The 48195-nt window shown below is 43.7% G+C and carries 39 protein-coding genes and 1 pseudogene; 25 read left to right on the forward strand and 15 right to left on the reverse strand.

Translation table 11 applies throughout. The annotated features are described in order from the left end of the window. Positions 1–290 precede the first annotated feature (290 nt). The 8 genes from AACW06_RS13195 (at position 291) to AACW06_RS13230 (ending at position 9246) form a co-directional block, all read left to right on the forward strand. Positions 291–1412 (forward strand): bifunctional tRNA (adenosine(37)-C2)-methyltransferase TrmG/ribosomal RNA large subunit methyltransferase RlmN, encoded by a 1122-nt coding sequence (locus AACW06_RS13195; protein ID WP_053310398.1) that lies wholly within the window; start codon positions 291–293, stop codon positions 1410–1412. Between the two features lie 317 nt (positions 1413–1729). Further along, positions 1730–2677 (forward strand): cytoskeleton protein RodZ, encoded by a 948-nt coding sequence (gene rodZ / locus AACW06_RS13200; RefSeq protein WP_238336708.1) that lies wholly within the window; start codon positions 1730–1732, stop codon positions 2675–2677. 8 nt (positions 2678–2685) lie between these two features. Continuing rightward, entirely contained in the window at positions 2686–3810 is a 1125-nt protein-coding gene (gene ispG / locus AACW06_RS13205) for a flavodoxin-dependent (E)-4-hydroxy-3-methylbut-2-enyl-diphosphate synthase (protein WP_192075417.1), read from the forward strand. Positions 3811–3834: 24 nt separating this feature from the next. Beyond that, positions 3835–5103, forward strand: coding sequence for a histidine--tRNA ligase (gene hisS / locus AACW06_RS13210; protein WP_192075418.1), 1269 nt, complete (start codon positions 3835–3837; stop codon positions 5101–5103). 38 nt (positions 5104–5141) lie between these two features. Then, positions 5142–5756, forward strand: coding sequence for a YfgM family protein (locus AACW06_RS13215; RefSeq protein ID WP_168786801.1), 615 nt, complete (start codon positions 5142–5144; stop codon positions 5754–5756). Between the two features lie 12 nt (positions 5757–5768). Further along, entirely contained in the window at positions 5769–6929 is a 1161-nt protein-coding gene (gene bamB / locus AACW06_RS13220; protein WP_192075419.1) for an outer membrane protein assembly factor BamB, read from the forward strand. A 160-nt stretch (positions 6930–7089) separates the two neighbouring features. Next, complete coding sequence (der, locus tag AACW06_RS13225) at positions 7090–8574, forward strand: ribosome biogenesis GTPase Der (RefSeq protein ID WP_192075420.1); 1485 nt, start codon at positions 7090–7092, stop codon at positions 8572–8574. 447 nt (positions 8575–9021) lie between these two features. After that, complete coding sequence (locus tag AACW06_RS13230; protein ID WP_080996339.1) at positions 9022–9246, forward strand: zinc ribbon domain-containing protein; 225 nt, start codon at positions 9022–9024, stop codon at positions 9244–9246. A 22-nt stretch (positions 9247–9268) separates the two neighbouring features. Here the strand turns inward: AACW06_RS13230 and xseA are convergent, their stop codons facing one another. Then, positions 9269–10600 (reverse strand): exodeoxyribonuclease VII large subunit, encoded by a 1332-nt coding sequence (gene xseA / locus AACW06_RS13235; RefSeq protein WP_192075421.1) that lies wholly within the window; start codon positions 10598–10600, stop codon positions 9269–9271. Positions 10601–10829: 229 nt separating this feature from the next. On the opposite strand from xseA, the gene guaB reads away from it, so the two are divergent. The 4 genes from guaB (at position 10830) to AACW06_RS13255 (ending at position 16834) form a co-directional block, all read left to right on the forward strand. After that, entirely contained in the window at positions 10830–12293 is a 1464-nt protein-coding gene (guaB, locus tag AACW06_RS13240; protein WP_192075422.1) for an IMP dehydrogenase, read from the forward strand. 218 nt (positions 12294–12511) lie between these two features. Further along, entirely contained in the window at positions 12512–14065 is a 1554-nt protein-coding gene (gene guaA / locus AACW06_RS13245) for a glutamine-hydrolyzing GMP synthase (RefSeq protein WP_053310390.1), read from the forward strand. A 253-nt stretch (positions 14066–14318) separates the two neighbouring features. Further along, complete coding sequence (locus tag AACW06_RS13250; protein ID WP_192075423.1) at positions 14319–16001, forward strand: glycoside hydrolase family 19 protein; 1683 nt, start codon at positions 14319–14321, stop codon at positions 15999–16001. 233 nt (positions 16002–16234) lie between these two features. Further along, positions 16235–16834, forward strand: a complete 600-nt coding sequence (locus tag AACW06_RS13255; RefSeq protein ID WP_053310388.1) for an acetate uptake transporter — start codon at positions 16235–16237, stop codon at positions 16832–16834. A 75-nt stretch (positions 16835–16909) separates the two neighbouring features. Here the strand turns inward: AACW06_RS13255 and AACW06_RS13260 are convergent, their stop codons facing one another. Beyond that, positions 16910–18457, reverse strand: a complete 1548-nt coding sequence (locus AACW06_RS13260) for an alanine/glycine:cation symporter family protein (protein WP_192075424.1) — start codon at positions 18455–18457, stop codon at positions 16910–16912. Positions 18458–18754: 297 nt separating this feature from the next. Continuing rightward, complete coding sequence (locus tag AACW06_RS13265) at positions 18755–20014, reverse strand: D-amino acid dehydrogenase (protein WP_192075425.1); 1260 nt, start codon at positions 20012–20014, stop codon at positions 18755–18757. Between the two features lie 105 nt (positions 20015–20119). On the opposite strand from AACW06_RS13265, the gene AACW06_RS13270 reads away from it, so the two are divergent. The 3 genes from AACW06_RS13270 to katG all read left to right on the forward strand — a co-directional run bounded on the left by AACW06_RS13270 (position 20120) and on the right by katG (position 24003). Further along, positions 20120–21028: a LysR substrate-binding domain-containing protein gene (locus tag AACW06_RS13270; RefSeq protein WP_192075426.1), complete on the forward strand. Its 909-nt coding sequence runs from the start codon at positions 20120–20122 to the stop codon at positions 21026–21028. Positions 21029–21108: 80 nt separating this feature from the next. After that, entirely contained in the window at positions 21109–21429 is a 321-nt protein-coding gene (locus AACW06_RS13275) for a DOPA 4,5-dioxygenase family protein (protein ID WP_192075427.1), read from the forward strand. Between the two features lie 399 nt (positions 21430–21828). Beyond that, positions 21829–24003: a catalase/peroxidase HPI gene (gene katG / locus AACW06_RS13280; protein ID WP_192075428.1), complete on the forward strand. Its 2175-nt coding sequence runs from the start codon at positions 21829–21831 to the stop codon at positions 24001–24003. Between the two features lie 197 nt (positions 24004–24200). Here the strand turns inward: katG and AACW06_RS13285 are convergent, their stop codons facing one another. From AACW06_RS13285 to AACW06_RS13330, 10 genes and pseudogenes are all read right to left on the reverse strand, one after another. Beyond that, entirely contained in the window at positions 24201–26126 is a 1926-nt protein-coding gene (locus tag AACW06_RS13285) for a BglG family transcription antiterminator (RefSeq protein ID WP_238336709.1), read from the reverse strand. Positions 26127–26214: 88 nt separating this feature from the next. Beyond that, a complete protein-coding gene (gene dagF / locus AACW06_RS13290) occupies positions 26215–26961 on the reverse strand; it encodes a 2-dehydro-3-deoxy-phosphogluconate aldolase (protein ID WP_192075429.1) in 747 nt (248 codons plus the stop codon). After that, positions 26952–28076, reverse strand: a complete 1125-nt coding sequence (locus AACW06_RS13295; RefSeq protein ID WP_192075430.1) for a DgaE family pyridoxal phosphate-dependent ammonia lyase — start codon at positions 28074–28076, stop codon at positions 26952–26954. The genes dagF and AACW06_RS13295 overlap by 10 nt, the downstream gene beginning before the upstream one ends. Beyond that, positions 28060–29196: an amidohydrolase/deacetylase family metallohydrolase gene (locus AACW06_RS13300; protein WP_192075431.1), complete on the reverse strand. Its 1137-nt coding sequence runs from the start codon at positions 29194–29196 to the stop codon at positions 28060–28062. Before AACW06_RS13300 ends, AACW06_RS13295 begins: the two co-directional genes overlap by 17 nt. Before the next feature lie 73 nt (positions 29197–29269). Further along, positions 29270–29917: a DUF4310 family protein gene (locus AACW06_RS13305; RefSeq protein ID WP_192075432.1), complete on the reverse strand. Its 648-nt coding sequence runs from the start codon at positions 29915–29917 to the stop codon at positions 29270–29272. 10 nt (positions 29918–29927) lie between these two features. Continuing rightward, the gene (locus AACW06_RS13310; RefSeq protein WP_192075433.1) at positions 29928–30704 is read right to left on the reverse strand and encodes a DUF4311 domain-containing protein; all 777 of its coding nucleotides are present in this window, start codon (positions 30702–30704) and stop codon (positions 29928–29930) included. 24 nt (positions 30705–30728) lie between these two features. After that, a complete protein-coding gene (locus AACW06_RS13315; RefSeq protein ID WP_192075434.1) occupies positions 30729–31022 on the reverse strand; it encodes a DUF4312 family protein in 294 nt (97 codons plus the stop codon). Next, positions 31019–31387, reverse strand: a complete 369-nt coding sequence (locus AACW06_RS13320; protein WP_192075435.1) for an SFCGS family glycine-rich protein — start codon at positions 31385–31387, stop codon at positions 31019–31021. Before AACW06_RS13320 ends, AACW06_RS13315 begins: the two co-directional genes overlap by 4 nt. Beyond that, positions 31378–31740 carry a transcriptional regulator gene (locus AACW06_RS13325; RefSeq protein ID WP_337923457.1) on the reverse strand — a complete coding sequence of 121 codons (363 nt, stop codon included), beginning with the start codon at positions 31738–31740 and terminating at the stop codon, positions 31378–31380. The genes AACW06_RS13320 and AACW06_RS13325 overlap by 10 nt, the downstream gene beginning before the upstream one ends. Before the next feature lie 518 nt (positions 31741–32258). Then, positions 32259–33146: pseudogene (locus AACW06_RS13330) on the reverse strand (IS982 family transposase). 437 nt (positions 33147–33583) lie between these two features. On the opposite strand from AACW06_RS13330, the gene AACW06_RS13335 reads away from it, so the two are divergent. Next, positions 33584–35143, forward strand: coding sequence for a methyl-accepting chemotaxis protein (locus AACW06_RS13335; protein ID WP_192075436.1), 1560 nt, complete (start codon positions 33584–33586; stop codon positions 35141–35143). 470 nt (positions 35144–35613) lie between these two features. Here the strand turns inward: AACW06_RS13335 and AACW06_RS13340 are convergent, their stop codons facing one another. After that, positions 35614–38205 (reverse strand): ATP-binding protein, encoded by a 2592-nt coding sequence (locus tag AACW06_RS13340; RefSeq protein WP_192075437.1) that lies wholly within the window; start codon positions 38203–38205, stop codon positions 35614–35616. 160 nt (positions 38206–38365) lie between these two features. Here AACW06_RS13340 and AACW06_RS13345 point away from each other — a divergent pair, with 160 nt between their 5' ends. The 6 genes from AACW06_RS13345 to AACW06_RS13370 all read left to right on the forward strand — a co-directional run bounded on the left by AACW06_RS13345 (position 38366) and on the right by AACW06_RS13370 (position 44560). Continuing rightward, positions 38366–39925 (forward strand): sugar ABC transporter ATP-binding protein, encoded by a 1560-nt coding sequence (locus tag AACW06_RS13345; RefSeq protein ID WP_192075438.1) that lies wholly within the window; start codon positions 38366–38368, stop codon positions 39923–39925. A gap of 1 nt (position 39926) precedes the next feature. Next, positions 39927–40913 carry an ABC transporter permease subunit gene (locus AACW06_RS13350; protein ID WP_192075439.1) on the forward strand — a complete coding sequence of 329 codons (987 nt, stop codon included), beginning with the start codon at positions 39927–39929 and terminating at the stop codon, positions 40911–40913. Positions 40914–40938: 25 nt separating this feature from the next. Beyond that, positions 40939–41868, forward strand: coding sequence for an ABC transporter substrate-binding protein (locus AACW06_RS13355; protein ID WP_192075440.1), 930 nt, complete (start codon positions 40939–40941; stop codon positions 41866–41868). 66 nt (positions 41869–41934) lie between these two features. Continuing rightward, positions 41935–42630: a D-lyxose/D-mannose family sugar isomerase gene (locus AACW06_RS13360; protein WP_192075441.1), complete on the forward strand. Its 696-nt coding sequence runs from the start codon at positions 41935–41937 to the stop codon at positions 42628–42630. Then, a complete protein-coding gene (locus tag AACW06_RS13365) occupies positions 42630–43493 on the forward strand; it encodes a ketose 1,6-bisphosphate aldolase (RefSeq protein ID WP_192075442.1) in 864 nt (287 codons plus the stop codon). The genes AACW06_RS13360 and AACW06_RS13365 overlap by 1 nt, the downstream gene beginning before the upstream one ends. 38 nt (positions 43494–43531) lie before the next feature. Then, positions 43532–44560, forward strand: coding sequence for a carbohydrate kinase family protein (locus AACW06_RS13370; protein WP_192075443.1), 1029 nt, complete (start codon positions 43532–43534; stop codon positions 44558–44560). A gap of 7 nt (positions 44561–44567) precedes the next feature. On the opposite strand, the gene AACW06_RS13375 is transcribed toward AACW06_RS13370, so the two are convergent. Continuing rightward, on the reverse strand, positions 44568–45299 hold the full coding sequence (locus AACW06_RS13375) for a response regulator (protein ID WP_192075444.1): 732 nt from the start codon (positions 45297–45299) through the stop codon (positions 44568–44570). 138 nt (positions 45300–45437) lie between these two features. On the opposite strand from AACW06_RS13375, the gene mak reads away from it, so the two are divergent. The 3 genes from mak to tnpA form a co-directional block, all read left to right on the forward strand. Further along, positions 45438–46346, forward strand: a complete 909-nt coding sequence (mak, locus tag AACW06_RS13380) for a fructokinase (RefSeq protein ID WP_192075445.1) — start codon at positions 45438–45440, stop codon at positions 46344–46346. Between the two features lie 39 nt (positions 46347–46385). Next, positions 46386–47837, forward strand: a complete 1452-nt coding sequence (gene xylB, locus AACW06_RS13385; protein WP_192075446.1) for a xylulokinase — start codon at positions 46386–46388, stop codon at positions 47835–47837. 120 nt (positions 47838–47957) lie between these two features. Then, positions 47958–48195, forward strand: a 238-nt coding sequence (gene tnpA, locus AACW06_RS21030; RefSeq protein WP_192075447.1) for an IS200/IS605 family transposase, incomplete at its 3' end; no start/stop codon positions are given.

A 48195-nucleotide genomic window follows, 5' to 3' on the forward strand; every position in this document is an offset into this window, starting at 1 on the left:
TTACGGGCCGCAGGAAATAGTCATATGCAAATGTCAGATCACTACGCGCCTGCTAGGGCGCTGCCAGTAGGAAAGCCTTATAGGCGCATATGAAAAACCACCGGCTATGCCGGTGGATACTTTTTTTTGTTTTTACAGCGTTGGCATTGAGCCGATAAAATTCATCCCTCAATTTTACTGGTGAGATATTATGGCCTTAAGAAACTTGTGGTTTTAGTCCCCTTGTTGTAGATGTCTAAAGGCTGTACAATTCGCGCCCTTAATTATTGTTTCCATCTCTGTGAGGCTACATGGCTACTGAAAAAGTCAATCTACTCGATTTTGATCGCAAGGGGCTGCGTCATTTTTTTGCTGAGGAACTTGGTGAAAAAGCATTCCGTGCTGATCAAGTAATGAAGTGGATCTACCATTTTGGTTGTGATGACTTCGAGAGTATGACAAACATCAATAAGAAGTTGCGTGAAAAGCTACAGCAAAAATGCGAAATTCGCGCTCCTATCGTATCTGAAGCACAGCACTCTTCTGATGGCACTATCAAGTGGGCAATGCGTGTTGGCGATCAAGATGTTGAAACGGTATATATTCCCGATGAAGATCGCGCGACACTATGCGTTTCATCTCAGGTGGGCTGCGCATTAGAATGTAAATTCTGCTCAACCGCTCAACAAGGTTTCAATCGTAATTTAAAAGTGTCAGAGATCATTGGCCAAGTTTGGCGTGCTGCACGTGAAATCGGTTTGGAAAAAGAAACTGGTCGTCGCCCTATCACTAACGTTGTCATGATGGGAATGGGTGAGCCATTACTCAACATGAAAAACTTGATCCCAGCGTTAGAAATTATGTTGGATGATCTCGGTTTTGGGTTATCAAAACGTCGCGTAACGGTATCGACGTCTGGTGTGGTTTCTGGCTTAGATCAAATGACGGGGCAAATTGATGTCGCCTTAGCCATTTCTTTGCATGCGCCAAACGATAAGCTGCGTAGTGAAATCATGCCGATCAATGATCGTTGGGATATTCAAGATTTCTTAGCATCGGTACGCCGTTATATTGCCTCTTCTAATGCAAACCGTGGAAAAGTGACCGTAGAATACGTTTTACTCGATCATGTCAACGACGACATGGATCACGCTCATGAACTGGCTCAATTAATGAAAGGCACACCGTGCAAGATTAACCTGATCCCGTTTAATCCATATCCTGGCTCACCATATAAAAAACCAAGCAACTCACGCATTGACCGCTTCCAAAAAACATTAATGCAGTATGAACATACGGTAACAATACGTAAGACTCGCGGTGACGATATTGATGCAGCATGTGGGCAGCTAGTGGGAGATGTGATTGACCGTACTAAGCGAACAAAAATCAAGCAAATGCACGGTGATGTGATTGCTGTCAAAGCGCTTTAAATTACATCAAAAACAAAGCCAGAAATTTCTCTGGCTTTGTTCATTTTTACCATTTGAAATGATTTAACCTCATTTTGAGGTCAATTTAATGAAAAATCTTGACCTGTCAGTAATTTCTTTCCCAAAGCGATGTTGTTTAACATCAAATATCCATTAGAATTGTTCATCAAGCTAAAGCTATTTCTAAAATCGCCTGCATAAATTAATGCAAAGTTTTTACACCGCTGGAATGCGCCTAATTCGTTGCTACTAAAAAACAAGTAAAAAAGTGATGATTGTGCCGTTCAAGCCATAACATAATGAGATGTAAAAAGCGGATGAGTACTGAACAAGAACAAGTTACCGTAGAGAATCACACCGTAAACCCAGGCACTTTATTGAAGGCAAAACGCGAAGCGTTGGGCTTAACTCAAAAACAAGTGGCTGATAGATTACGTTTACGTCTTTCGATTATTCAAAATTTAGAAGAAAACCATTTTCCAGATGGTCAGGTTGCGACCTTTACTCGCGGTTATTTGCGCTCGTACGCTAAAGCAGTTGGAATCAAAGAGTCGGAAATATTGGCTGCTTTCGAAGATAGTTATCCAGCCATTTCTCGCGAACAACCAATGCAAAGTTTCTCAAAGAAGACTAAGCGAGAGAAACACGATAGCCGTATCATGACCCTCACTTGGGGGATTTTTGCAATATTGATCGGCATATCATCACTATGGTGGTGGCAAAACCAACAACAGGAAACGGAACTTTTAGAACACAATGAGTCTATTGTTTCTGTTCTTGATCAAGATATGGCATCTGTTCCTGTCGAGCGTGTCACTGATGATCAGTTCACTACAGTCCCTGAATTAGTGTCAGAAACGGACAGTAATGAAGAGGTGGCGTCAGATCCGCAAGTGGACATTCAAGCTGCTGAGCTGATCTCGCCATCAGAAGAAGATATTGTTGAACCAGAGCCTAATGTAGTGGAAGCGCAAGCAGAGCCAATTTCAGCCAGCACCCCAGAGAATACCAGTCAAGTAGATACTGGCTTTTCTCCTCTTTCTTTATCATTTAATGCTGACTGCTGGATTCAAATAAAAGACGCATCCGGTAAAACCTTGTCGACCGGCATTAAAAAAGCAGGACAGACAGTAACATTAGCGGGTGAAGCACCACTGCAGATTATTTTGGGTGCCCCTGAGAGCGTTTCAATGACATTTGCGAGTGAACCTGTCGACCTTTCTGGGTATACTTCCGGCAAAGTCGCTAGATTCACCTTACCTTAGAAAATACTATGCAATACGAGTCTCCAATTAAGCGTCGTGCTTCGACGCGCATTTATGTCGGTAATGTGCCTATCGGTGATGGCGCACCTATTGCTGTACAATCGATGACCAATACCCGCACCACTGACGTGGCGGCGACGGTCGCGCAAATTAAAGCGTTAGAAAATGTTGGCGCTGATATCGTAAGAGTATCTGTGCCAACGATGGATGCTGCTGAAGCATTTAAATGGATCAAACAGCAGGTGAATGTGCCATTAGTAGCAGACATTCACTTTGACTATCGTATCGCTTTGAAAGTGGCGGAATACGGTGTTGATTGTTTGCGCATCAACCCAGGTAATATTGGCAACGAAGAGCGTATTCGCTCGGTTGTCGATTGCGCTCGTGATTATGATATTCCGATCCGTATTGGTGTTAATGGTGGCTCTTTAGAAAAAGATATCCAGATGAAATACGGTGAACCAACGCCGGCGGCGTTGGTTGAATCAGCCATGCGCCACGTTGATATCTTAGACCGCCTCAATTTTGACCAGTTTAAGGTTAGTGTAAAAGCGTCTGACGTCTTTTTAGCCGTTGATTCTTATCGATTATTAGCACAAAAAATTGATCAACCACTGCACTTAGGTATTACCGAGGCCGGTGGCGCGCGAGCAGGTTCGGTAAAATCGGCGGTTGGTTTAGGTATGCTGCTTGCGGAAGGTATCGGTGATACGCTGCGTATTTCTCTGGCAGCAAATCCGGTTGAAGAGATCAAAGTCGGTTTCGATATTTTGAAATCGCTGCGCATCCGTTCTCGTGGCATTAACTTTATTGCTTGTCCTAGCTGCTCTCGTCAAGAATTTGATGTAATTTCCACCGTGAACGCACTTGAGCAACGTTTAGAAGATATTATTACACCAATGGATGTTTCTATTATCGGTTGCGTTGTGAATGGACCTGGTGAGGCGGAAGTTTCCCATTTAGGTTTGGCGGGAAGTAATAAGAAAAGCGCCTTCTATGAAGATGGTGTACGCCAGAAAGAACGTTTTGATAATGACGATCTCGTTAATCAATTAGAAGCTAAGATTCGTGCTAAAGCGTCTATTCTTGATGAAAAGAATAGAATTGACGTAACTCAAATCGAACAAAATTAATCTCACGAAATTTCGGTAAGTATTGTGGCAAAAACTATTCAAGCAATTCGAGGCATGAACGACTGCCTCCCAACGCAATCTCCACTGTGGCAAAAAGTGGAAGGTACAGTAAAAAATGTGATCAGTGCGTACGGTTACAATGAAGTCCGTATGCCAATCGTTGAGATGACACATCTATTCAGCCGCGCTATTGGTGAAGTCACCGATGTGGTTGAGAAAGAGATGTACACGTTCGAAGACCGCAATGGCGACAGTTTATCGTTGCGTCCTGAAGGTACAGCTGGCTGTGTGCGTTCTGGTATCGAAAATGGCTTACTGTACAACCAAGAACAACGTCTATGGTACATGGGACCAATGTTCCGTCATGAGCGTCCTCAAAAAGGACGTTACCGTCAATTCCATCAATGTGGTGTGGAAGTGTTTGGGTTAAATGGCCCAGATGTTGACGCTGAATTGATTATGATGACAGCGCGTCTATGGCGAGAGCTAGGCATCGATAAACACGTGCGTTTGGAACTGAACTCAATTGGTTCTTTACAGGCTCGTGCTAATTATCGTACGGCATTGATTGCGTATTTAGAGCAACATCAAGAAGTATTGGATGAAGAGGCTAAACGCCGCATGTACACCAATCCGTTGCGTGTTCTTGATACCAAAAACCCAGACATTCAAGCTATTTTAGGTGATGCACCAAAGTTATCTGAATATCTAGATGCGGAATCTGCACAACATTTTGCAGGTTTGTGTGAACTTCTTGATGCCGCAGGCATCGAATACCAAGTTAATGAACGTTTGGTTCGAGGTTTAGATTATTACAACCGCACCGTATTTGAGTGGATCACTGAAAGTTTAGGCGCTCAAGGTACGGTTTGTGGTGGTGGTCGTTACGATGGCCTTGTGGAACAACTAGGTGGCAAAGAGACACCAGCCGTTGGATTTGCAATGGGCTTAGAACGTTTAGTTCTGATGATGGAAACACTAAAGCTGACAGAAGTTCGTCGTAGCGTTGACGTTTACATGGTGAGTGCTGGTGATGGCACTATGATGGCGGGAATGAAGCTTGCGGAGCAATTACGTGGCCAAATTCCGGGGCTACGTGTCATGACCCACTTCGGTGGTGGTAATTTCAAAAAACAATTTAAGCGTGCTGACAAAGTCGGTGCGGCTGTTGCGCTTGTTCTCGGCGAGAACGAAGTGGCAGAAAACACGGTAGTTCTGAAAGATCTAACCGGTGGCGAACAAATTACGATTTCTCAAACTGAAGTTGCGAGCAAACTAGAACACCTTGTATAAGCAAGCGTATTTGAGACATCTTTTAAAGAGGACAGGAAGTGGAACTCTACGATACTGAAGAACAACAAGTTGAAGCGATAAAAGATTGGTGGAAAGAGAACGGTAAAGCGGTGATCTTTGGGGCTGTTATTGGTTTAGGTGGCCTATTCGGTTGGCGTTATTACCAAGACAGCGTAACCGCTGCGCAAGAAGCCGCTTCAGAAAGTTACACCAAAATGGTTACGGCATTGAGCGCTAGTGGCGTTGATGCTGAAAGCAATGTTCAAAGTTTTATTGATAACAATAAAGGCAAAGAATATTCAGTTTTAGCCGCTTTGCAATTGGCTAAAGTTCAAGTTGAAGCAGGACAGATAGATGAGGCACTTGCACAGCTTGAGTGGGCAAAAGCAAATACTAAAGACGCTGCGATTCTTCCACTTGCAACTTACCGTGTTGCGCGTATTAAATCTGAGCAAGGCAACTATGATGCTGCTCTTGCTGAGTTAACAACGATTAGCGATGAAAATTGGTCTGGGCGTATTGCTGAGCTTCGAGGTGATATCTCATTGCGTAAAGGTGATGTCGATGCGGCTTATGCAGCTTATACCGAGGCTCAACAAGCTAATGATGCAAGTCAAACATTGCAAATGAAACTTGATGATTTAGCCAAATAAGGGCACAAGTTGATGAAAAAGTTGTTCAACAAAGTGCTCGTTGCTGCTGTGGTGCTAGGGGCACTAGCAGGATGTGCTAGCGAAGAAGACACCGTGATCATGGCTCCTGTGCCTGTGGTATCGAGTGAATTTACACCGACGACTCAATGGAGTGCTTCTATTGGTGATGGTGTTAGTCACTACTTCTCAAAGTTGTCTCCAGAATATGCATATGGCAAAGTTTTTGTTGCAAGTCGCGATGGTTTAGTTAAAGCGCTCGATCCTGAAAGCGGCAAAGAGCTTTGGAAAACCGACCTAAAACAAGATCGCAGCATGCGTTTGTCTGGTGGTATCACTGCCGCTTATAGCCAAATTTACATTGGCAGTGAAAATGGTGTAGTGATTGCTCTTGATGAAGAAACGGGTGAGCTTGCCTGGCAAGTTGAAGTGGATGGTGAGGTACTCGCTGCGCCAGCCGCTGATAACAACATTGTTATTGTCAATACCAGCCGTGGCACTCTGATCGGTTTAGATCAAGAATCCGGTGAGCAGAAGTGGGCAATTAGCACTGAAGTACCTAATTTAACCCTGCGTGGAGATAGCAAACCAGTTACTGTTTCTGGTGGCGTATTTTGGGGCACGGCAAGTGGTCGATTAGCTGCCGCCATTGTAGAGCGTGGTCAATTGATTTGGCAGCAGCCTGTTGGTATGCCTAAGGGCGCGACCGAAATTGACCGGTTGGTTGATGTCGATGCATCACCCATTGTGATCGGCGGTATGCTTTACACTATAGGTTTCAATGGCCAGTTAATTGCGATCGATCTTCGTTCAGGCAAGCCAGCTTGGAAGCGCAACTACTCTTCATCGACTGATATGGCAAGTGATGGTGGACGTCTATTCTTAGTGACTGATAAAGATCACCTTGCTGCTGTTGATGCCCGTAGTGGAACCGAGTTATGGAGCAATGACAAGCTAGAAAATCGCTTGTTAACATCGCCGTCTATTATTGATGGCTATATTGTTGTGGGCGATAATGAAGGTTACTTGCACTGGATTGATCGTAGCAGTGGTGAATTTGTTGCTCAACAATTAGTCGATAGTAGTGGATTTGCTGTTGGTCCCTTAGCGGTAACCGATGGCTACGTGATCATTACCCGTAGTGGTAATGTAAAGAAACTGACGATTAAAAAATAAATCGTGATATAATTCACATTCGGCTCCTGGCTGGTAACAGTTAGGGGCCGTTTTGTTGAGATAAATGAAATAAAGTGATGTGGTTATAGGTAAAAATTTCGCGCTTGCTAGCAAGTGTTTACCTATAACTACATAAGTGAATATATTTGTAGAGGTTGTTATGGTTCCTGTTGTTGCTCTTGTTGGGCGTCCGAATGTCGGTAAATCTACGCTGTTTAACCGATTAACTCGCACTCGTGATGCGTTAGTAGCGGATTTCCCTGGTTTAACGCGTGACCGTAAATATGGCCAAGCGAAATTAGGCGAACACGAATTTATAGTTATTGATACCGGTGGTATTGATGGCAGTGAAGAAGGCGTTGAGACCAAAATGGCACAGCAATCATTAGCTGCTATTGATGAAGCTGATGTCGTGCTATTTATGGTTGATGGCCGTGCAGGTCTGACTGCGTCTGATGAAGTTATTGCACAACATCTGCGTAAAATTGAGAAACGCGCCATCCTTGTTGTGAATAAAGTAGATGGTATTGATGCTGATGCTGCATGTGCTGAATTCTGGAAATTGGGCGTCGATCAGATGTATCAGATCGCTGCTGCACATGGTCGTGGTGTTGGTATTTTGATTGATCGTGCGTTGAATCCTTTCGCAGAAGAGATGATTGAATTGGCGAAAGGCGATATCGAAGATCTTACTGACTTTGAAGATATTGAAGAAAAGCTTGATTACACGGAAGAAGAAGCGGAAGAAGAGTTTAAGCGCCTTCAAGATCAACCGATTAAGCTTGCGATCATTGGTCGTCCTAATGTCGGTAAATCAACATTGATTAACCGTATTCTTGGTGAAGAGCGTGTCGTGGTTTACGATATGCCAGGAACCACTCGCGATTCAATCTACATCCCAATGATGCGTGATGAGCGTGAATATGTATTGATTGATACCGCAGGTGTTCGTCGCCGTACTCGCATTAATGAAACGGTAGAAAAATTCTCGGTAGTTAAAACACTGAAAGCTGTCGAAGATGCAAACGTTGTTCTATTGGTTATCGATGCACGTGAAAATATCTCAGACCAAGACTTAAGTTTACTTGGTTTTGCACTGAATGCGGGTCGTTCAATTGTTCTTGCTGTCAATAAGTGGGATGGCCTTGATAACGACGTAAAAGAGCGTGTAAAGAAAGAGTTGGATCGTCGTCTAGGTTTCGTCGATTTTGCTCGTATCCACTTTATTTCCGCGCTGCATGGCACTGGTGTGGGTCACTTATTTGAATCAGTGCAAGAAGCGTACAAATCTGCGACAACTCGTGTGGGGACATCTGTACTAACGCGGATATTGAAAATGGCAACGGATGATCACCAACCGCCTATGATACGTAGTCGCCGCGTAAAACTGAAATATGCACATGCTGGCGGTTATAACCCGCCAATCGTTGTGGTACATGGTAATTTGGTTAACGAACTGCCAGATTCATACAAACGTTATTTAATGAACTATTACCGTAAATCGTTGGAAATTATGGGTACGCCAATTCGTATTCACTTCCAAAGCAGCGACAACCCATTTGAGGGTAAGACTAATAAGTTAACCTTGTCTCAAGAGCGCAAACGCAAACGCCTCATGACGATGATGAAAGGTCGCACTAAGTAGATAAAAAAATACCCAAGCCAAGGCTTGGGTATTTTTTTATCTGTAGTAGAACGGATACACTTCACTTAAATGAAAAGCGTCCAGAGAATAGTACTGAGAGTGATTCTTAAGCAGTGCTTACTGAGTCGTGTAGAGTGAAAGATCATTTTCATTAGTTCTTTACATTGTGAGTATAAAAACAAATTGCGATATTTTATATCGCTAAAAATCCAAATGCAGGATATGTAACTTATGCTTTCGGTGTGTGGTTATATAAATGTTCTTTTGAGGGGAGATCGCTGATCAGAGTAGATAAAGCAAATGATCAGGCTGAGATCTTTTAGTGATCATAGTGCCATTCGAAAGTGGATATACACATTGATTAAAGTATTGTGATGAGGATCAATGTCGATAATAACGTTATCTTGGAGCATAGTTTGCGAATACATTATTTAAGTGGATTTTGATATGAATGAGAACTTATGCCCTTGCTGTACAAAGCCCTTAGAGTGGGATGGGCGTTATCACTGTAGTGAGTGTGATAAACATTTCAATAAAATAGGATTTTGCCCTAGCTGTGAATCAGAGTTAGAAAAGCTACAAGCGTGTGGGGCGGCTAATTATTTCTGTAATCAGTGCAATGAACTCAAATCGAAATCGAAAATTCGATTTGAGTTCAAGCCACAAGATTAGGCGGTTTGTACTGTTTCAGACATCAGTTCACGGTAGAATAAATTTCGCCATCGGCAAGGCGGGTGATCAGTTGATCGCCCGTTTTTACATCTGAAGGTTGGCTGATAACCTTACCGTGCTGATCTTGAGTAATGGAGTAACCACGTTTTAAGGTGGCTAGTGGGCTAACCGCATCTAATTTTTCAGCGGCTAGCGCAAGCTTATGGCGAGTGGTTAACAGCTTTCTATCCATCACATCAAGCAGCTTTTGTTCAGTTTTCGCCAATCTATGTTGCTGTTGAGCAAGCTTGTGAACAGGAGAGTTCAGTTGCAATTGATGAAATTGCTCACTTACATGTTGTCGCTTACGAGTGATAAAAGAGCTCATAGCACGTTGAAGGCGCATTTGTGTTTCATCAAGCTGTTGTGTTTGGCGTTGTAAGCGGTAATTAGGGTGCTGCTTTTGTAATGCGTAATTAAGAGCATTAACTTGTTGCTGTTGCTGGCTTATGTAGTGGCGTATTGCACTACGCAGCTTGTGCTGATAGTTAGTAAATATTTGTTGCTTATGGCTATTATCACGGCTGACCAATTCTGCTGCCGCAGAAGGAGTTGGTGCTCGAACATCAGCAACGAAATCGGCAATCGTAATATCAATTTCATGGCCTATAGCGCTAATAATCGGGATCTCACTAGCTGCGATAGTACGTGCTACGATCTCATGGTTAAAACACCATAAGTCTTCCAATGAACCGCCGCCTCTTCCCACAATCAATACATCACATTCTGCTCTCGCATTAGCTCTGCCGATGGCTTGTGCAATCTGTATCGCGGCTTGTTCACCTTGCACCATGGTGGGGTAGACAATCACCGGTAAGCAGGGATCGCGACGCTTGAGTACATCAAGAATATCGAATAAAGCCGCCCCAGTTTTAGATGTGATGACGCCTACGCATTTTGGATTTTCCGGTAACGGACGCTTATTGGATTGAGCAAACAGACCTTCGGCGGCCAATTGCATTTTCAGTTTTTCAAATTCTTGCTGAAGACGACCGTCTCCTTCTGGCTGCATACTTTCGATGATGATCTGGTAGTCACCTCTAGGTTCATACAGGGAAAGGCGTGCTTTAACTAAAACTTGCTGACCATTTTTAGGCTTGAAAGAGACAAAGCGATTGCTGCCCTTAAACATGGCACATTTAACTTGGGCACGGGAGTCTTTGAGTGATAAATACCAGTGGCCAGAAACTGGAGAGGAGAAGTTAGATATTTCACCAACCAGCCACACAATTCCCATTTCATTTTCAAGAAGGAGTCTAACTTCAGCATTTAGACGAGAGACAGTGTAGATATTTTCGTTGGCCAGAGAAGACAAGGCTAATCCCCTAGACGAAGGTATGGAAATTAGCGGAAAGATAATACATATCAAGGCGTGAAATGCAAATAAAAAATAAAAAAATGAGTGGTCAAGCGATTACCTCGGGCGTATAATCCGTCCGCAATATCAAATCCAAATCACTTTTCCTTTTTAATGATTAATTAGGTTGAATGTAACAACTTGGATTGACCTTTTATTCACTCCTCTTAATTGTGAGATATTGCAAATGCTAAGAATTGCCAAAGAAGCGCTGACATTCGACGATGTACTTCTCGTGCCAGCACACTCCACCGTTCTCCCAAACACAGCTGATCTTCGTACTCAGCTGACCAAAAACATTGCACTGAACATCCCAATGATTTCTGCATCAATGGATACAGTGACAGAAGCTCGTCTAGCGATCGCTCTTGCACAAGAGGGTGGTATTGGTTTTATCCATAAAAACATGTCTATCGAACAACAAGCAGAGCAAGTTCGTCTTGTTAAGATCTTCGAAGCGGGTGTGGTGACAGCTCCTGTAACAGTTCGCCCAGATGCTACGATTCAAGATGTCATGGATTTAACTGAGAAACACGGTTTTGCTGGTTTCCCTGTAGTGAGTGATAACAATGAACTGGTTGGTATCATTACTGGCCGTGACGTTCGTTTCGTTACTGATTTAACGAAAAAAGTTGAAGCTGTGATGACGCCAAAAGAGCGCTTAGCGACGGTAAAAGAAGGGGCGTCACGCCAAGAAGTACAAGAACGTATGCATAAAGCGCGTGTTGAAAAAGTACTGGTGGTGAATGATCAATTCAAATTGACAGGTATGATCACAGCAAAAGATTTCCACAAAGCTGAACGTAAACCTCATGCATGTAAAGACGAGCAAGGCCGCCTGCGTGTTGGTGCCGCTGTTGGTGCTGGTGCTGGTAATGAAGAGCGCGTAAAAGCATTGGTTGAAGTGGGCGTGGATGTACTTCTTATTGATTCATCTCATGGTCATTCTGAAGGTGTATTGAACCGTATTCGTGAAACTCGCGCAGCTTATCCTGAACTTGATATTATCGGTGGTAACGTGGCAACAGGTGCAGGTGCTAAAGCACTTATCGAAGCGGGTGTCAGCGCGGTAAAAGTCGGTATTGGTCCTGGTTCTATTTGTACCACTCGTATTGTTACTGGCGTTGGTGTCCCTCAAATTACCGCTATTTCAGATGCAGCCGAAGTTGCAAATGCGTATGGTATTCCTGTGATTGCTGATGGCGGCATCCGTTTCTCTGGCGATATCTGTAAAGCGATTGCTGCTGGTGCATCTTGTGTCATGGTTGGCTCAATGTTTGCGGGTACTGAAGAAGCGCCGGGCGAAGTGATTCTATACAACGGCCGTTCATACAAAGCATACCGTGGAATGGGTTCTCTTGGTGCGATGTCTCAAGGTTCATCAGATCGTTATTTCCAATCAGATAATGCAGCAGACAAGCTAGTACCTGAAGGTATTGAAGGTCGTATCGCTTACAAAGGTCGCTTAAAAGAAATCGTTCATCAGCAAATGGGTGGTTTACGTTCAAGCATGGGGCTAACTGGCTCTGCGACAATCGAAGAAATGCGCACTAAAGCTGAATTTGTACGTATCTCTGGTGCGGGCATGGCTGAATCTCATGTACACGACGTTCAAATTACTAAGGAAGCACCAAACTACCGCCGTGGTTAATCTCTGATTAAAGAGTAATTAACTAGACGTAAACGTTTGCTTTTTCCTTGAAGCTTTGATGAGAGGCGGGTACACTCGCCTCGTTTTCATAACCTATAACCACAGCTCAGAGTAAGAAAATCAACAAGTTTTAGATTTTCACGCTGATTGTAGTATCGAAAGTTGGCGTGAATGACTTAGATTATCCTTAGCTGAGGTGAACGATAAGACTGCCCAAAATGACTAAAAATATTCATGACCAACGTATTCTGATCTTGGACTTCGGTTCTCAATATACTCAACTAGTGGCTCGCCGTGTTCGTGAAATCGGTGTTTACTGTGAACTGTGGAGTTGGGATGTAGAAGAAGCGGATATTCGTGAATTCAACCCAGACGGTATCATTCTTTCTGGTGGCCCTGAAAGTGTAACTGAAGCTAATTCTCCGCGTGCGCCTCAATACGTATTTGACTCCGGCGTTCCTGTCTTTGGTGTGTGCTACGGCATGCAGACCATGGCTGAGCAATTAGGCGGTAAAGTCGCGAGCTCTGATGAACGTGAATTTGGTTATGCTGCCGTTCAAGTCACCGGTGACTCTGCACTGTTTGCTGGCCTTGAAGCTACTCAAGATGTTTGGATGAGTCACGGCGATAAAGTGGTAGAGATCCCTGCCGACTTTACCAAAATTGCCCAAACGGATACTTGTCCTTATGCGGCGATGGCAAATGAAGAGAAAAAATACTACGGCGTGCAATTTCACCCAGAAGTAACGCACACCAAAAATGGTCTGAAAATGCTAGAAAACTTCGTACTGAACGTATGTGGTTGTGAGCGTTTATGGACTGCTGAATCTATCATCGAAGATGCGGTTGCTCGTATTAAAGAGCAAGTGGGTGACGATGAAGTGATTCTTGGCCTGTCTGGTGGTGTGGATTCTTCGGTTGTTGCGATGCTTGCGCACCGCGCAATTGGTGACAAACTAACGTGTGTATTTGTTGATAATGGCTTGTTGCGTTTAAACGAAGCTGAGCAAGTGATGGATATGTTTGGCAACAAATTTGGCCTAAACATTATTCATGTTAATGCGGAACAACGCTTCCTTGACGCGCTAAAAGGTGAGTCTGATCCTGAAGCGAAGCGCAAAATTATTGGTCACGTCTTTGTTGATATCTTTGATGAAGAATCGAAAAAGCTGAAAAATGCAAAATGGCTAGCGCAAGGTACGATTTACCCTGATGTAATTGAATCTGCAGCGTCGAAAACCGGTAAAGCACATGTGATCAAATCTCACCATAACGTAGGCGGTTTGCCGGATGATATGGAAATGGGCTTGGTTGAGCCACTACGTGAGCTATTTAAAGATGAAGTCCGTAAGATCGGCTTAGAGCTAGGTCTTCCTTATAATATGCTTTACCGTCACCCATTCCCAGGTCCTGGTCTTGGTGTTCGTGTTCTTGGCGAAATTAAAAAAGAGTACTGTGATCTACTGCGCCGCGCAGACGCTATCTTTATTGAAGAGCTACACGCTGCTGACCTATACAACAAAGTATCGCAAGCGTTCACGGTTTTCCTACCAGTACGTTCTGTAGGCGTAATGGGCGATGGCCGTAAGTACGATTGGGTTGTATCGCTGCGTGCGGTGGAAACGATTGACTTCATGACAGCGCATTGGGCACATTTACCTTACGATTTCTTAGGTAAAGTTTCTAACCGTATTATTAATGAAGTGAATGGTATTTCTCGCGTGGTTTATGATATTTCAGGTAAACCACCAGCAACTATCGAATGGGAGTAATCCCCCGAAGTTGCATCCTTGTTTACTTAACCTGATGAAAAGTTGATTGATCTCTAAAAGCCTCAAATTCTTTTGAGGCTTTTTTTCGTTTGTCGACAAACATTCCAATGTCAATGTCTTCTCAAGGTAACGGTTGTTCCTTGCGACGAAATCAGTCGCAGTTTGACACTGTGCTTTTAACTTTCACTACCATAGTTCATCTGTCTATCTCTATTGTAGGTGTCATATCTACGGGTAACACAAAGGATCTTATATGTTGAAAATAAAGCACTTAGCGACGCTAGTTTGCTGTACATTGGCGGCAAACAGTTATGCATTCACTATCTTACCTGACCCTGAAAACTCAGCGGGCTATATCGTTTCTAAAATGGATCTTCAAACTGCCGAGCAAACGAAAACCGCTGATCCTATGTATCAGATTTGGGCTCAGGCCTTAGAAACGCGCTCTAATACGATAGTTGAAGCAATCATCCCTGGGCTTGATGCCAACCCGGAAAACGTAAAACGAGTCGAGCGAGTATTTCCTCAATATGAATGGGATTTCCTTACGCAAATGGCTGCTTCTGAATATACGTACACTCGTTTTTTGCGGGCTATCGGTAAGTTTCCTGCCTTTTGCGGCGAGTACACCGATGGGCGAGATTCCGACGCCATCTGTAAAAAATCGATTGTGACGGCTTTCGCTCATTTCTCTCAAGAGACGGGTGGGCATATCGCGAAAGATAATGTTTCCGACAATCCACTAGCACTGGAAGAGTGGCAACAGGCGTTAGTTCACGTGCGTGAAATGGGTTGGTCTGAAGGTCAAAGTGGTTATACAACTGGCTGTGGTCAAAACGACTGGCAAAATGCACGTTGGCCATGTGCAACAGGTCAAGGGTATTTTGGTCGCGGGGCTAAACAACTTTCTTATCACTTCAACTATGGTGCATTTTCTGAAGTGATGTTTGACGGTGACGCAACTGTATTACTCAATAATCCAGGCTTAGTTGCCGATTCTTGGTTGAACCTGGCGTCGGCAATTTGGTTCTTTTTAACTCCTCAAGCACCAAAGCCAGCAATGTTACATGTGATTGACCGAACCTGGACACCTTCACAACGTGAATCAGACGCTGGTATTGGATACGGTTTTGGCACCACCATCAATGTGATTAATGGTGGTATTGAATGTGGTGAACAGAATAAAGATAAAGGTCAGCCTGTTAACCGAATTCGTTACTGGGAAGGCTTAGCCAATCATTATCAAATTCCTGTGGAGTCAGACGAACAAAACACCTGCTGGCAACAAACACCATATGGAAGTCTTAACCTTAATGGCGCGACGGATGTGCTCTATACCAACTGGGATGGCAATTGGAAATATTATTCAGACCGCCCAGGTGGCTACTCCTTTGAATGTGAGCTTGTGGGCTTTCAAACCGCATATTCTGCTCTAGTCGCGGGAGATTACGAGAAATGTGTCACTAATTTCTATGGCTCACACGCTAATTGGCCACAAGTACGAGTAGTTGACAGTATTGACCCAGAAATACCGACTGAACCTCCAGTAGGTGGTATCGCGGCTTGGGACTCTGCAAAAGTCTATAATACTGGGGATAAAGTCAGTTACAAAGGGGCGATCTATGAAGCTAAATGGTGGTCACAAAACAATGAGCCAACTCAAGGTGATCCTTGGAAATTGGTATCCGGTGAAGCTACAGTGCCCACAAATCCAGATCCGCTTCCTTCTACGCCAGTTGAATCACCAGTTGTGACAGAACCTGAGCCTACACCGCCAAGTTCAGATTTCTTTGTATGGCAAGCGGGAGTAACCCAAGCGAAAACTGGAGATAAGGTTACGCACAATGGAAAGTGCTTTGTCGCGAAAAATAATCCGGGAATGTGGGAAACACCAACGCAAAGTAATTGGTTTTGGGATGAAGTGAACTGTCAGTAACTTTTCATTTATCTCTTTTCTATTTGAAGCCGCTACGGTGTTGGCTTACCCCAAATATATAGTTTATGTGTTAAATCAACAGCATGATCTTCCAAGGTCGTGCTGTTTGCTTTTTAAACAACTTAATTACTAAAAGTGGAATCTTAATTTCCGTTAATGTTCTTTCCATTTTTGTATTGCCTCCACTAAAATCCGCGCGTAATTTTTATCAACTTTTTTTAAGGTACTCGCGAATGTCTACTAAATTGGCCAATCCAGCGCCGCTAGGCCTAATGGGTTTTGGCATGACGACTATCCTGCTTAATATCCATAATGCAGGCTTTTTCCCTATAGATTCTATGATTCTCGCTATGGGTATTTTTTACGGCGGTTTAAGCCAAGTTATCGTGGGTATCATGTGCTTTAAACGTGGTGATACGTTTGGTACCACAGCATTCACTTCGTATGGTTTGTTCTGGCTAACACTTGTTGGCTTGATCGTAATGCCATATATGGGCTTACCTGCAAGCCCTGCAAACTTTATGGGTTGGTATCTAGCTCTTTGGGGTATCTTCACTGGTTTCATGTTCATTGGTTCACTGTGTTACCCACGCGCTAAGCAAGTTGTATTTGGTTCACTAACCATTTTGTTTGCTCTATTAGCTGCTCGTGATTTCACAGGTAGTGAACTGATTGGTACGATTGCTGGTTTTGAAGGTATCTTCTGCGGCGCTAGTGCTATCTATTTCGCTATGGCACAAGTGTTAAACAATGAATATGGTCGTGTTATTTTGCCAATCGGTGAGAAGAAAGCGTCTGAGCCTGTTGTTGCTACACAAGAAATTGCAGCGTAATTAAAATACAGAATAAAAAAAGGGGTTAGCTTCGGCTAACCCCTTTTAGTTTCCACTGCCTTTCTTATTTTTTATTTACACTGAAGGTTGTTCAAGAACGGTTGAACTCTCTTCTTCTGCTGTGGGGGCTTTGCCTGTCTTACGCTTGTATTTTCCTTCCCAGTATGTCGCCCCTTTGATGCCTAACTTCACTGGGTTGAAAATGAATTCCTCTACACCTTGTTTTTGTTGTTCTTCATAATCTCTTAGTGCTGCCATCGCCGGTTTAGCCATAAAAAAGATAATGAGGATTCCGACGATATTCAGCCACGCCATTACGCCAACACCGACATCACCCATTGCCCAAGCTAAGTTTGCGGTTTTAACCGTGCCGTAGAATACCGTAGCGATGATCACGACTTTGAGTACAAACATCAAACCGTTAACTTTTAAGGTACGACGAATGTAAGCAATGTTCGTTTCTGCGATGTAGTAGTAAGCCAAGATAGTTGTGAAAGCAAAGAAGAACAATGCAAATGCCACAAACGGTTTACCAACACCAGGAAGTGCACTTTCAATTGCCATTTGAGTAAATACCGGACCGTTGGCACTGATATCGGCTGCTAGGTTTTGAATTAAAAATACGCCTTCTGCACCACCATGAACGTTGTAAGCACCAGTGATAAGAATCATAAATGCGGTAGCAGAACAGACCAATAAGGTATCGATGTAAATAGAGAATGCTTGAACTAAGCCTTGTTGAGCTGGGTGATCAACGCTTGCTGCCGCAGCTGCGTGAGGGCCAGTACCTTGGCCAGCTTCGTTTGAATAAACACCACGTTTTACACCCCAGCCAATTGCCGCACCTACGCCTGCCATTGGTGTGAACGCATCACCAACGATCATTGCGAAGATTCTTGGCACTTCACCAATATTAAGCAAGATGATAACAAATGCTGTGATGATGTAAGCCAATGCCATAAATGGCACCACAAACTGGGTAAAGCTTGCAATACGTTTTACGCCGCCGAAAATGATAAATGCCAAAATGATTGAAACAACGGTGCCAGTAAAGATTTTAGCAAAAGTGAAAGTACCGATTGCCGTTTCAATAATAGGGCCTGGTCCAAATGCGGCTTCTACTGCATTACCAATACTGTTTGATTGCACGCCTGGAAGCAGTACACCACAGGCAAAAATGGTTGAGATAGCGAAAATCCACGCATACCATCTTTGCCCCATTGCTTTTTCGATGTAGTAAGCTGGTCCACCACGGAACTCGCCTTCATCTTCTTCTTTGTAGATCTGCGCAAGTGTTGATTCTGCATAAGCCGTTGCCGCGCCAAAAAATGCGACCACCCACATCCAGAACACGGCACCAGGGCCACCAAAACCGATAGCGGCAGCAACACCAGCGATATTACCAGTACCTACACGACCTGAAAGGGAAACGGCTAACGCTTGGAAAGACGAAATGCCTTTAGTCGAACTTTTACCGGAAAGAAGTAGACGCCACATTTCAAAAAAGTGACGAACCTGAACAAATCGGGTCACAATCGAGTAGAACAAACCTGCGCCAAGGCATAAATAAATTAATGCCGGACTCCAGATTATCCCATTCAAAAAATCAACAAATGACTGCATAAGCATTTCCCTGTTATTAGTAGTTTTAGTGATGTTGTGTTTGTTTTTGTGAACGACATATTAATCTTTTTGTAACTCAATTGTTAATTTATTTATCTGTAAATAATCAGTAGCGTGACAATGAACACAAAATATTATTAATAGGATGAAAATTAGATAGGTTTATTAGAGTTAGCTAAAATTTCAGCGTATTGAGGCTTTTCACCCTAAAGGATGAGAAGTAAATCCTTTAGGGTGAATAATTATATGGGTTGGCTCTTTGGCTGGTTTTTAATGAAAGGTTGGAGTTTTATGCTGTTAATGTTGAGTGTAGCGCGACATGTTCAGATCAATGGTCTCTAAATGACATTCTTTGTTGCTCATAATGTCAGCCAATAATTGGCCAGAGCCACACGCCATGGTCCAACCGAGCGTTCCATGGCCGGTATTGGTGTAGAGATTATCAAACGGTGTTTTGCCAATGATTGGCGTACCATCCGGAGTCATGGGTCTAAATCCGGTCCAGAATTCAGCACGAGCGAGATCACCGCCTTGAGGGAAAATATCACGAATTACCATTTCAATTGTCGCTTTGCGAGCTGCGGGAAGCGCAGGGTCAAATCCAGCCAATTCTGCGGTACCAGCGACACGTATACGGTCATCAAAACGTGTCATCGCCACTTTATAGGTCTCGTCCATCACTGTTGAGCGCGGTGAAAGCGCTTCATTAATGATGGGAACAGTCAATGAATAGCCTTTGACCGGATAAACCGGAAGATGAATGCCTAACGGTGAGAGTAACTCAGTCGAGTAGCTGCCCATTGCTATAACATAACGATCAGCTTTTAGTTCGCCTTTATCGGTTTGGACACCAGTGATCTTTTTGCCTTCTATATTGAGTCGTTCAATATGGGTATCAAACTGGAATTGCACGCCATTATTTTTTGCAAGCTCGGTGAGTTGTTGGCAAAACAGATAACAGTCTCCTGTTTCGTCATCTGGCAGGTATAACCCACCACGCAGTTTATTGCTTATCGGAGCCAATCCCGGCTCTTGTTTGATACAACCGTTTACATCTAATAACTGGTAGCGAATGCCACTTTCTTCGAGCAACTTGATGTCTTTCGTTATTGCTTGTAACTGTTTATCGGTTCTAAAGATTTGCAAAGTACCTTGCTGGCGACCTTGATATTGAATGTGGTGCTTTTTATTGAGATCGGCCAAGCAAAGGCGACTGTAATTTGCGATAGCGAGCATACGTGCTTTATTGGTGTTGTAGCGATCCAACTGGCAGTTTAAAAGCATCTTACCCATCCAGGATAATAATTTAGGGTCTACGGATGGCTTTATTTTTAATGGAGCGTGTTCTTCAAACAACCATTTCAACGCTTTTTGAGGAATACCCGGTGCAGCCCAAGGTGAAGAGTAACCATAAGATATTTGTCCTGCATTGGCAAAGCTGGTTTCCTCTGCACTTTTTGCTTGGCGATCAATGACAGTGACCTGATGACCTGCTTGAGATAGATACCATGCACTGGTGAGCCCTACCACACCACTGCCTAATACGATCACATCCATTGCTTGCTCCTAAGATAGTTGTTGCACGTAGTTTTATTGCTTTACCTTTTATTAACAATCGATATAAATTATCACCAGTGTTTAGAATACCTATAAGCAAGAGCGATGAAAGGTAATACCTTATCCATATTGTCGACATTTGTGAAAGTGGCGCAATACAGCAGTTTTAGTGAAGCAGCAAAGAGTTTACATTTAACGACAGGAGCTATTAGTCAGCAGCTTCTCCAGTTAGAGCAGCAGATCGGTTTTAAACTATTTGAACGGCATTCTCGTGGCATTCGCTTAACTGACGAAGGACGAACGCTTGCTAGAGTGGTGGAGCAGAATATTCAAGATATTGAAAGTACTATTGCCTCTCTTAATCAAAGTCGAAATATTAACGAAATCAAACTGAAGTCAACCCCATCATTTGCATTTAAATGGCTTGTACCTCGTCTAGAAAACTTCCATAGAAAACATCCAGAGATCCAAATTCAAATATTCGCTGAGGGAGCGCTGGTAGACAGTGACCGACGAGACTACGACTTAGCGATTGATTACGGGCCATTGCCCTACAAAAAAATGAACGCGGAACTGCTATTTGAAGAGTACCTGCTACCAGTGATGAGCGCAGCCTACCTGCAAGCTCATCCACACTTACAGCATAGTCATTATCAGCAAGAAAGCTGGGATAGTGTCGTGCTACTGCATGATGCGATGCCGTGGGCAAATGCGTCGCGAGATTACGAATGGCTTTATTGGGCGTCAGAAATGGGGGTAGACATAGCGACTCAACAAGGTCATTTTTTCAATCGTACTGATATGGCGATGTCGGCCGCAGAAGCCGGAGTTGGAGTTGCGATGGCTAGAATGGCATTGATTGATCAAGAACTGACACAACGACGTCTTGTAACACCCTTTAAGCCTATTGCTGCGAATGCAGGGTACTTTTTGATTTCTCACACTCAAAACCATAGTGTCCATGTTTTTGTTGAGTGGCTTAAGGAGCGTATTTCACTTCGATGTTCAAATTAACTGAAAGTCTTCAGCAAATTTATTGAGATCTCTCATGGTCTATTTAGCGGTAAACTGCAAAAAAATGAGAGGAATTCAATATGTTTCATGCTCATGTTTATTTCGATTTAGCACAAAAAGATAAAGCTCAACAATTGCAGCGGAAAATTGCCCAACAACGTCTGGATATTCGCGTGATGTTTCCATTAGTGCCAATGATGGTCGGTCCTCATCTAAAACCTATGTTTGAGCTGCATTTTTCAGACAATAGTGATGGTTTTATTGAATGGTTAGATGAACACCGCGAAGGGTTAAGTGTACTGATTCATCCGATATCTGGAGATGATATTTATGACCATTCAGATCATCAAGTTCAATGGCTTGGTGATGTGCTTGGCGTTAATTCCAGCGTATTACGCTAGCTATTTTTGAGTAATATCCCTGATATGAAAATATTTTTGATTGTTAAAACACTTAAAAAGTGAGGCTTTCAGTGCAGATCTTCTCTTGTTTTAGAATAAAAAGGATTTGCCTATCAAACTAATAGTTACATTGAGTTAGTGCTTTATTCCTATCTTGCCTAGTCTATAACCAACGCAGCAAACAACTAAACATGCTTTTGTTGAAAGCAAGATGGTATCCCTGTTGATTCCAATCAATGAATGACAGTATTCGCCTCGCTGAGCGATCGCATTGATATAAGGTTGTTTCACGTTTATTGCTTTAAGCCTAATGCAATGAAAAATAAAACATTTTTTGTGCGTGCTTATTGTTTAATTTATACAGTGTCAGCCGCAGTAATGCGAAGCAAGGAGAAAAGAATGGAGAATAAAGCTATGGGATCCGGTGGTAAATGCCCAGTCATGCACGGGGGCGTTACCTCTGCTGATTTATCCAATATGGACTGGTGGCCGAAGGCACTTAATCTCGACATCCTGCATCAACACGATCATAAAACTAACCCTATGGGTGCAGATTTCAACTACCGTGAAGCACTGAAAAAGCTGGATGTTGATGGATTGAAAAATGACCTGAAAGCACTGATGACCGACAGTCAAGAATGGTGGCCCGCAGACTGGGGACACTATGGTGGCTTGATGATCCGCATGGCGTGGCACTCTGCGGGGACATATCGTATTGCCGATGGCCGCGGAGGCGGCGGTACTGGCAGCCAGCGTTTTGCTCCACTTAATTCATGGCCTGATAACGCAAACCTAGATAAAGCTCGTCGTTTGCTATGGCCGATCAAACAAAAATATGGCAACAAAATTAGCTGGGCTGATTTAATTCTTTTGGCAGGAACGATAGCGTATGAGTCTATGGGGCTTAACACATTTGGTTTTGCGTTTGGTCGCGAAGATATTTGGCACCCAGAAAAAGACACCTATTGGGGATCTGAAAAAGAGTGGCTTGCGCCCAGTGGTTCAAAAGACAGCCGTTATTCGGGCCAACGTGATTTAGAAAACCCACTTGCCGCAGTGATGATGGGCCTTATTTACGTTAACCCAGAAGGGGTTGATGGCAATCCTGACCCACTCAAAACCGCTCAGGACATGCGTGTGACTTTCGCTCGGATGGCCATGAACGATGAAGAAACTGTGGCATTAACAGCCGGTGGACACACAGTGGGTAAAGCACATGGTAATGGCGATGCCGCTAACCTCGGAGCTGAACCAGAAGGCGCTGAAATTGAAGAACAAGGTTTAGGGTGGAACAACCATGTGCAGCGTGGCATTGGCCGTAATACGGTGACCAGTGGCATTGAAGGGGCGTGGACAACTAATCCAACTAAATGGGATAACGGCTACTTCTATTTATTGTTTACTTACGATTGGCAACTGAAAAAAAGCCCAGCCGGTGCGTGGCAATGGGAACCGATTGACATTAAAGAGGAAGATAAACCGGTTGATGTTGAAGACCCAACTATCCGTTATAACCCGATCATGACCGATGCGGATATGGCGCTGAAGATGGATCCGGAATACCGCAAGATCGCCGAACGTTTTTACAAAGACCCTGCGTATTTCGATGATATGTTTGCTCGCGCTTGGTTCAAACTGACTCACCGTGATATGGGGCCAAAAACGCGTTATTTTGGCCCAGATGTGCCGCAAGAAGATTTCATTTGGCAAGATCCAGTGCCAACAGGCAACAGCAATTACGATATCGATGCAGTTAAAGCCAGTATTGTTGCTAGTGGTTTGAGCATCAGTGACTTAGTGAGCACTGCTTGGGACAGCGCCCGAACTTTCCGCGGCTCAGATAAACGTGGTGGGGCTAATGGTGCGCGTATCCGCTTGGCTCCACAAAAAGATTGGCAAGGTAATGAGCCAGAAAGGCTCAGCAAAGTGCTGACTGTGCTGCAAGGCATAGCTACAGAAGCCGGTATTAGTGTCGCTGATACTATTGTGCTGGCTGGTAATGTTGGCGTTGAAATGGCAGCCAAGGCTGCGGGTGTCGATGTTAACGTACCTTTTGCGCCGGGGCGTGGTGATGCCACACTTGATCAAACTGATATTGAATCGTTTGATGTGCTTGAACCGCTTGCCGATGGTTTCCGGAATTGGTTGAAGCAAGATTACGCTGTAAACCCAGAAGAGATGTTACTCGACCGAGCTCAATTAATGCGCCTTACCGCGCCAGAAATGACCGTATTGATTGGTGGATTGCGAATGCTCGGTACAAACTATGGCGGCAGTCAACATGGAGTATTGACAGACCGTGTTGGGGCGTTGACTAACGATTTCTTCGTTAACCTCACCGACATGAATTACACTTGGAAGCCAACAGGTCGTAACTCTTACGATATGGTTGAGCGTAAGAGCGGTAAAATAAAATGGACAGCGACTCGTGTTGATCTGGTGTTTGGCTCAAACTCCATTTTGCGCTCATACGCTGAAATTTACGCGCAGGACGATAACAAAGAGAAGTTCGTCAAAGACTTTGTCGCTGCTTGGACCAAAGTCATGAACGCCGATCGCTTCGACGTGTTGTAAGCTATCTCCACTCGGTAATCTTGATATTAAGGCCCTCTTAGCGAGGGCCTTGTTGTGCCTCGGTTTTCTATCTAAATGGCTTGTTTATAAAAGACTGGTCCCTAAAAAACGAGTGTTTCCAAAAACAGACGGAACCTAAAAATAGATGGTATCTAAAAAATAGAGGGCATCTAGGAAGCATCACACAGCGATATATTTTATTGTAATTCCAAGTGCGCTAGTGTTTTGAAGTGCTTGAAGGTTTCGCATTGTGACAGATTTTTGCCTAATTTTTTATTAATCAGCACTTGGAAAAGATCATACAGCCCCATTGCCTCTTCATAGTCATATTTACTTAAGGCGAGGAAAAAGATCAGATAGGCTTTTTCACCATTACCCCATTCAATTCCACGCGGTGCAGCGACGGTGTAAACCATCGAACGTTTAGCAAATAGTTCAATGGAGTGAGGTAGAGCAATGTATTCTCCCACCATGGTCGAAACCAAACTCTCTCTTTCTTGCAGTGAGGCTCGGTATCCTTCTTCTACCAACTCAATCGATTCAAGGTGTGAGCAAACCTGCTCAAAGAGTTGTGATTGCTCAATGACGTCATCAAGGTAGAGAAATTGAGCTTTGGAAAAATACTTATCCAAAAGATAAGAGTGCGTGCGATCAACCAACACTTGTTTGCCCAGTTCTTCCAATTGATGTTGGGTAGGGAAGGGGTCAACCACAAAGCTCTGAATCTCTCTATTGGCTAAGGGCATGGTGGTAATAATGAGGTCCGCTTGCGTGGCATCAGCGGTGATCAATTGTTCAGGGGAATAAACCGTTTTCATATCTAATTGCGGATACTGGCGGCGGATGATCGCTTCTAGCCCAAGTGTCGCGGCATTACCTGCATCGCAATACAGGAGTGCTTTGGGAGTACGGTGACCTAAATGATAATTACGTTCAAGTCCCACACCAATGTGAATCACAAGATAGCCTATTTCGTGTAGTGTCATGCAGTAACCGGTCTCTCTGATCCAGTCTGCGATGGCCGATAAGGTAATGCTGTAAGCGAGTGGGTAGTGCTGTTTGATATGGTGGGCCAATGGATTAATTGTGGCGACATGATGTTTGAGACGAATAATCATATGGCAGACGTGGTTGTGAAGATCGCGGCGTAATCGCGCATCGTCACGTACATCGTAAGGATAATTTTGATAGATATAATCAAAGATGTGAGTGACTAGAGCATTGGCATCATGTTGTACACCTTGACTAATGAGTGCTTGATTCGTCGCAATTCTCGCTTGAATATGAATCGCCAAGGCGGCAATTTCATGGCTATTGGCAGGTAATAACATTGGTAGCGCAGAAAATAACGCGTTGGCAACTGGTTGCATCGTTTCATGAACATCATCTTTAGAAAATTCCGTAAGCTCTTTGTCACACGCGAGCCTGTGCAGTGTGACGGCGGCATAAATGGTTAACCAACGCAGCCCAATATCATTGATATAGAGTGTATGGTTGGTCAACACTTCACGAAAGCGTGCTGCGAAAATTTTCTGAGATTTTTCAGGAAAGATCGTACTAATAAAGCCCAGAGCTTGTTTTGTCTCTTTTTGTTCGATGTAGATAAGTTGTGTTAAACGGGATCGAATCGCCATTTCTGGGCCTTGGATCAGCATGCCCAAACGAGGTTTACTTTCAATCGATAAACCAAACGTGGCCAGTTGGCTGCGTACATCAACCATATCATTTTGAATTACGGTGCGGCTTAGATTCCATGTCTCGGCCAATTCGTCAATTTTTACGCCTTGTTCTGCCGTCAATAGCAGCACTTGAATCTGAATGATGCGCTCTTTACTGGTCCTTGGAATCGTTTCTGCATTTTGCATCCTCGACAAAAAATGCTCGAAAGTTGACGGGTTGTAAATATTGAGTTGGTAACCGGAACCGCGCTGGTGGAGAAGATGTGCGCCATGATTGACCATCACATTATTGAGCAGTGCGACATCGGTGCGTATGGTACGTGTCGAAACATTAAGTCGTTGCGCAAGTTCGTCCTGAGTCAAAGGTGAGGCGGATACAGCATCCAATAAATGAATAAGGCGAGGGTGTGGTAGCTTATACATCATCGATTCCCATTCCAGCATGAACAGCGCTATCTAAAAGGTAAAATGCAATAAAGGTAATAGATAACCAGCGCTTTGTTATGCCGGAGCATGTGCTCCGGCGTCGGTGTTATGAATGTGCCAATCGTTTTTTAGTAATGGCCAGCAAGGTTTTCACATCCTCGGGGCGAGTATGTCCAGTCTGCTCATCGATGATTGAGCTATAAATGTGTGGAATGACTTTTTCGACCCCAGCATCGAGAGCGATGCGTAAGATCTCTTCAAAGTTATTTAGATCAATACCACCGGTCGGCTCTAACCAAAAGTGGTGACGAGCACAGGCGTTGGCAACTTCTTGGTACTCAGCTTTGTATTTTAGCCCCTGCATTGGGAAAAATTTGACCGAGCTGCAGCCCATATCTTGCAGCATGGCAATCGCCGTATCAACGGGAACTATTGCCTCTTCCATACCAGAACTTTTCGGGCCAGTTGAGATTTTAACTAAGCCAACAGTGCCTGATGGTGAAATCAAACCATTCACGATAGTGTGATTTTGACCTAGAGCTTGACGCGTAGCCCCCACACCAGTAAAGACTTGATTGACATGTTGAGGCTGCAGTATCCCGGCTAAAGCCGTCACCATATCCGATTGTTTGGGATCCCCTGCGCCAAGGCCAATGGATAAGGCATTATCAATTTTTTTAGCGCATGCTTTCATATCAGCCGCTGCGCTTGCGGTATCTGGGTAATCTTTCGATAGCATACCAACCAACACATGGCCTTCTGCGGCTTGGTGGACTTCAATCGCATTATGATGAGAGCCTGCCAGCACATTGAGACATACACGGCCAGCGTAAAAATTAGGGCTTAAAGACATTCTAATGACTCCTGATTCAGTTGGTTCATGGCGCTAAGAATAAGTTCAAGTTGGTGGGATGAAACGCTACGTACATCAAATTCCACCGAACCTTCATTGGATTTGTAAGCGCGGCAGTAAATGGCAGGGTTACCATTTTTGAGGCGAGTGACGGCTTGATTGGCGCTCATACCAAATTTTTTGGCATTAAAACTCACTTCTGCGCGTGCGATATCTCGGCCTGCGCTATCCCAAACCACGCGCGCGTTTATCCCTTCAATACGGTTTAACCCTTCAATCAATGGTGTCATTTTATCCACCATTTGTTGGCCTGTTTCTTGTTGACGGTTTAAGTATAGTTCAATGGCATGTGTTAGGCCTAAAATGCCTTCTTTACCGACTTTCATAGCACGGCCAATACCTGCAGATTGCTGCTTAACCCATTCCACATACTGATGTTTCCCAATCACCAAACCGCTGGTTGGGCCTTCAATCGCTTTCGCACCACTGTAGATCACCAGATCGGCCCCTTGTTGATAATAGAGTTGTAGATCCTCTTCTGCTGCCGCATCAACAATCAGCGGGAGCTGGTGGTCTTGAGCCACTTTTGCCGCTTGTGTCACGGTTAACATGCTTTTTTGTACACAATGGTGCGATTTAATATAGAGAATGGCGGCGGTATTGGGGGTGATCGCCGCGGCTAATTGTTCTGCGCTGCATTCATTAGCCCAACCGGCCTCAATCAGGTTACCGCCGCCAAGATTTACCATGGTGCCAACCGGGGCTCCATAATTTACGTTATGCCCTTTTGGGATCACAATATCCGTTGCGATCGAGTGCGTTTTTGCATGCAGATGCTCAAGAAGATAAAGGTTATCGCGTACAATGACTGCTGCGATACTCTGTGCAATCCCCGCCGAAGCACATGAGACCACGACTGCATTTTCAACCTGTAGCAAACGAGCAATATACTGACCGGTTTTGTTCACCAACTCGCTCATTTCAAAGTAGTTATTCATCCCAAAACAGACGCTTTGCTCTACTTCCGGTTGCGGAGTGGAAACACCAAGAGCTGTCATACGGCCGGATGCGTTGATCACCTGTTTCAAGTGATATTTTTCAAGAATGGAAGACATAATACTGTTGTCCTTGTTCAGTCAATACAAGCTTACCGTCAATGATGGCAGCAAGAGGCGTAAATTTCTGTTGTCCAGTTCGATGCTGGTAATGAGTATCGGTATAGTTAACCGACACTTTATTGATGGTGTAGAGCGTCAAATCGGCATCATAGCCTGCAATTAAGTACCCCTTTTTGGGTAAGCGAAGTGCTTGCGCTGCTTGACTCGTCACGCGATCAATGATCTGCTCATGAGACAATCCGAGCGTAAAAAACATCGACATCAGGTGGGCAAGCCCATAAACCGGGCCATTGAGCCGGTTCTTACAGTAAATGTCAGAACTGATCGTATCTGGCAGAATCCCTTGTGCGATTGCCTGCTCAGCCACTTCAAAACTGAAACTGGCACTGCCGTGGCCGATATCAAGTTTCATACCTCGAGCCCTGGCTTGCTGAACGCTGCTTTTTATTTCCCCATGACAATCAAGGATGCGGTTAGGCTTGCCATTAAAGCAGTGAGTGAGAATATCGCCTTTGCCCAGCAGAGCGACAATCTCATCCAAATCTGGCGGCGCATTACCAACATGCACCATCAATGGAACGCAGTTGCATTGCTGCTGTAATGCTTTGGCTGCGTGAAGTGGCATTAAGCCATTGTGACCCACAACACTACCGCTCATGCGTGCTTTTAAGCCGACAATGAATTCGGGATGACGAAGCAGGGCTTGCTTTGCGCTATCCAAATCAATGTCGTTGGTATCTGCCAGTTCATTTTGGCGCAACAAACCAATTTTCGAAATGTTAAGTAGAGCGCGCACATGGGTTGTGCATTGCGCTGCAAGTTGTGCAAAATCATCCACATCGTTTGCGCCAGTGCTGCCCGCATCAATGACAGTCGTCACACCACCTGACACCCCAATGTTATCGGGGTGGTCGTTATAAATAGGCGAGTTCGGATAGCAGTGAGTGTGGCCGTCAATCCAACCAGCACTCACAAAAACGTCATGATCTAAATCGATGGTCTGTCTTGCCAATAAACCAACAAGATCGCCCACCGCCGCTATTTTGTTGCCTTGAAGGGCGATATCAATAGTACCCCCACTTGCTTGTTGAGCATTTTTGATCAGGATGTCATACATAATTCGTCATCTCACGCTCTTCGCTCATCGGTGCGAAGAGCGATTATCAATAGAATTTAAACTCCAGTTTGTTTTACAGTGCGATAGGAAAAATAGTCCCTAACGCCATCGCTCCGAGAATTGCCCCACCAGTAATTGGTTTACCCCACACATAGAAAATCAATGCGCCGATCAGAGAGCCTATCCCAATTGGGATGGAAGCGGCCATTGCAGATAAAATGATCAATGGTCCAAGAAAACGGCCAGAGCTATTGCCTGCCCCCATCATCACATCAGCCCCGTAAGTTGAATCGCTTTGGTTGATGGTGAATTTACGTGCCAGCACAATTAAGCCACCAATCGCCAAACCAGCGAGCATGCCTGTGATTAACGAAGCCGTGAAATTTTCAAGAGGATAAACAATACCAGCACCTAGCAATAAGGCCGGAATCCCTAAACCCACACCAGTTTGCACCGCACCACCGATATCCAAAATGCCCACGAGCGAACCTTCAATGATGCGTGCAAACAGAAAGCTTGCACCAAAAGCTGCAACCGCACCGTAAGCCCCTGTATCCATCCCTGCTCGTAGCATGGAAACAAACGCCACTTCATTAAAAGCACCGACACCGTATAAGTAGTACATGTGCGTTCCGGCAAAGACTCCGGCTGAAAGCAGGCCCACGAAAATAGGGAAAGACCAGTCGGCATACCAAAAGTTGTGTTTCATTTTTTCGTCCATTGTCAGCTCCTTATTTGCCATTGATCATGAGATGGATATTTTCAAGCCACAAAGGAGCTTGCATATGAAAAGCTTCGATAAATTTTATGTCGAACCCGCGGAAGAAAGCACTTAACGCAAACAGTGCAATAATCGCCGTCATCATGATCTGGGTCACTTTGTTCCAACCACTCTCTTCAACACCTTTACCAATCAAAATACCCAGCACCAAACCTGGAACAGCGTTGCCCATGATCATTTGCGCTAAACCACCAAAGATAGTGGCCCAAAAGCCCGATTTCTTACCCGCTTCAATTGCTGCTAGCCAGAAAATAACTGGCATGGCGGTATTCACCAATAAGTTTGCCGCTGGAACTAATACCTTTACCGCAGTGACTTGCAGCGCCGCAGGAACGGCAGCCGCTGTTGAGTTAAGAAATGCAACTACAATCGCACCGATGATGGCGCACGCAATGCCCATTCGTTTTGGATTATGCAAGGTAGTGGCAAGGTCGCGGTTTTTTGTCATCAGCGCCGCCGCGCCCCAGTTAGGAATTATGCGGTGGTCAACATCTTGAGTGAATGCCCCTGCCGCAACCGTTGAGGCCCAAGCATTAAAGAAGAACCCAAGCCCAAAAGAGAAGTGAGAGGCAGGGTCACCTTCACACGAGTTCAACTCTCCCAGAGTACGAAATGCGCCCATACCTTGGATGGTTGGTGCATGGAACATCCTTGCGGCACCTACACCAACGCCGATACCGACTAAGCCACCAATGATGATGGACTTAAAGAGAATGATAAGAAACATATCAGGGATCCTTATAGTGATCTGTTAATGTTTGAAATCGACCTGTTCCACATCGATGTGGGTCAGGTTGACCGTAACCTCTAGCTTGACGCTGTACTGACGTCGATCTCTTGCAAGAAAGAAGAAAAGGAATTTCTCTCGCTTTACTTTCTCTTCTGCTTGCAAAACGTTGACGTCTAACGGCTCAATCCGAAGGAGAACTTTTGTGTTATTCTTAAGCAACGTGGGCTGTATTTGGTTTAACGCAGCGGCAAAAGCCTGTTGCTTTGTTTCGCCTTTACCACTCACGGTTACCTTAGTGGTTAACTGCTCTTTCATGCTTTGACGCCATGCTTAACCACAAACGCCTTCACCAGTTTTTCGCCCAGCTCTTCTTTATCCATAAAGCCGAAACCCAAAACCACACAGCCTTCATTGATCGCGGTTATCCCTTCCTCAACAGAGCGCATTCCATAACGGCATTGATAGCCATATTTTGTTTGCGCAGTGATAGCACCTGCGCCGCCACTGCCGCAAAAAGAGATCCCCAAATCGGCTTGCTGCTGATGCATGACATCTCCTAATTTCATATCTGCTGCCATGCCGGGAATAACGGTCACTTCAGCGCCTGCAGCTTGAGCACCAGCTCCCACTTTTTGACCTTTGCCCATGCGATCACCAATAACTACTTTGATTACTGACATGTTGTATCTCCTGTTGTTGGGTTTAATTCGTTTTCTTTAGCTACTTCAAAATGTACCGAAAGTAGATGCGCTTCTTCATAAGCGAGGTTCTCTATCCAACGACACACTTGCTCGGCCAAGGTGAAACAAATGGGAGATATTTCATCAAACATCTCCATATCGAGTTCAGGTAACGATTCACCGCTAAACGACCGCCAAACCATCGCTTTGATATGTGTTTCTAGCATTTTTTTCTGCAGCGAATCGGGGTAGATAGCGTGTGAATTAAGTAAGGTAATGGCTCGTTCTGTGAGTGACAAACCAAGCTCTATAATCTGTGCATCATCCATACTAATGGGTTGAGAGTTTTGCACCGTTCGATTCTCCAAATGTTTAGCTTGGAGAAGAAAATAGCGTAAAAGGGATCAAGGGTGGATAAGCCTTATTTCCACTCTCAAGTGGAAATAAACCGTGGTCAGTGACATTTGAGCGGTTTTATGTGATGTGTGAATAATATTTATGGGAGTAAATGCGCTGAAAAGGTGATTTGAATCGATATTTTAAGCGCAAATTTATCGTCTTTTTATTTGCTGTCCGTCACAAAAATACTGGTGGTTACTTTGGTTTTATGTTTGTTTCTCGAGTCGGGCATCAGGAAGCACGCAATATTAGGGAGGATAGCTTTGAGAGGAAAGCATGTGTTTCATCACTAAAAATCATACTAAGATCGACATTCACAATTTTATGCATTACATCATTAATCTCAGGGTTTTAATATTATTAAAATTGGAATCAAGATCAGAGAAGTACTGTGATCTTACTTTTAAATATGTATGGCTATGAACACGTTACTTAAGTCCAGTATCGAACATAATACTAATCTGAGATCGGTTTAAGCCATCGCCATCAACCCAGACTTTTCAGTATTGGTGATGTTGAGTGATGGCTTTTCTGGTTTTAAACAGTAAGTGATTAAGCCACCAAGCAAGTTCAGCATGAATCCATGTAAGCTACGATGACGAGAATGTTCTATCTGAGATATATTCTTCAGTTGGTCATTTATCGTCTCGATAATGAACCGTTTCGACAACATCGCTCAATCCCAAGCCGCTAGAACTTTTCGCTTCATGTTCTTTCGGTGCGTTGTTATCAGTGTAATGCCATCTTCTTTTAAATCTTCAGTGAGCGCTTTACTGATATAGCCTTTATCAGCATAAAGCTTGTCGAATAGTCCCTTTGATAACTCACGAACAGGTTTCCTATCATCAGTATTAGCTGGTGTAAGTTTGGCCGCAACAATATCACCAAGGTAATTTGTGATGATGTGAAGTTTAAAACCGTAAAACCAGCCCATCGTACCTTTACCTCTTGCTGCTGTCCCTTTAAACACTTTGTGCCTTGGGATACGTAAGTTATGGCAGATTTTGATGCTGGTAGAGCCAATAAATTCAATACCAGCAGGCTCTCCTTTCACATGAGTGAAGAAAGAGCTTAAAGGAATGAGCACTGATGACATAACTTCAAGAAAGCGTGTATGGCTCAGTAGCGCAGGAAATTCACTTTTGTGATATCGGTGAATAATGCTGAGGTAGAAGTTCTTGAAATCGCGTTGATGTGACATATGAAAAGCAATAATGATGGTCATTATTTCACTCTCAGACATGCGTCCTTTACGGTTCCGCTTGCGTTCACCGTTTTCAAGTTGGAGTTTTTGCCATTGAGGAAGAAAAGCCTTACAAAAGTCATCGACATGGCAAAATAAGTCTACTAATTTATGCATAGCTGGTTCCTTGCGATTATTCTCTCTTAAGAGCTGATCGCAGAACCAGCTTTTAGTTCACTTCTACTTTTATCCCGGGTTCAGGTTAATACTACCTTTGTAGCCGATGTTAATCTTTATCGCGTTTTTATCAGGTGACAGGTTGACAGTACGTGTATTTGTAATTGCGCTCACGTTATGGCAGTTGAGTTACTGCCCATGTTCAACTCACCCTCTATTGTGTTGTGTGTCAACAAGCCCTGTAAAAGTGTGATCTATTAAGGATTTTTCTTCTTTCATTCTAAAGTTATCATCAATTAGGCAGATACAAGATAACGTAGTTACATTATATCTAGCTTTGACAGATAGGCTAAAAATACAGTTTGTATTGGCTTAAGGGGCGAAAGGCTTAGCGCTCTGTCGTGAGCATCACATTGAATTATACCGAGATAATTGAAATGAAAAGAATCATATTATTAGCCATTTGCGCTATGTTTGGTATTGCTGTCGTGGCAAGTATGGCATCAACGTACCTAATTTCGAGTCGGAAAATCGATGACATCATCTTAAACAAATCCCAAGTTCAAGCTGAGTTTTTGGCGGAAAATGCAAGTTATATTTTGGAGAACTCAGCAAATCCAATGCAAGATTTACAATCGCTCGTTGAGGATTTGAAACAACGTTCAGACGTAACCTATGCTATCGTAATCGATAGCAATGTGATGGCTGTTGCCCACAGTGATAAGCAAAAGCTGAACAAAACCTACAAGGATAACTATACCGTTGAAGGCGCAACCAAGGGAGTGCAACAGTATTCTAAATGGTATGCTGATGTCCAGAAAGTATGGGTGTTTGATATTATGTCGCCGATTTACGTGGATGGTCAACTGTACGGTACTTTTGATATTGGTATTCCTATTACAGAAGTGAGTCAAGCGACGAATGGAATTATTACTTACCAACTGATTTCCATGGTGGTGATCTTCGTTCTGTGTGTTTTGGTTCTATCACTCTTGCTAAACAAGTTGATGAGACCGCTTTCTGCGCTTAAGGATGCTCTGCAAGATATCTCGAAAGGTGATGGAGACTTAACGGTTCGTTTGCCTGCAAAAGGTAACGACGAAGTTGCACAAATTTCTTCGGCATTTAATGTGTTTGTTGGCAAAGTACATGAAATTATTACACAAGTCGTAAATACTGGTGTGGAGCTGAATGGCTCTGCTGTTGCACTGCGTGGACAATCTCAACAATCGCTTGCAAGGGGAGAAGAGCAGAATGAGCAAACCATGCTGGTTGTTACGTCTATGAACGAAATGATTGCGACGGTCAACGAAATTGCAGCAAATGCTGCTGGTGCAGCAAGTGCTGCTGGTGTAGCAAGTAACGAGACTCAAGATGGCTACAAGACGCTAGAAAGAACCAAGACGGCGATGGCGAATCTTGAAAACGAGATGAATAGCACTTCCAACATTATCGTGAGTCTTGCGGACAATACTCAGTCGATTGGTAGCATTCTCGAGGTCATTAGAGGGATCTCTGAGCAAACGAACCTATTAGCGTTAAATGCCGCTATTGAAGCTGCGCGCGCAGGTGATGCGGGACGAGGTTTCGCAGTAGTGGCAGATGAAGTTCGTAATCTTGCAACTAAAACGGCTCAGTCCACCGATGAAATTGATAATATGATCCACCAGTTGCAAACTGAAGCTCAAAGTGCGGTTAATTCAATGAATAATAGTAGGACTCTTATTGAAGAAGGCACGGCAGAAACAGAGCTAGCTCGACAAGCACTAGAGGCAATTGCTGATCAAGTGACCACTATTTTGGATATTAACACTCAAGTGGCAACGGCAACAGAGCAACAATCGACGGTAGCAAATGAAATTAACATGAATATGGATACGGTCAGCCACTCCGTGAAAAATGCGTTAGCGGCGAGTGAACAACTGGAAGAGTCAAGTCAACAACTTGCGGAATTATCGAGAACACTCGATCGTCACGTAGGAGCGTTTAGAATCTAAACGCCAACTGAAATCTTTTTGTAAAAGCCAGTAAATCATGATTGCTGGCTTTTTATTGTCATCTCCAGACTCTTGCGATATCTGTAGACCAGCGCTGGATCATTACAATCAGGCGCTTGGGCGACAGAAGCTTTCACTTCAACACGAGGTCTAAAGCCAATTTGGCGTTTACGACATTGCCAACCTTTCAACTTCATAATGCGTTGGATGGTGTTTTTGTTTTCACCCAGTAAAAATGCAACGGTGCGATACCCTGTGTAAGGTAAGGCATCTATAAGTCTTTTTATTTTTACTGCCAGCCATTTGTTGATTTTTGGCTTACGTTCCTTGACTCGATAGTAAAAAGTACTCCGAGGAAGCTTATACCTATCCCCATATTCTCAGGATTCTTTCAGCTACTTGGTGTACCGTTTACTTACCAATGGTAAAATCACAGAATTCATAAGTAATTGAATAGAGAGGTTTTTTAACTACAGACTATGAAGGGCCTGTTTTAATTGCTCCTGGTTAAAGGGTTTTTTCAGTAAAGGGGCTGGTAAGTTGAGGTGCTTATTTAGCATAGCTTCGTGATGCCCACTAATTAGTAGTGCTTTAAGTTCGGTATTGATAGTGGTAGCACGTTTGACCACCTCAATCCCATTGGTTTTACCGGGTAAAGCAATATCACTTATTAGTATGTTTATTTCTGGATTGTTTTCCATGATACGAAGCGCCTCTTCGCCTGTATTGCATACTAATGTGATATAGCCCATCTGATGAAGCTGATCATTCAGCGTAGCTTGAAGTTCCATTTGGTCTTCAAGAAGCAAGATTAGCGGGTGTTTAATATTATTCTGGTCATGACTGATTGCTGACTTTAAGTCGTTGGTTGTTCGTTGCTTAGCGATGGGCAACTGCAAGTGTACGGCAGTCCCATATCTTTTTTTTGAGTCGATTTCAATGCGTCCCCCAGATTGGCGAATAAAACCGTAAACCATTGAAAGGCCAAGCCCACTGCCTTTTCCTGTTGGTTTCGTGGTGAAAAATGGTTCAAATACTTGTTGCAAGGTGGTTTCATCCATACCGCAACCTTGATCTATGATAGATATTTGCAACATTTCTTCTGTTCGGTTTTTGCGTTCAACGATTAATTGGGTGGTCACTACGTTGATTGTACCCACCTCTTCAATCGCATCTTTGGCATTAACAATCAGGTTCATTAATGCAGTTTCCAGTTGGTTTGCGTCTATCATCGCTGGTGGTAACGATATACTTAATTGCAGCTCTATTGTTATGGAAGGGGGCAGTGAATGTCCCATCAGATCTTTAATGCTGTAAATCAAATTATTAATGTCCACTGGCTTTGGGCAAAGAGGCTGTTTACGGGAGTAGGCAAGTAGACGTTGAGTCAGTAAGGCGCTGCTCTCTGCGGCCTTCAATGCACGGTTAAAGCGGCGAGTTTCGCATTCTGGTAGTGTGTTTTTTGAAATAAGCTCTAAATTACCAATAATCACAGCAAGAAGGTTGTTGAAATCGTGAGCAATTCCTCCTGTAAGGTGTCCTACGGCCTGCATCTTCTGCGTTTGAGCTAGATGAAGTTCAAGCTCTTTGCGTTTGGTTCTGTCAATTAATATGCAAGCAAAACCGTGATCGGTAAGGGAGCTGTTACGCCATTCGATAATGATGTCGTTGCATTGCAGCTCAAGCGGCTCTTGTTCTGTACTTGTTTCTAAGAGTTTTTGCACTTCTACTACACTTTCAGTGCCATAAATATGAGTTTGCTGCTGATTTAATAAGGTGGCGATCAGAGAAAAATCGGTACCAGGAGGCAATGTTTCAGGTGATGTTTGCAGTAAGTTATAAAACTGCTCATTACAGGCAATTAGGTGGTTGTAGTTATCAAATATAGCGAATCCATCACGCATCGCGAGAAAGGTTCTTTCCAGTAAGCGACTTTTTTCTTCCAGTAATTGTGTGGTGTGTTCTAACTTGGCTACGTTTTTATAAAAAATATGAAAGGAACGGGCAAGGTCGCCTATTTCATCATTTCTGTTTTGCTGAGGCACTTTGGCGCTGCGGTCGCCTTGTGCTAACTTTTTCATCGCTTGTGTAATAGAGAAAAGGCTATTACCTAAGATTAAATAGATATAGAGCCCCATTGAAATTGTAATAATAATTGCGATAACGCTTATCAAAAAGATCATGTTGATATTATCTGAAATTTGGTTCTGCTCCTTTTGCGATTCATCAATAGCTTGTTGTGTTTTGTATCGGGCAAATTTGGTGTAGTCCTTATCTAGTTGCTTCACAAACGTTTCAATCTGATAAGTCAGAAAACGAATGCGTAAGCTGTATTCTCTTAGTTTATTTGCATCCAATGTAGCCAAATTGATCGCTTGACCAAGCGCTTGAACTTTAATGTTAAAGAGAGAGGGGATCAATCTTTCCGGTAATTCCATAAATCGCGATTGAAGCAGATTAAATATGCTGGGAGAAAAAGGATAATCGGCCGCTTCTTGCAGTAAATGATCTATCTCTGAGAGCTGTTTGCTTATGGTGCTGTCCGAGAAGTGTGTTTGAGCTAGTTCCTTTAAATGCTGAATATAAAGTTGCCCTTGAAACAAGTAGCTCAACGTATCTGCTTGAGTTAGATGGCGTGAATGTGTCATCTCTAACAGTGCGCTAATACTTAACTCTAACTTATTTACGGCATTAGAGATGTCGTTAAAATTTGTATTGTCAGGAGAAGTCTTCGCTGAGAGCTGTTGCAATATATCTTTCAGCTGAGCGGCTTTTTGGCGTAACGATTTTGATTCTGCTTGATATTCTATTGCGTTTAATGTTTGTGTAAGTCGTACAGCGTAGGTTGAAATCTGAGCAGTTTTTACGCCTAACTCCATCGATAGCGACATTTGGTTTAGTGATGTAGTTTTTAAATTCTCTACTGACTTGTGCGTGTCCTTGAAACCAAATACCGCAATGATTCCGATCGAAAAAGTTAATACAACAACTAAAAGGTTAAATAAGAATAATCGTCCTCGAGCGCCGATGCGAGCGAGCTTTCGCTTGAGTTGTTCCAACATAAAAATATCCAAGCCCCAGATTAACAGCCAACTTACACACTATTATCCAGTTTTTATCTTTAACTTTATGACAATTGTGTACAGGGCTAAAAATTTCACGTTCATAAATTTGTGGTTGAATATCTCTATTCAAATTTATGGACCGATTTGGGCGTTTATCATGAACCACCAGCCATCAATAACAAACAGTCAATCGCCGTTGCTGCAAATGCAGGGAATAGCAAAGCGATTTGGCAGTTTTTATGCGTTAAAAGATGTCGATTTGAGTGTGTATAAGGGAGAGATTCACGCTTTAATGGGGGAGAACGGTGCTGGCAAAAGCACGCTAATGAAAATTTTAGCGGGAGCTTATTCTGCCACGGCAGGTCAGGTGAATATCGATGGAAAACCTTACTCCATTGATACGCCTAACGATGCGATAAAGGCGGGCATCAATCTCATCTATCAAGAAATTAACCTTTCTCCGAACTTAACTGTTGCTGAAAATATATTTCTCGGCAGGGAGTTGAAGAGAGTTTTTGGTTTAGACCGTAAAACGATGGAGCAGGAGTCACAGCTAGTTCTAGATCGTTTAGGTGCTCTATTTTTTGCTTCCCAGAAAGTTTCTTCATTGACAATTGCTGAGCAACAACAGGTGGAAATAGCACGAGCATTGCACCGCAATAGTAGAGTGCTTGTGATGGATGAGCCAACAGCTGCTTTGTCTTCTCGCGAAACCGATAAATTATTTAAATTGATTAAAAAGCTTCGCGATGAGGGATTGGCAATAATTTATATTAGCCATCGCATGGCAGAGATTTATGAATTAGCTGATCGGGTTAGTGTTCTACGCGATGGTAAATATGTTGGAAGCTTAACTCGCGAAAAGCTAGATGCGTCGACACTGGTTCAAATGATGGTGGGAAGATCTCTTACCGATTTATTTAATAAAGAGCAAATATCTCTTGGTGAAGAAGTTCTGCGTATAGAGAAATTGTCTGATGGAAATAAAGTAAGACAAGCTTCTTTGACCATCCGCGCTGGCGAGATAGTTGCGTTATCAGGCCTAGTTGGAGCGGGACGCTCGGAGTTAGCTCATTTGTTGTTTGGGGCGAGTAAGCCTACTGAAGGTAAAGTCTTTTTGAACTCACAACAAGTAGAGCTTAGCTCCCCAAGAGATGCCATCAAAAATAGTATCGGACTGTTGCCAGAGAACCGTAAGGAAGAGGGGTTATTCCTTGATATGGCGGTTCACGACAACATAATCATGGCCACTATTGAACGTGACGCGAAGATGCTGGTTATGGATTTAGCGAAAGGAAAGAGCATCACATCTGAAGCCATCGAAGCTCTTAATATCCGAGTTCCTCATGCAAAAGTTGAGGTGGGAGGTCTCTCTGGAGGAAATCAACAAAAAGTATTGCTTTCTCGTTGGATGGCTATTCACCCCAAAGTATTTATTCTTGATGAGCCGACCCGTGGTGTTGATGTCGGCGCCAAGAGTGAAATATACAGAATGATGACAGAGATGGCGCGGCAAGGTGTAGCTATCTTAATGATTTCTAGTGAATTACCAGAAGTTGTGGGGATGAGTGACCGCGTTTATGTGATGCGAGAAGGATATGTAGTTGGTGAGTTGCAACAAGAAGAAATCAGCCAAGAATCAATTATGACCCTGGCCTGTGGGGCTGTAGAAACTGCAGATCATCAATCAGAGATTAAAACAGAGTGTGAGGTTTAAAATGGAAAAAATAGCAAGCACCACTGGTGGGTCTAAGTCAATAAAAAAAATCGCAATGGCTGATGCAATGCAAGCATTGGGAATATTACCGGTATTGATTCTTATTGTCATAGTATTCAGTTTTGTTGCGCCTCACTTTATGTCCGAAGCCAATATGATGAATATTGCTCGTCAGGCATCAATCAACATTGTGCTTGCGGCAGGTATGACTTTTATTATTTTGACTGGCGGTATTGATTTATCGGTGGGTTCCATTCTTGGGGTAACTGCGGTTATTGCATTGATTGCATCGATTAACCCTGCTCTAGCGGAATTTGCAGTGCCGATTGCATTGCTTGCCGGCCTTGGCATGGGGGTTTTTAATGGATTATTGGTTGCTTATGCAGGGTTACCTCCTTTTATCGTCACTCTTGGTACTTATACCGCATTACGAGGAATGGCCTATTTGGTTGCTGACGGAACGACAGTGATTAATTCTGATATTTCATTTGAGTGGATAGGTAATAGTTATTTAGGTCCGGTTCCTTGGCTTGTTATTATTGCATTCTCAGTTATTGCTTTGTGTTGGTTTATTTTACGTAGAACTACACTAGGCACCCATATTTATGCTGTAGGTGGAAATCTGCAGGCAGCAAGGCTTACCGGTGTGAAAGTGTCGATGGTCTTAGTTTTCGCTTATGCCACCAGCGGTTTATTGTCTGGCCTAGGTGGTGTAATGAGCGCATCCCGTCTTTATAGTGCCAATGGTAACTTGGGTGTTGGCTATGAGCTTGACGCAATTGCAGCAGTTATTCTTGGTGGCACCAGCTTTGTCGGAGGAATAGGTACAATTACCGGAACTCTAATTGGTGCACTGATTATTTCAACATTAAACAATGGAATGACACTAATGGGAGTGTCCTACTTTTGGCAACTCGTTATTAAAGGTGCAGTAATTATTATCGCAGTACTTATTGATAAATATCGCACTCGAAATCACATGGCTTAATAAGTCAGACAATCAGGAGATAACAATGAAATTAAAAACATTAGCTGCTTCGCTATTATTAGTTGCAGCGCCTTTTACCCAGGCAAAGGATTTGAAATCTATTGGAGTAACCGTAGGTGATTTAGCAAATCCATTTTTTGTTCAGATTGCGAAAGGCGCTGAATTAAAAGCGCGTGAGCTGGCTGGCGATGACGTCAATGTGACCTTAGTCTCTAGTGGTTATGACTTAGGACAGCAAGTTTCCCAAATTGATAACTTTATCGCGGCTGGTGTGGATATGATTATCTTGAATGCGGCTGATTCAAGAGGAATTGGCCCTGCAGTGAAACGTGCTCGCAAGGAAGGGATCATCGTAATTGCTGTTGATGTAGCTGCTGATGGTGCCAATGCCACAGTAACATCCAACAACTACCAAGCTGGGGTAATCGCCTGTGAGAGCATCGTAGATCGCATTGATGGTAAAGGTGATGTCGTTATCATCAATGGGCCACCAGTATCTGCTGTTCAAAATCGCGTTCAAGGTTGTATGGATGTATTTGATAAGCATAAAGGTATCAATGTGTTATCTCATAACCAGAACGCAAAAGGTAGTCGAGAAGGTGGCTTAGAGGTAATGACATCACTATTGATTGCTAATCCAAAAATTGATGCTGTATTTGCTATCAATGATCCAACTGCGATAGGGGCTGACTTGGCAGCAAAACAAGCGCAACGTAATGAGTTCTTTATCATGGGTGTCGACGGCTCGCCGGACGCTGAAGAAGCACTTAAACGTAAAGCCAGTTTGTTTGTTGGCACACCAGCACAAGATCCTCAAGTGATGGCAGCTGAGGCTGTTCGTATTGGTTATGAAATTCTTCAAGGTCAGGATGCACCAGAGCAGCCTGTGTTGATCCCAGTGGAAATGGTTAACAGAACTAATATTGATAGCTACAAAGGCTGGACAGTGAAATAAGTCATACTGATAAGTCTCCCTAATTTTCTTTAGGGGGATTTATCTAATAAGAGCAGGAGGTGCTCAATGAAACGCTCAGAAATAAACCAAGCGATAAAAAATGCTGAAGCACTCTGTGAAAAATATCATGTCAGTCTGCCCGAGTTTGCTCATTGGAGCCCCGCACAGTGGGAGCGAAAAAAGCGCCAAGAGGTCGCCGAACTGGTTGACCTTCATTTAGGATGGGATGTTACCGATCTAGGCCGTGGTGATTTTGATAATATCGGCCTTCTTCTTTTCACTTTGCGAAACGGCTCTCCAAATGGCCATCCCTACAGCAAACCCTACGCTGAAAAAATCATGATGACGAAAGTTGGCCAAGTAACCCCAATGCATTATCACTGGTACAAGATGGAAGACATCATTAACAAAGCGGGCGGAACTCTGGTTGTTCAAGTGTTCAATGGTAATGCCGATCGCACACGTTCTTTGGATGATGTCACCGTGATAGTAGATGGTGTTCCTAGGCAGGTTAAAGCGGGTGACCTCATTTATATGCAGCCGGGTCAAAGCATCAGTATTCCGCCTTATCTTTACCACAGTTTTTGGGCTGAAGGAGAAGATGTTTTGTTGGGAGAAGTTTCGATGGTCAATGATGACAACCAGGACAACTGTTTCTTTGAGGAAGAGGGACGTTTTAGTGAAATTGAAGAGGATGAGTCTCCCTATCGCGTGTTGTGTAACGAATATCAACAATACTTTTATCATCAGGAGGAGCAGTAATGGCTCTAATTAGTTTGGCGCAAGGGTTAGCATCAGCACAAAAAGGAAATTACGCTCTAGGTGCATTTAACGTTATTGATACGCATTTTCTCAATGCCTTATTTGATGCTGCAGAGAAGCAGCGCTCGCCATTTATTATCAATATTGCTGAAGTTCATTTCCCTTTTATTGATTTAGAAAGCTTAGTTGCAGCAATAAAAGACAGGGCTGAAAGACATGATATTCCAGTGGTGTTGAACTTAGATCATGGTGTTAGTTTTGATGCAATCGTGCGTGCAGTTCGCGCTGGTTTTACATCGGTCATGTTTGATGGATCAGGTTTGAGCTACCAAGAAAATGTTCAACAGACAAGTGAAGTTGTAAGGATGTGTCATGCTGTTGGTGTTTCTGTCGAAGCTGAATTAGGGGCTGTTGGCGGTGATGAGGGGGGAGATATCTTTGGTAGTTGTGATGAGTCTAAGTTTACCGAACCCTTGCAGGCAAGGGCATTTATTAAATCTACAGGTACCGATGCTCTAGCTGTAGCCATTGGCAACGCTCATGGTAAGTATCGTGGTGAACCTAAGCTAGATTTTGCAAGATTAGATGCGATTCGTGAAACCACCGGTGTGCCTTTAGTGCTTCATGGTGGTAGCGGTATCAGCGATGATGATTTTCGAAAGGCCATTGAACTGGGCATTCATAAAATCAATTTCTACACCGGAATGTCTGAAGCCGCTCTCGGTACATTGACGCAGAAATTGACCAGTGAAAGCTCTCGCTACGACAAACTTGCGGAGTCTTTATTGGCTATGGAAGAAGTGATTTCTACCACGGTTCAACAGCAGATGGCGATTTTTGGCAGCATTAACCGCTGTAAGTAAACCTTGACGAGGCTGTATTGAAGGAGAAGGGAGGATTTATGAGGCAAGGGATTTTAGCTGCTGGCAATATGTTAGTGGATTATGTGCACTCAATCAGTGACTGGCCTGAGCAAGGAAGACTAGCGGAAATCACTGGCAGTGAATCTGCAACTGGAGGATCGCCTCTAAACTTGCTCTTTACCTTGGATATGATGCAAGTCTCCTTTCCTCTACAAGCCATGGGGCTTTTGGGGCGCGATACTGAAGCTGACTTTATTTTGCAGCAGTTAGCTTCAAGTAACATTGATTGGAGTCGAGTTAAACAAACAGATAAAGTCGCGACATCTATGACCCAGGTGATGTCTATAGTCGGCGGGCAGAGAACATTTTTTCATCGTCGAGGAGCAAACGCGCTTTTGAATTTGTCAGACTTTGAGGCAATACATTCATCAGCGCGTATTTTTCATCTTGGCTATCTGCTGCTACTCGATAAATTGGATTGCGCTGATCCAGAATATGGCAGCGTAGGTGCAAAAGTTATTGCGACTATGCGGGCAAAGGGTATGAAAACCTCCTTAGATTTAGTCTCGGAGAGTGACTCAACTCGATATCAACGCTTAGTTGTTCCGGCTCTATGCTATACCGATTACTTGGTTATCAATGAACTAGAAGCAATGGGGCTTACTGATATTTGCATTCGCCAGTCAGATGGAAGCCTAGATAGTTCTGCGCTGGAGCAAGCTGCACTCAAGTTACTACAAATGGGTGTCAGAGAGCGAGTTGTTATTCACTGTCCTGAAGGAGCGTGTGGAGTACAAGCTGGACAGCAACCTGTCATACAACCGTCATATGAGATTGATCGAGATGAAATTAAAGGAACAGTTGGGGCTGGTGATGCATTTTGCGCGGGTTTTCTTTATGCGTGTCATGAGTCTTTTGATATGTCGTTATCTCTGAAGATTGCTAACGCTTGTGCCCATTTTTGTCTTACAGAAGCTAATGCGAATGACGGTATTGTGGCACTCCATAAAATTAAGTCATTCGTAGAGAGTAACGTGTCACGGCAACAGCTGGTGTGTGAAGGATAGTAATTGCTCAAACTAGGGTAGTGTCCTGCAATACATTACAAGCAAACACATAACCGACACCGCGAATAGTACGGATCAGTTCAGGTTGTTTTGGATTTAGCTCGATTTTTTTCCGCAGGCGCATAATCAGGACATCAATGGTTCTATCGTAGATTTCCAATGTGTCGCTGTGAGTTAAATCGAGTAGCTGTTGGCGTGATAATACTTTTCGGTGGTTACTAAGTAGCGAATAGAGCAACGTATATTCACCTTGCGTAACAGGGATTTCATTATCATTAGGGTCATAGAGGCGATAGTTCTGTGTATCCAACAACCAACCATTAAATTTTAGCCCCTGGCGGTGTGACGATGGGCTAGCTCCGGCACTATGGTTTGCACGCCGCATTACGGCTTTTGCTCGCGCTACAACAATACGAGGCCGGAAAGGTTTGGGAATATAGTCATCGGCCCCCATTTCTAGACCGACGATTACATCGGATTCACTTCCTAAGCCGCTCAGCATAATAACCGGATAATCTGTGGTGGAGCGGATATGTTGAAGTAAGCTTAAGCCATTGGAGTCTGGCAAAATTAAATCGAGGAATATAAGCCCAATATTCGTTTGCTCCTTGATAATTTTGAGAGCACTTTGGCCATCATTGGCCGTGAGCACCGAATATCCATACTCAGACAATGTATCTACTAATAATTCACATATTTGTTGGTCATCATCAATGATAAGAATGGGGACATTTTTCATTATCTGATCAGCGAATAACGTAATCGTTTAAATTGGTTGATTGTATACAAGAACCATAACTATATCACAGGGTGTAATAGTCAATTTGTGAGAGTGGTCTAGCGATTTTTAATTCACGAGAATAAGAGGGAAAAACAAGTGCGTATAGGTATTGATCTAGGTGGTACAAAAATTGAGGTTATCGCGCTTTCAAATCAAGGGGAGGAGTTGTTTCGTAAACGAATTCCAACGCCTCGAGGCTCTTATGAGCAAACACTAAAGGCTATCCAAGGACTTGTTGATGATGCAGAGCAAGCGACAGGGCAAGTAGGCACTGTTGGTGTTGGTATCCCTGGCACTGTGTCACCGTATAGTCGGCGCGTAAAAAACGCGAATTCTGTCTGGCTAAATGGTCAGCCAATAGATAAAGATTTATCGCAATTGCTCAAGCGAGAAGTGCGAGTAGCTAACGATGCGAATTGTATGGCGGTATCGGAGGCAACTGATGGTGCAGGTGCTGGTGAGAAAGTCGTCTTTGCGCTTATTTTAGGTACGGGGTGCGGTGCGGGGCTCGTTATTGATGGTAAGCCTCATAATGGTGGCAATGGTATTGGTGGCGAATGGGGGCATAATCCACTGCCATGGCAAGACCCTGAAGAGCGAGAATTCAGTGATTCCACAGAATGTTACTGTGGTCAATCTGGGTGTATTGAGCAGTTTGTGTCTGGTACAGGGCTATGTGCTGATTATGAAAGACGTTCAGGCAAGTTGCTTAAAGGGCATGAGATTGTTGAGTTATCTGAAGCTGGTGATGAAATTGCGAATAAGTCTTTAGAAGCCTATGAGCGCAGATTAGCAAAAGCGCTGGCGAGTGTGATAAATGTGCTTGATCCCGATGTAATCGTATTAGCTGGTGGCGTTTGTAACATTCAGCGCTTGTATAAAAGTGTTCCTTTGTTGCTTCAACAGTATGTCTTTGGTTTCGAATGTCATACGCCAATAAAGCCCGCCTTGTATGGTGACTCTAGTGGTGTTCGTGGTTCTGCATGGTTGTGGCCAGCAGAGTAATTCGTCATTTTTTGGATTGAATAACAAGTAGGATTCGAAATGTTTATTGGCATTGATTTAGGAACGTCTGGTGTCAAGGTTGTACTGCTAGATGACAAGGATATTATTCTGGGTTCTGAAACATCGGCACTCTCTGTTTGTCGCCCTTATCCGTTGTGGTCAGAGCAATCGCCACAAGATTGGTGGCAAGCAACAGATGACGCGATAGTAAAATTGGGGCAGATACATGATTTATCGAAAGTCCAGGCGATTGGTTTGTCTGGTCAAATGCACGGCGCGACGCTGTTAGACCAAAAGGGAGAAGTTCTTCGACCAGCTATCTTGTGGAATGATGGACGAAGCTTTGAAGCTTGTCAGTTACTTGAGAAAATGGTGCCTGAGAGCCGAGATATAACTGGAAATATAATGATGCCTGGGTTTACCGCACCGAAAATAAAATGGTTGCAGCGTAATGAACCAGATTGCTTTAAAAAAATAGCTAAGGTCCTGCTACCCAAAGACTATATACGCTTTCGGTTATCGGGGGACTATGCAACCGATATGTCAGATGCTGCAGGCACGATGTGGCTGGATGTTGCGAAACGTGACTGGAGTGATGTATTACTGCAAGCAACAGGCCTTACCAGAGAGCATATGCCCAGATTGTTTGAAGGTAATCAAGTTACGGGGGTGCTTAAAAAAGAGCTTGCTAACAAGTGGGGGCTGATGGCTGTTCCCATTGTAGCCGGTGCTGGCGATAATGCGGCAGGCGCTATTGGTGTAGGTATTACTCGGCCGGGGCAGGCGATGTTGTCACTGGGTACTTCGGGAGTTTATTTCGCCGTAAGCGAAGGGGTTGCCGCTAACCCAGATTTTGCATTACACAGCTTTTGTCATGCCCTGCCAAACGTTTGGCATTCAATGTCTGTGATTCTAAGTGCTGCGTCCTGCATTTCGTGGGTTGCTCAATTAATTGGTATAGATGATGTGTCCCAACTGCTGGATAAAGTTGAGGCAAAAGCAAATCCTGATAGTAATGTCGTATTTTTGCCCTATCTTTCGGGTGAGCGGACTCCTCACAATGATCCAAATGCAAAAGGTGTATTTTTCGGTATGACCCACAACACCGATCAAGCTGACTTAGGGCTGGCGGTTTTGGAGGGTGTTGGCTTTGCCCTTGCTGATGGTATGGATGCGCTTTATGATGCGGGGGAAACACCTGACGAAATCACTCTTATAGGTGGAGGCGCTAAAAGCCAATATTGGCGACAAATGTTGGCCGATATTCTTGGTCAAACGTTAACTTATCGGGCTGGAGGTGAAGTTGGCCCAGCTCTTGGGGCAGCGAGACTAGCTCGGTTAGCAATGAGTAATGCTACACCTATATCTGATATCTGCCCTGTTCCAGTAATGATTGAAACACATTATCCAGATAGTGATAAGCACTTTCGATATCAAGAAAAGCGAGTTAAATATCAAGCGCTCTATCAGAGTTTAAAAACGTTATTTTAAACCTGCTTAAAGCATGAGCGCACTGCATATAATTCGCAATGCGTTCATTTTATTCTGTGGATACAGAAAACCACGGGTTTACCCGTGGATGAATGCCTTTGGAGACGGTACGATGGATAAATGCAATATTACACCTCGTCCCATAGTGTCTATTACACGAAGTATCACGTAGTTTGGGTAACTAAGTACCGTCGGAAAATCCTGAATCCTGGTATGTGCAGCTACCTACGGAAGGTTATGCCAAAGTTACTGCGAAGTTTACCTGGCGTTGAGATCGAGACGATAGGCTTTGATGAAGATCATCTGCATATGATGATGCTTATCCCACCGAAATACAGTATTTCAGACGTCATGGGTA

Origin of the sequence: Vibrio sp. S12_S33 (genome assembly GCF_963889785.1) — a bacterium.
Taxonomy (GTDB): domain Bacteria; phylum Pseudomonadota; class Gammaproteobacteria; order Enterobacterales; family Vibrionaceae; genus Vibrio; species Vibrio aestuarianus.

Coding starts and splice junctions, on each gene's coding strand:
- AACW06_RS13195 (WP_053310398.1), top strand. CDS start 291: ATGGCTACTGAAAAAGTCAATCTACTCGATTTTGATCGCAAGGGGCTG.
- rodZ (WP_238336708.1), top strand. CDS start 1,730: ATGAGTACTGAACAAGAACAAGTTACCGTAGAGAATCACACCGTAAAC.
- ispG (WP_192075417.1), top strand. CDS start 2,686: ATGCAATACGAGTCTCCAATTAAGCGTCGTGCTTCGACGCGCATTTAT.
- bamB (WP_192075419.1), top strand. CDS start 5,769: ATGAAAAAGTTGTTCAACAAAGTGCTCGTTGCTGCTGTGGTGCTAGGG.
- der (WP_192075420.1), top strand. CDS start 7,090: ATGGTTCCTGTTGTTGCTCTTGTTGGGCGTCCGAATGTCGGTAAATCT.
- AACW06_RS13230 (WP_080996339.1), top strand. CDS start 9,022: ATGAATGAGAACTTATGCCCTTGCTGTACAAAGCCCTTAGAGTGGGAT.
- guaB (WP_192075422.1), top strand. CDS start 10,830: ATGCTAAGAATTGCCAAAGAAGCGCTGACATTCGACGATGTACTTCTC.
- guaA (WP_053310390.1), top strand. CDS start 12,512: ATGACTAAAAATATTCATGACCAACGTATTCTGATCTTGGACTTCGGT.
- AACW06_RS13250 (WP_192075423.1), top strand. CDS start 14,319: ATGTTGAAAATAAAGCACTTAGCGACGCTAGTTTGCTGTACATTGGCG.
- AACW06_RS13255 (WP_053310388.1), top strand. CDS start 16,235: ATGTCTACTAAATTGGCCAATCCAGCGCCGCTAGGCCTAATGGGTTTT.
- AACW06_RS13260 (WP_192075424.1), bottom strand. CDS start 18,457: ATGCAGTCATTTGTTGATTTTTTGAATGGGATAATCTGGAGTCCGGCA.
- AACW06_RS13265 (WP_192075425.1), bottom strand. CDS start 20,014: ATGGATGTGATCGTATTAGGCAGTGGTGTGGTAGGGCTCACCAGTGCA.
- AACW06_RS13270 (WP_192075426.1), top strand. CDS start 20,120: ATGAAAGGTAATACCTTATCCATATTGTCGACATTTGTGAAAGTGGCG.
- AACW06_RS13275 (WP_192075427.1), top strand. CDS start 21,109: ATGTTTCATGCTCATGTTTATTTCGATTTAGCACAAAAAGATAAAGCT.
- katG (WP_192075428.1), top strand. CDS start 21,829: ATGGAGAATAAAGCTATGGGATCCGGTGGTAAATGCCCAGTCATGCAC.
- AACW06_RS13285 (WP_238336709.1), bottom strand. CDS start 26,126: ATGCTGGAATGGGAATCGATGATGTATAAGCTACCACACCCTCGCCTT.
- dagF (WP_192075429.1), bottom strand. CDS start 26,961: ATGTCTTTAAGCCCTAATTTTTACGCTGGCCGTGTATGTCTCAATGTG.
- AACW06_RS13295 (WP_192075430.1), bottom strand. CDS start 28,076: ATGTCTTCCATTCTTGAAAAATATCACTTGAAACAGGTGATCAACGCA.
- AACW06_RS13300 (WP_192075431.1), bottom strand. CDS start 29,196: ATGTATGACATCCTGATCAAAAATGCTCAACAAGCAAGTGGGGGTACT.
- AACW06_RS13305 (WP_192075432.1), bottom strand. CDS start 29,917: ATGGACGAAAAAATGAAACACAACTTTTGGTATGCCGACTGGTCTTTC.
- AACW06_RS13310 (WP_192075433.1), bottom strand. CDS start 30,704: ATGTTTCTTATCATTCTCTTTAAGTCCATCATCATTGGTGGCTTAGTC.
- AACW06_RS13315 (WP_192075434.1), bottom strand. CDS start 31,022: ATGAAAGAGCAGTTAACCACTAAGGTAACCGTGAGTGGTAAAGGCGAA.
- AACW06_RS13320 (WP_192075435.1), bottom strand. CDS start 31,387: ATGTCAGTAATCAAAGTAGTTATTGGTGATCGCATGGGCAAAGGTCAA.
- AACW06_RS13335 (WP_192075436.1), top strand. CDS start 33,584: ATGAAAAGAATCATATTATTAGCCATTTGCGCTATGTTTGGTATTGCT.
- AACW06_RS13340 (WP_192075437.1), bottom strand. CDS start 38,205: ATGTTGGAACAACTCAAGCGAAAGCTCGCTCGCATCGGCGCTCGAGGA.
- AACW06_RS13345 (WP_192075438.1), top strand. CDS start 38,366: ATGAACCACCAGCCATCAATAACAAACAGTCAATCGCCGTTGCTGCAA.
- AACW06_RS13350 (WP_192075439.1), top strand. CDS start 39,927: ATGGAAAAAATAGCAAGCACCACTGGTGGGTCTAAGTCAATAAAAAAA.
- AACW06_RS13355 (WP_192075440.1), top strand. CDS start 40,939: ATGAAATTAAAAACATTAGCTGCTTCGCTATTATTAGTTGCAGCGCCT.
- AACW06_RS13360 (WP_192075441.1), top strand. CDS start 41,935: ATGAAACGCTCAGAAATAAACCAAGCGATAAAAAATGCTGAAGCACTC.
- AACW06_RS13365 (WP_192075442.1), top strand. CDS start 42,630: ATGGCTCTAATTAGTTTGGCGCAAGGGTTAGCATCAGCACAAAAAGGA.
- AACW06_RS13370 (WP_192075443.1), top strand. CDS start 43,532: ATGAGGCAAGGGATTTTAGCTGCTGGCAATATGTTAGTGGATTATGTG.
- AACW06_RS13375 (WP_192075444.1), bottom strand. CDS start 45,299: ATGAAAAATGTCCCCATTCTTATCATTGATGATGACCAACAAATATGT.
- xylB (WP_192075446.1), top strand. CDS start 46,386: ATGTTTATTGGCATTGATTTAGGAACGTCTGGTGTCAAGGTTGTACTG.